At 46.4% G+C, this 44,852-nt stretch carries 41 protein-coding genes (1 of these 41 only partly in view); 32 read left to right on the forward strand and 9 right to left on the reverse strand.

The features are described from left to right. The 12 genes from HY200_06205 to HY200_06260 form a co-directional block, all read left to right on the forward strand. Positions 1 to 581, forward strand: partial view of a prepilin-type N-terminal cleavage/methylation domain-containing protein gene (locus HY200_06205; GenBank protein MBI3594535.1) — the 3' portion only. Its footprint begins 64 nt before the window's first position; 581 of the gene's 645 nt are visible here — the last part of the coding sequence; the start codon falls outside the window, past its left edge; its stop codon occupies positions 579 to 581. 7 nt (positions 582 to 588) lie between these two features. Beyond that, the gene (gene gspN / locus HY200_06210) at positions 589 to 1,497 is read left to right on the forward strand and encodes a type II secretion system protein GspN (protein ID MBI3594536.1); all 909 of its coding nucleotides are present in this window, start codon (positions 589 to 591) and stop codon (positions 1,495 to 1,497) included. Next, positions 1,494 to 2,915 carry a PilN domain-containing protein gene (locus HY200_06215; protein MBI3594537.1) on the forward strand — a complete coding sequence of 474 codons (1,422 nt, stop codon included), beginning with the start codon at positions 1,494 to 1,496 and terminating at the stop codon, positions 2,913 to 2,915. The genes gspN and HY200_06215 overlap by 4 nt, the downstream gene beginning before the upstream one ends. A 3-nt stretch (positions 2,916 to 2,918) precedes the next feature. Continuing rightward, entirely contained in the window at positions 2,919 to 3,476 is a 558-nt protein-coding gene (locus HY200_06220; protein ID MBI3594538.1) for a type II secretion system protein M, read from the forward strand. After that, positions 3,460 to 4,461 (forward strand): type II secretion system minor pseudopilin GspK, encoded by a 1,002-nt coding sequence (gene gspK / locus HY200_06225; GenBank protein ID MBI3594539.1) that lies wholly within the window; start codon positions 3,460 to 3,462, stop codon positions 4,459 to 4,461. Before HY200_06220 ends, gspK begins: the two co-directional genes overlap by 17 nt. Before the next feature lie 327 nt (positions 4,462 to 4,788). Then, a complete protein-coding gene (locus tag HY200_06230) occupies positions 4,789 to 7,161 on the forward strand; it encodes a vitamin B12-dependent ribonucleotide reductase (protein ID MBI3594540.1) in 2,373 nt (790 codons plus the stop codon). 236 nt (positions 7,162 to 7,397) lie between these two features. Further along, entirely contained in the window at positions 7,398 to 7,919 is a 522-nt protein-coding gene (locus tag HY200_06235) for a heme-binding protein (GenBank protein MBI3594541.1), read from the forward strand. 29 nt (positions 7,920 to 7,948) lie between these two features. Further along, the gene (gene mtgA, locus HY200_06240) at positions 7,949 to 8,734 is read left to right on the forward strand and encodes a monofunctional biosynthetic peptidoglycan transglycosylase (GenBank protein MBI3594542.1); all 786 of its coding nucleotides are present in this window, start codon (positions 7,949 to 7,951) and stop codon (positions 8,732 to 8,734) included. Positions 8,735 to 8,942: 208 nt separating this feature from the next. Beyond that, complete coding sequence (locus tag HY200_06245; GenBank protein ID MBI3594543.1) at positions 8,943 to 9,275, forward strand: hypothetical protein; 333 nt, start codon at positions 8,943 to 8,945, stop codon at positions 9,273 to 9,275. 17 nt (positions 9,276 to 9,292) lie between these two features. Beyond that, positions 9,293 to 10,069: a slipin family protein gene (locus tag HY200_06250; GenBank protein ID MBI3594544.1), complete on the forward strand. Its 777-nt coding sequence runs from the start codon at positions 9,293 to 9,295 to the stop codon at positions 10,067 to 10,069. A gap of 9 nt (positions 10,070 to 10,078) precedes the next feature. Continuing rightward, entirely contained in the window at positions 10,079 to 10,840 is a 762-nt protein-coding gene (locus tag HY200_06255; GenBank protein MBI3594545.1) for a DUF1499 domain-containing protein, read from the forward strand. A gap of 16 nt (positions 10,841 to 10,856) precedes the next feature. Next, a complete protein-coding gene (locus tag HY200_06260) occupies positions 10,857 to 11,177 on the forward strand; it encodes a DUF971 domain-containing protein (GenBank protein MBI3594546.1) in 321 nt (106 codons plus the stop codon). A 14-nt stretch (positions 11,178 to 11,191) separates the two neighbouring features. On the opposite strand, the gene HY200_06265 is transcribed toward HY200_06260, so the two are convergent. Further along, on the reverse strand, positions 11,192 to 12,733 hold the full coding sequence (locus tag HY200_06265) for a radical SAM protein (GenBank protein ID MBI3594547.1): 1,542 nt from the start codon (positions 12,731 to 12,733) through the stop codon (positions 11,192 to 11,194). A gap of 96 nt (positions 12,734 to 12,829) precedes the next feature. Here HY200_06265 and HY200_06270 point away from each other — a divergent pair, with 96 nt between their 5' ends. The 7 genes from HY200_06270 to HY200_06300 all read left to right on the forward strand — a co-directional run bounded on the left by HY200_06270 (position 12,830) and on the right by HY200_06300 (position 22,189). Further along, entirely contained in the window at positions 12,830 to 15,664 is a 2,835-nt protein-coding gene (locus tag HY200_06270; GenBank protein ID MBI3594548.1) for a hypothetical protein, read from the forward strand. A gap of 95 nt (positions 15,665 to 15,759) precedes the next feature. Beyond that, positions 15,760 to 18,246: a leucine--tRNA ligase gene (locus tag HY200_06275; GenBank protein MBI3594549.1), complete on the forward strand. Its 2,487-nt coding sequence runs from the start codon at positions 15,760 to 15,762 to the stop codon at positions 18,244 to 18,246. Beyond that, positions 18,209 to 18,949 (forward strand): hypothetical protein, encoded by a 741-nt coding sequence (locus HY200_06280; GenBank protein ID MBI3594550.1) that lies wholly within the window; start codon positions 18,209 to 18,211, stop codon positions 18,947 to 18,949. Before HY200_06275 ends, HY200_06280 begins: the two co-directional genes overlap by 38 nt. Continuing rightward, entirely contained in the window at positions 18,950 to 19,963 is a 1,014-nt protein-coding gene (holA, locus tag HY200_06285) for a DNA polymerase III subunit delta (protein MBI3594551.1), read from the forward strand. It begins immediately after the preceding gene. Position 19,964: 1 nt separating this feature from the next. After that, on the forward strand, positions 19,965 to 20,417 hold the full coding sequence (locus HY200_06290; protein MBI3594552.1) for a DUF1003 domain-containing protein: 453 nt from the start codon (positions 19,965 to 19,967) through the stop codon (positions 20,415 to 20,417). Between the two features lie 138 nt (positions 20,418 to 20,555). Continuing rightward, positions 20,556 to 20,990: a cupredoxin domain-containing protein gene (locus tag HY200_06295; protein MBI3594553.1), complete on the forward strand. Its 435-nt coding sequence runs from the start codon at positions 20,556 to 20,558 to the stop codon at positions 20,988 to 20,990. A 140-nt stretch (positions 20,991 to 21,130) separates the two neighbouring features. Next, positions 21,131 to 22,189 (forward strand): NAD(P)-dependent alcohol dehydrogenase, encoded by a 1,059-nt coding sequence (locus HY200_06300; GenBank protein ID MBI3594554.1) that lies wholly within the window; start codon positions 21,131 to 21,133, stop codon positions 22,187 to 22,189. Positions 22,190 to 22,392: 203 nt separating this feature from the next. Here the strand turns inward: HY200_06300 and rpsT are convergent, their stop codons facing one another. Further along, positions 22,393 to 22,662, reverse strand: coding sequence for a 30S ribosomal protein S20 (gene rpsT / locus HY200_06305; GenBank protein ID MBI3594555.1), 270 nt, complete (start codon positions 22,660 to 22,662; stop codon positions 22,393 to 22,395). An 87-nt stretch (positions 22,663 to 22,749) separates the two neighbouring features. Here rpsT and HY200_06310 point away from each other — a divergent pair, with 87 nt between their 5' ends. Further along, positions 22,750 to 23,892, forward strand: coding sequence for a dihydroorotate dehydrogenase (locus HY200_06310; protein MBI3594556.1), 1,143 nt, complete (start codon positions 22,750 to 22,752; stop codon positions 23,890 to 23,892). A 33-nt stretch (positions 23,893 to 23,925) separates the two neighbouring features. Further along, on the forward strand, positions 23,926 to 25,479 hold the full coding sequence (gene murJ, locus HY200_06315) for a murein biosynthesis integral membrane protein MurJ (protein ID MBI3594557.1): 1,554 nt from the start codon (positions 23,926 to 23,928) through the stop codon (positions 25,477 to 25,479). 28 nt (positions 25,480 to 25,507) lie between these two features. Here the strand turns inward: murJ and HY200_06320 are convergent, their stop codons facing one another. Next, positions 25,508 to 27,787: an FG-GAP repeat protein gene (locus HY200_06320; GenBank protein MBI3594558.1), complete on the reverse strand. Its 2,280-nt coding sequence runs from the start codon at positions 27,785 to 27,787 to the stop codon at positions 25,508 to 25,510. Positions 27,788 to 28,050: 263 nt separating this feature from the next. On the opposite strand from HY200_06320, the gene HY200_06325 reads away from it, so the two are divergent. Then, positions 28,051 to 28,593: a winged helix-turn-helix domain-containing protein gene (locus HY200_06325; GenBank protein MBI3594559.1), complete on the forward strand. Its 543-nt coding sequence runs from the start codon at positions 28,051 to 28,053 to the stop codon at positions 28,591 to 28,593. A 335-nt stretch (positions 28,594 to 28,928) separates the two neighbouring features. On the opposite strand, the gene HY200_06330 is transcribed toward HY200_06325, so the two are convergent. Beyond that, positions 28,929 to 29,849, reverse strand: a complete 921-nt coding sequence (locus HY200_06330) for a UDP-3-O-acyl-N-acetylglucosamine deacetylase (protein ID MBI3594560.1) — start codon at positions 29,847 to 29,849, stop codon at positions 28,929 to 28,931. A 196-nt stretch (positions 29,850 to 30,045) separates the two neighbouring features. On the opposite strand from HY200_06330, the gene HY200_06335 reads away from it, so the two are divergent. From HY200_06335 to nirD, 3 genes are all read left to right on the forward strand, one after another. After that, positions 30,046 to 30,552, forward strand: coding sequence for a class I SAM-dependent methyltransferase (locus tag HY200_06335; GenBank protein MBI3594561.1), 507 nt, complete (start codon positions 30,046 to 30,048; stop codon positions 30,550 to 30,552). Between the two features lie 130 nt (positions 30,553 to 30,682). Continuing rightward, positions 30,683 to 31,000, forward strand: coding sequence for a YfhL family 4Fe-4S dicluster ferredoxin (locus tag HY200_06340; GenBank protein MBI3594562.1), 318 nt, complete (start codon positions 30,683 to 30,685; stop codon positions 30,998 to 31,000). 63 nt (positions 31,001 to 31,063) lie between these two features. Continuing rightward, positions 31,064 to 31,387 (forward strand): nitrite reductase small subunit NirD, encoded by a 324-nt coding sequence (gene nirD / locus HY200_06345; protein ID MBI3594563.1) that lies wholly within the window; start codon positions 31,064 to 31,066, stop codon positions 31,385 to 31,387. A 41-nt stretch (positions 31,388 to 31,428) separates the two neighbouring features. On the opposite strand, the gene HY200_06350 is transcribed toward nirD, so the two are convergent. From HY200_06350 to HY200_06360, 3 genes are all read right to left on the reverse strand, one after another. After that, positions 31,429 to 31,959 carry an HNH endonuclease gene (locus tag HY200_06350; protein MBI3594564.1) on the reverse strand — a complete coding sequence of 177 codons (531 nt, stop codon included), beginning with the start codon at positions 31,957 to 31,959 and terminating at the stop codon, positions 31,429 to 31,431. A gap of 144 nt (positions 31,960 to 32,103) precedes the next feature. After that, a complete protein-coding gene (locus HY200_06355) occupies positions 32,104 to 33,174 on the reverse strand; it encodes an aminomethyl transferase family protein (protein ID MBI3594565.1) in 1,071 nt (356 codons plus the stop codon). Positions 33,175 to 33,205: 31 nt separating this feature from the next. Continuing rightward, complete coding sequence (locus HY200_06360; protein MBI3594566.1) at positions 33,206 to 34,306, reverse strand: response regulator; 1,101 nt, start codon at positions 34,304 to 34,306, stop codon at positions 33,206 to 33,208. A 67-nt stretch (positions 34,307 to 34,373) separates the two neighbouring features. On the opposite strand from HY200_06360, the gene HY200_06365 reads away from it, so the two are divergent. Both HY200_06365 and HY200_06370 read left to right on the forward strand, forming a co-directional pair. After that, on the forward strand, positions 34,374 to 36,647 hold the full coding sequence (locus HY200_06365; protein ID MBI3594567.1) for a PBP1A family penicillin-binding protein: 2,274 nt from the start codon (positions 34,374 to 34,376) through the stop codon (positions 36,645 to 36,647). Between the two features lie 177 nt (positions 36,648 to 36,824). Beyond that, on the forward strand, positions 36,825 to 37,349 hold the full coding sequence (locus HY200_06370) for a tetratricopeptide repeat protein (protein MBI3594568.1): 525 nt from the start codon (positions 36,825 to 36,827) through the stop codon (positions 37,347 to 37,349). On the opposite strand, the gene HY200_06375 is transcribed toward HY200_06370, so the two are convergent. After that, positions 37,333 to 37,521 (reverse strand): hypothetical protein, encoded by a 189-nt coding sequence (locus HY200_06375; GenBank protein MBI3594569.1) that lies wholly within the window; start codon positions 37,519 to 37,521, stop codon positions 37,333 to 37,335. The two genes, HY200_06370 and HY200_06375, sit on opposite strands and share 17 nt — an antisense overlap. A gap of 136 nt (positions 37,522 to 37,657) precedes the next feature. Beyond that, positions 37,658 to 40,681, reverse strand: a complete 3,024-nt coding sequence (locus HY200_06380) for a bifunctional proline dehydrogenase/L-glutamate gamma-semialdehyde dehydrogenase (protein MBI3594570.1) — start codon at positions 40,679 to 40,681, stop codon at positions 37,658 to 37,660. A gap of 341 nt (positions 40,682 to 41,022) precedes the next feature. Between HY200_06380 and HY200_06385 the strand changes: the two genes are divergently transcribed. The 5 genes from HY200_06385 to HY200_06405 form a co-directional block, all read left to right on the forward strand. Further along, positions 41,023 to 42,357 (forward strand): sigma-54-dependent Fis family transcriptional regulator, encoded by a 1,335-nt coding sequence (locus HY200_06385; GenBank protein MBI3594571.1) that lies wholly within the window; start codon positions 41,023 to 41,025, stop codon positions 42,355 to 42,357. Positions 42,358 to 42,548: 191 nt separating this feature from the next. Further along, entirely contained in the window at positions 42,549 to 43,073 is a 525-nt protein-coding gene (locus HY200_06390; GenBank protein ID MBI3594572.1) for a prepilin-type N-terminal cleavage/methylation domain-containing protein, read from the forward strand. Positions 43,074 to 43,086: 13 nt separating this feature from the next. Further along, positions 43,087 to 43,515, forward strand: coding sequence for a prepilin-type N-terminal cleavage/methylation domain-containing protein (locus tag HY200_06395; protein MBI3594573.1), 429 nt, complete (start codon positions 43,087 to 43,089; stop codon positions 43,513 to 43,515). Positions 43,516 to 43,517: 2 nt separating this feature from the next. Then, the gene (locus HY200_06400) at positions 43,518 to 44,363 is read left to right on the forward strand and encodes a prepilin-type N-terminal cleavage/methylation domain-containing protein (protein MBI3594574.1); all 846 of its coding nucleotides are present in this window, start codon (positions 43,518 to 43,520) and stop codon (positions 44,361 to 44,363) included. A gap of 28 nt (positions 44,364 to 44,391) precedes the next feature. Beyond that, positions 44,392 to 44,852 (forward strand): hypothetical protein (locus tag HY200_06405; protein MBI3594575.1); only part of this gene is annotated, 461 nt, incomplete at its 3' end.

Here is a 44,852-nt window from a genome sequence, read left to right on the forward strand (position 1 = left end):
TCATTGCTTTGATGACCCTTTTTCTATATGAAACATTCATTGCGACTTCCCGTGTGACAGAAAAAATAAATCTGGAAAGGGAGGGGTACAGGGAAATCCGGCTGACCTTTGATCAAATGACAAGAGAGCTCCTGAGTGCTTATCAGAGTTACTCCGCTTCGACGCCCCTTCTTTTTTCGGGGGCACACGGAACAGGTCCTGAGGGTTCAAACGATTCTCTCTCTTTCTTTACGATGTCTCACCTTCACCTGATCCCGAATCTGCCTGATTCGGACCTGACAAAAGTTCAGTATGCTTTGGAAAAATTGCCCGACGATCCTTTTTACAGGCTTCAGCATGAAGAATACCCTCATTTTCTGTCGAATGGCCCGGTAGAAAAGGAAGTGATCCTTGAGAAAGTTAAAGAGCTGGATATTCAATATTACGATGGAACCCGATGGAACAGGGAATGGAATAGCGGCAAGACGTTTATCTCATCCCTTCCCCGGGCGGTCAAGGTCACTTTGGTCGTGGTCCGTCCCGATGGTAGCCAGGAGACCTGGAGCCGTCAAATTAATCTATTGCCCCTTTCAATCAAGTGAGACCCTCGTGAAGATGGAGATGACCTGGGTCTCGGACAGGAAGAGGCTGATATTGTCGATCGCCGGCCTGGTCTTATACGGGCTGGCCGTCTATCTCATTTTTCTCATTTTAAATTTTCCAAAAGAGAAGGTTCAGCGCTGGTTCTTTATTCAATTTCAAAAAGCCATTGAGTCCGAACTGACTGTGGGCGAGACCCGTTTTGTTTTTCCGCTCGGCACCGAATGGAAACAGATCACGATCCTCCCATATGGAAAGAAGGAACCCCGTTTTGTCATGGATCGTTTAAACGTCGATTTCCTTGTCACCTCTCTTCTATTCAAGAAGAGCCTCGATGCCCGATTTAATCTGAAAAGTTGGGGCGGCGAGATCAGAGGAGTCGTCGCGGCAGAAAGGGGAGGTGGGGCTTCCCGCTATTCGGTGACGGCTGAAGGGGAAGAGATTGATCTCAAAAAATTTCCATGGGAGAAAGGGATCACGGTAGAAGGGAAAATCAGGTTTCAAACTGAATACCGGTGGGAAGAAAGGGATCCGGCGAAAGGAAAGGGATTTCTTAATATTGAAGGCAACGGGATAAACGGAAAAGGGCTCTCCTTTTCAGGTTTTTCCCTTCCGGAGCTGACCATTTATAAGTTAACAGGCCATGGTGTTATTCGGGAAGGTTCACTGATGCTGGACCGCCTGAATTCGACCGGATCTCTCGCCGATCTAAACGGGTCCGGAACCGTTCTGATCGAATTTCCGCTTGAAAGAAGTCTCCTGAATATCTCAATGAAATTTACTCCGAAAGAGGCTTTAAATAAGGTGATTCCCCTTGCGTTTCTTTCTCCTCACGCCAGAACGGGTTTCCCCATGGAACTTTTTTTAAAAGGGACGCTAAAGGAGCCGGTTTTCACCCTAACAGGGACCCCTTCATGAGGATTATCGGACTGGAACTGGATGGCGAGAAAATCCGATTTTCAGAATTTGAGGTCAGCTGGAAAGGCTCGCTTCAACTTCGATCATGCGATGAGGGGGAATTAGCGGAATTCGAAAAATCCGGAAATTTGCGAAGAATAATTGCCCGGGCCGATCAGATCATCGTCTCCTATCCGGGAACGCTGGTTTCAGCACGACTCCTTTCACTTCCATTTGTTCAGCAGAAAAAAATTGAACAGGTCCTTCCCTTTGAAATGGAGCCGCTCCTTCCATTTGAGCTTGATCGGGTCATACTCTCTTATCATCTACTTTCCCAGGAGAATGGTTCAAGCCGGATGATGGTGGCTGTGACCCTGAAGGAGCAATTTAGCGGTTTTATCAACAAACTTCACCGGTACGGCATTGATCCACATCAGCTGGAATGGGATGGGATGGCGCTCTTTAATTTCTGCCGTGTCGCCATGAAGAGGGAGAAAGAGAGTGTTCTCCTGATAAAGATCGGCTTCGACCAGACGACTCTCTGTATCGTCAAAGAAGACGCTCCGGTCATGATTCGCGCCATTGGGATTGGACTCCAGGGACTCTCGGAGAAAGGCAGCTGGAAAAGAGACCATCCGTTGATCAATGAATTTCTGAAGACGATGCAGGTTTTTAGAAGTGAAGGAGGCGACACCTTGCAGGCTCTCTTTGTATGCGGTGAAGGAGGAGAGATTCAGGGACTTCCCGACTGGATTTCCAGCGAACTTTCGATCCGGCTCGAAAGGAAGGTCAGTTTTGACGGCAAGGAGATTGATCCACGATTTGTTCCGGCGATAGGCCTTGCTTTGAAGGGAACGCCACTCAAAGGGACCCTGTCACAGATCAATTTTCGAAAAGAGGAGTTTTCCCATGCTACGGTTGAAAAAGGGAAAAAAGGAACTCAGCGGACTATTTTTGTGTTTTCCCTGATCATTATCCTGCTCGGATGGATCGATCTTGGGATCCATTTTTCGGTGAAGAAGAACCATTATGATACCGTGAGCCGGCTTCTCCAAAAGGAATACCGGGATCTCTTTCCAGGAAAGGGTCCGATTGTCAACGAAATGGAACAGGCACGCGGAGGATTTTCCGAACTCAAGAAAAGGGAACTGTTTTTCAATATGCCGGGGAGCACCTCGCTTGAGATATTAAGGGAAATTACCGTTCAAATTCCCAAGGAGATCAGGATCGAAGTCAATGAGATTTCCGTGGATTCAGAAAAAGTCCGTCTTGAAGGGGAAACCGACTCTTTTGAGGCGTTGGAAAAAATTAAAGAATCGCTCGGAAAGAGTGGTTTTTTTGGTGAAAGGATCATCACGGATTCCAAAATGAATGCGGAAGAATCAAAAGTGAAGTTTAAGCTGGAGATGAACCGGATGGCTAAAGAAGAGCCGAGGTAAAATATGGGCAGGCTGACTTTGTTTCAAGAGGGATGGAGCCGTTTGGGGAGAAGGGAAAGAAGGATTCTCGCCGGGGGTGCGGTTTTTCTGATTCTGCTGGTTTCATGGCTCCTGATTTTTTCTCCAATCCTCGAGCGAATGTCTTGGTATGACAGACAGGCCTTGCAGAAGGAGAAAGATCTGATAGAGTTTTCGCCTCTGAAGGAGAGTTATCTGAAAATTCGGAACCATCTCGATCAAATTGAACATCGGATAGGACCTGCAAAGAATGAATTTTCATTTCCCGCCTATCTGGAAAATTTGGCAGTTCAGATCCGCGTCAAGAATAGGATGACGACTTTACGTCCTCGTGCCACGCAGAGTTTTGATAACCTGAAATCGACGGAGATGGAGGTGAAACTGGAAGATCTGACTCTTTCTCAGGCCGTGGACTTTATCTCCAAGATTGAACATTCCCCTGAGTTTCTATACATCCGAAACCTTCACATGAGAACCCGTTATGGCGAACCCAAAAATCTTGATTTAACGATGACGGTCTCCCATTATGAAAAAAGCCAATAGCGCTTTTTCTTCTCCATTCAAAAATCATTCTGAACAGCACGGGCCTGTCAAGAATCAGAAGGGAATCGCCCTTTTGATGGTTTTGTTTTCGATCGTTCTCCTGGTGACCCTGGTGATTGAGTTCAATTACCAGTCGAGAATCGAAACAAAATCGACTCTGAGATACGTGAATAGCGAAAAAGCGCTTTTTCTGGCCCGCTCTGGCCTGATAGCGGGAGAGGAGATTTTGAGATCGAATCTGTCCGGGAGTTATGACGGATTGGATCAATTTTGGGCGAAACCGCTTCCCCCCTATCCGGTAGGGGAAGGAACAGTGACCGTGAAGATTGAAGATGAAACCGGAAAGATCAATATCAATCTGCTTCGATTGCCAAAGTCCGCAAGGAGCGCCGGAGAAGCACAGGTCAGAAAGCTCTTTTCGCTCCTTGAATTGGATGAACGCCAGGTGGATGAAATCGTCCTCTGGATGGCCTGTGAAAGCGATCTCTATTATCAGGGATTAAAACCTTCCTATACCTGTCAAAGAAATCATTCGCTGGAAACGCTTTCGGAGCTTCATCTGGTGAGGGGCATGACGGACGACATTTACGCCAAGATTTCTCCTTTCCTGACGATTTATCCGCAAAACCCGGACTCCAATAACAAGATTAATATCAACACGGCTGACCCCGTGGTGTTGCAAACGATCACCTATAAAGATGAAAACGGAAATTATATTTTTGATATCTCGAAAGGAATGGCAGAAGATCTGGTCAAAGCGCGCCCTTTAAAAGTGCTGACCGATTTTGACAATATTCCGAGTTTCAAGTCAGCAGGTAAATTTAGACAACTTGCTGTGAACTATATCGGATATGCGAGTGAGTATTTTACAATTTCTTCGTTGGGAGAGGTCAACGGAATCCAGAGAAAAATGGTTGAGACGATATATCGCCCCTCCCAGAATTCCAGTAGCCAAATTAGTCGTAATTTCATACGGTTAGAATAATTCACTGGATCTGTTTTCCTCCTGTCCACAGGGATATCCACGGCTTATCCACTACATCTAGTTGTTTTATATTTCCGGTCATACCATATCTGGTAGATTTTTTCTTGACAAATTCTGCCACTTAAGCTTAAAGTTATTTCCTGTTGAGAAATATTTCGTCAGTTAAAAAAGGTTTATGAAGAGTCCATTCTGTCATAAGAAGTCACAACAGCCCGGTTCATATTTCCCGTTCAAAGCGATAGCTATCCATTATCATTCATAGTAATTATTTACGTTATTGCCGCGGAGGCCCGTTGTCCCGCAGGCGAAAAGGGGAGGCCCGTTCCAATGGAAACGATCAAGAATGATTTGAATAAAAGTGAGGAAGTGTCGACCGCTTTTGATTCCTCGCAATTTCCTTTTCCTGACATTTCTCCTAATGCGCTTCGCGTCCTGGAAAAGCGCTATCTGGCGAAGAATGAAGAAGGAAAAACTGTGGAAACTCCCCAGGAACTATTCATGAGAGTCGCTAAAAACATCGCGACTGCTGAACTGAAATATCCTCTCGGAAATTTTGATAAAGCCAATGTCGAATTTTATCAACTCATGGCCAATTTGGAATTTCTGCCGAACTCACCTACATTGATGAACGCGGGAAGAGATCTTCAGCAGCTTTCAGCCTGTTTTGTCCTCCCGGTTGAAGATTCAATGGAAGGAATTTTCGAAGTGGTCAAGCAGGCGGCAATCATCCATAAGACAGGCGGCGGAACAGGTTTTTCTTTTACACGCCTGCGTCCGAAAGATGACGTCGTTAAGACCACCGGGGGAGTGGCTTCCGGTCCTGTCTCGTTTATGAAAGTATTTAACCATGCTACAGAAGCGGTTAAACAAGGGGGCACGCGCCGGGGTGCCAATATGGGGATTCTGAGGGTTGATCATCCCGACATTCTTGATTTTATCAGTTGTAAAGATGATACCAAAGAAATTACCAATTTCAATATCAGTGTGGCGATTACCGATAACTTTATGGAGGCGGTACGAAGGAATGAATCCTACGATTTAATCAGTCCCCGGTCTAAAAAGGCCGTTAAGCAGATGGATGCCCGAATGGTTTTTGATAAAATAGCCTCACAGGCCCATAAAAATGGTGAACCGGGACTTTTCTTTATCGATCCGACCAATCGGACAAATCCGACCCCCCATATTTCCGAAATGGAAGCGACAAATCCCTGCGGAGAACAGCCATTACTCCCCTATGAGTCGTGTAACCTTGGAAGCATAAACCTTGAGAAACATCTGATCGAGAAAGAAGGCCAGTATGAAATCAACTGGATCCGGCTCGAAAAATCGATCCGGACTTCGGTTCATTTCCTCGACAATGTGATCGATATGAATAAATATCCGATTGCTGAGATTGAAAAGATAACCAAATCGAATCGTAAAATAGGTCTGGGAATCATGGGCTTTGCCCGGATCCTTTACAAGCTGGGAATCGGATACGATACAGAAGCGGGTGTGGATATGGGAAGAAAGATCATGGCCTTCTTCAAACAGGTCGGATACGATGCCTCCAGAAAACTAGCGGAAGAGAGAGGGGTTTATGCCAACTGGAAAGGCTCTCTCCACGAACAGCAGGGTCATGCAATCCGGAATTCTTATGTCACGACCGTAGCCCCGACCGGAACGATCAGCATGATTGCAGACACTTCCGGAGGGTGTGAGCCGGAGTTCTCTTTGATCTGGTACAAGAATGTGATGGGCGGTGAACATCTTCCCTATGTTCAGGACTATTTTATCGAAGTGGCGAAACGGGAAGGATTCTGGTACGAAGGGCTCCTTGAGAAAATCATTGCCAACCATGGATCTTCCCGTGGTATCAAAGAGATCCCTCCAAAGTGGCAGGAGGTTTTTGTGACCTCTCATGATATTGCTCCGGAATGGCATGTCCGCATGCAGGCCGCGTTTCAGGAACATACTGACAGTGCGGTTTCCAAGACCATCAACCTCTCCTCTTCGGCCACCGTGGAAGATGTCAAAAAGGCCTATCTTCTGGCCTACCGGTTGAATTGCAAAGGGATTACCGTCTATCGTGATGGAAGTCGGGACGAACAGGTGATGAATCTGGGAACGAGCAGCAAAAATCAGAGCGCGGCTCCCGCAGCGACGCCTTCTCCTACGAAATCAGTTACCGTGAATATGGCCTTGAATACGCCGACAGCCGTTCCTCAAGCTCCGGCGAGCCCTCTGATTCAGATCCGTCCGAGGCCATCGATTACCCATGGAAGCACCGCCAAAAAACCGACCTCTTGCGGAGATCTCTATCTGACGATCAACGAAGATGATAATGGGAACCCTTTTGAAGTGTTTGCCAATATGGGAAAAGCGGGAGGATGCGAGGCCTCCCAGAATGAAGCGACCGGACGCTTGATTTCATTGGCCCTCCGGGCGGGAGTGGAGCCGGATGCAATTGTCAAACAGTTAATCGGTATCCGTTGCAACAAGCCGTTTGGCCTGGGGGATAACCGGGTAGAATCCTGTTCCGACGGCATTGCCAAAATGATGTATGGCTATCTTGCCAAACATAAGGATTATCAGGCGAAAACAATGGTTCTGGCCACGCAAGGGAGAGTGACGTCGGCCTGTCCTGATTGCGGGTGCGAACTTCAGTTCGGAGAGGGATGTGAAAAGTGCAGTAACTGCGGCTTTTCCCGATGCTCGTAATATAAATAAAATCAAAAATAGTGATAAAATCGGGAGGGGGCTTGCAGTACTTGCAGCCCCCTTTCTGCGTTTATCGGGCGTAGAGCGGTTTAGGACTGTGACTGGAAAGGGCTCCACGGAACGCGCGTTCCGGGGAACCCTTTTCGATAACACTCCTCCTTTCGCAATGTGAAAAGTGACAAAACATCAAGTTTATTTGGAGGAGCTTCGTTATGACAAGAAGATCTAAAAAAATGATGACAGGTTTTTTTGTTTCCAATAGAAACATACTCCTTGGGTCAGGTATCATTCTTTCGGTTTTATTTTGTTATGTTCAATTAGCCCAGGCGGAGCTCCCCAAAGCGTCTTATCTTCCGCTTGAAATCGCCCAGAAGATCGCAAACGGGGCCTTAAAAAAATGCCATGAAGATGGATATCAGGTCAGTGTCGTGGTCGTCGATCGCGCAGGAGTGATTCTGGTTGAGATACGACATGAACTTGCCGGTCCGCATACGCTTAACAGCGGCTTTCGAAAAGCCTTTACCGCAGCGAGCCTGGGGAGATCGACCCAGGATCTGACCAATATGATTAAAGACAGACCGGATCTTTCGGGACTAAGAAATATGGATGACCGGATCCTGATTTTGGCCGGCGGTCTTCCGATTAAAATCGAGAATCAACTGATTGGGGGCATTGGAGTGGGAGGAGCGCCCGGAGGGAATCTGGATGAAGCCTGTGCCAAAGCCGGATTAGATACGATTATTCCTGAAGGAAAATAGATCCCCTCTGGAGGGTTGAGATACCGGCGTTGAAAAAAATTCCCGTAGTGATCTTTCTGGGTCTTGTTATGTTGCTTCTTGTTTTCTGGATCACGCTTCCAGATGTTTCTGGTTTAAAGTGGAAAAACCCGAAAAAAACCTCCTTCATGGAATTTCGTGAACATGAAAGCAAGACCTCGGGCCAAAAGAACACGATTCATCAGGAGTGGGTTTCTTTTTCCAAGTTTTCCCCGTTTCTCATTAAAGCGCTCGTCATCGGGGAAGACAGGCAATTTTGGCATCATGAAGGTTTCGATTATGAAGCGATTCAAAAAGCAATTGAAAAAGACATCCAGTTAAAGAAATTTAAGAGAGGGGGATCCACCCTGACTCAGCAGCTTGCCAAAAACCTTTATCTCACTCCTGAAAAATCGCTTCTGAGAAAAGTTAAAGAAGCGGCGATTACCTGGCAGTTGGAAAGAAAACTCTCAAAGCGACGAATTCTCGAGATTTATATCAATATTGTCGAGTGGGGAGACGGTATTTATGGTGCCGAAGCCGCATCGCGGTTCTACTTCGGAAAACCGGCATCGGAATTGACCGCGATGGAGTCCGCCCGCCTTGTTTCCGTCCTGCCGAATCCCCGGAAATATCATCCAGATGGGAACCAGAAATATGTCGTAAGCCGGTCCGCAATGATTTACCAGATCATGGTTGATAAAGGAATCATACTCCCTGAATTGCAGGAGGAAGTCAGCGAGAAAAAAGAAGGCCCCACTCCACCCTCTGAAATGCCGGCTCCGCAGTTACCGGATTTCTCCATTCAAAATAAATAGGCTCCTGTACCAATTTAAAGAATCAGTATACTTTTAATTGATTAAAGCGTTAAAATTTCAAGTAGGGTCTTTGTCAGGAAATCAAAGGATTCAATTGTTAGTCGAAATGATAGATCCTCATATTCCGTATCTCCTAATGATCATAGGAGTCAGCGGCATTCTTTTTGAATGGTATTCCCCTGGATTGTTCATCCCCGGAGTTGTAGGCATGATTTCTTTGGGCATGGCCTGTCTAAGCATTCAATCTTTTTCCATCAGCAAGACCGCCTGGCCGCTTATCGCTTTTGTCGTGTTGGTATCACTTCTTGTCTTTGGGTTTGTTATGAAAAAAGTAGTTGTCGCATTACAGGCACCGGTCGTGACGGGAAGAGAAGGCTTGATCCACCAAATAGGGGTGGCAAAATCAGGTCTCGATCCGAAGGGGACAATCTTTGTCCAGGGTGAGGTATGGGATGCGGTCTCAGAGGAGCCCGTTTCTGCAAATGAAGAGGTGGTTGTGGCGGGCGTGGAAGGGTTGGTATTGAAAGTGAAAAGATTATAATAAATCAAGGAGCGTTTATGGAATTGCTTTCTTATCCGATCATTCTGATTATCATTGTTCTCATTTTTCTATTTAACGGAGTCCATATTCTAAAGGAGTATGAACGCGGGGTGATTTTCAGATTGGGCCGGGTAAGCCAGGCACTTATAGGAGGAAATGGTCCAGGTCTCATCATCATTATTCCGGTTGTCGATAAACTGGTCAAAGTGACCCTGCGGACCGTTGCGATGGAAGTTCCACCGCAGGACATTATCACCCGCGATAACGTTACCGTGAAGGTCTCAGCCGTAATTTATTTTAGGGTCATTGATCCTCAAAAAGCGATTCTGCAGGTCGAAAATTATCTCTTTGCCACTTCCCAGATTTCCCAGACGACCCTTCGAAGTGTTCTCGGTCAGAATCTTCTGGACGATCTCCTATCCAAGAGAGAAGAGATTAACGTTGGCCTTCAGAGAATCATTGATCAACAGACAGAGCCTTGGGGCGTAAAGGTTGCTAACGTAGAGGTCAAAAATGTCGATCTTCCCCAGGAAATGATGAGAGCGATTGCCAAACAGGCAGAAGCCGAACGGGAACGCCGTGCAAAGGTCATTCATGCCGAAGGGGAGTTCCAGGCCTCCCAGAAACTGGCCGATGCAGGGGGTGTGATTGCCCAGAATCCGATAGCGCTTCAACTCCGATATTTCCAGACTTTGACTGAGATTGCTGTTGAGAAGAATTCAACGATCATTTTCCCGGTACCGATTGAGTTTCTGGAGCCGTTTTTGAAGGATCGAAAAAAGGACCAAGGTTAATCATTTAATATGGAATTGAATCAAACGAGAGAAAGAGGTCAGGGAGGGTTCAGCTATTTGGCCGTTGCCGCCGGACTCACCGTATTGGTCATAACCGCCTATCTGAGTTCAGGATTCGGTAGTCGGATGGGCTGGTGGCATTTTAAAACCGGATTTTTGATCTTGAAATACGGGTTTTATGGTGCTGTCGTTTCGTTTGTCCTTGCGATGATCGGCATTTATAAAACCCCGAAAATGGCGTTTTCAAAGGATTTGATTAAATCCGGTCCCATTCTGATGATCCTCCTGGTCCTGATTGTGATACCGCTGAAATGGGTCTGGAAAGCAAGCCATGTTCCGCGGATCCATGATATCACCACTGATCTTGAGAATCCCCCGCCTTTCAAGGCCATTCTCCCGTTACGGGCAGGCGCCCCCAATTCAGCCTCCTATGGGGGTGAGTCGTTGGCATCACTTCAAACACAGGGATATCCGGACATCAAACCGCTTTTTCTTTCTCTTCCCCCCGATCAGGCGTTTGAAAAAGTACTTGAGCAGGCGGAAAAAACACGTTGGAAAATCGTGGCCTATAATGCAGAAGAAAAACGGATTGAAGCGACGGATACCACCTTTTGGTTTGGATTCAAAGATGATATTGTCATCCGGGTCACACCGTCGAATGGCGGAAGCCGGGTTGATTTCCGGTCGCTCTCCCGCGTCGGTTTGAGCGATGTAGGAACCAACGCAGAGAGAATTCGATGTTTCATCAGTCAGCTTTCCCGAACGTCTTGATGGAGTCTCGTTTGAATTGAACACACCCTCTGAAATTAAAAGAGTCGGAAATATTGAACTCAGAATTATCTGGGACGACCACCATGAGTCGGTCTTTTCCATAAACTCGCTTAGAAAAGAGTGTCCTTGCGCCGAGTGCCTGAAAATACGAAATGCCCCGAGGAATCCATTGAGAATCATTTCCGGGCCGGTTCATTCGAACGTGGAAATTCAGGAAATGAGCCTGGCCGGCAACTACGGTCTGAATATTACGTTTAGCGATGGCCATAACACAGGAATTTTCTCATTTGATTACCTGAGAGAAATCTGTTCCTGTGCTATTTGCCAAAAATCCTGATGCAGTCATCCCGGTCAGTGGGGTAATTCCTGATCGAGTGCGGCGAAAACCGCCCTCCCGTAATTTTTTTCTACAGCCTGTTTTAAAAAACGATCAGCATAGTTTTCCTGGACGACCGTTTTATTCACCTGACTGGATGACTCGCTCCAGGCCTTAAAGCAGGCCTTTGCAATAATCTTGTTTAACGGTGCGGGATTATAGAGCATTTTCTTAACGGCAAACGGATTCAGGGAGAGAGGATTGTAGTCCTTTTTTAAATAGCCCGAAGCGATTAACTCCGCCTCGAGATCGGTATGAGGCTGGATTCCCAGAAAGAAAAGGACCGGAACCACTCTTTCTTCCCCGAGAATGTCCGCGATTTGTTTGTAAGATTCGACGCTGACCCTTAAACTCTTTTCAGTATCGCCCGGAGAGTTGAGAGAATAATTCAGGATAATTTTCCCTTGATATCCCGCCTTTTTGAGTGCTTCAACCCCTTCGTAGAGTTTATCAAGTCGAAACCCCAGTTTCATCCCGTTCAAAACCTCCTGATCTCCTGACGTAATGGCGACTTCCAGATCTCCAAGCCCGCTTTTAACCATTAAATCAGCAAGGTCGCCCGAAATCAGGCTGGTTCGAATATAGCCTGACCAGGTGATATTGAGGCCAGATTGGAGAATCCCTTCGAGAAGATTTGTGACGTGGGGAATCGAGTTCGATCCTGGAATAAACTGGGCGTCCGTAAACCAGAAGTGGCGTGTTCCCCACCGATCATGGAAAGTCCTGATATCTTTTAAAATTGACGCGGGTTTTCGATGCCGGACCCCCTTTCCTTCTATATAGGGGTAGACACAGAAGGAACATTCATAGGGACATCCCCGTTTGGTTTGAATTCCGATCACTTCATGCTGATAATTTGTAAATTGGGGAAAAATGGCCTCCAGGTAGGGAAGATCGATCTCCATCTCTTCGAATTCAACCGGTCTCCCCTGGGTTCCGAATTGAAGCGCACCGTTCTTCTTGACCAAAGTTCGTTCGTCGGAAATATCCCTCCCTTCTGCTATTTTCAATAGCGCCTCTTCTCCTTCGCCGACAATCCCAATCGTCCCTTCCGGCAGTTTATGGATCACCTGTTCGGAAAATACGTTAAATGCACCCCCGCCGATGACCCGGGTTTTTTCCGGAAATTCCCTGTAGACCTGCCAAAGATAGGAAAGTGATTCATGAATATTGTCATAGTATTGATACAGGGACTTAAGCCCATAAAAAGATGAGAGAATTTTCTTGACCGGATTCCAGGAATAATAGAAATTGAAAGCATATTTAATGGAATCATGCCCTTCATGAGGGGAAAAAATCTGGATATCCCGCCATCCGAACGACACAATACCGGGATTTTGGGCCCGGATCCTCTCTCGCAGCTTCTTTTTTCGAAGGTTCCGCGGAATCAGCGAAAGATCAAGAATATGCTGTGAAATATCGGGATTTCTACGGTGAATATAGTTGGCCAGATAGGTGATTCCGAGTGGGTAGATCTTGGAAACCGGCAGCCAGACGTACAAAATGGAGGCGCTCATAGGACCAAAATTAACATAAAAGAACGTGGAGAACAATCATCCTTTTCCTTTGACCGTTTTTTCCTTTTCATATAAAATGGTTGAAAGGATAACCTCGTGGTTCGATTTCATAACTGTTTCACTCCTGTTTGGAGTTTATTTCTTCTTTTTTTCTTCTCTTCCTGTGGCAAAGTTGATACGCCAAATGTTGCCGATCCTTATGCGAACCGGATCGGGAAAGCGCTCGGATTTGACGTGGACCCTCCCTATTTTGAGAAGGATTCGTCGGGTCTGGAGAAGGGCCTTGAATTCTCGACTCCCGGTGCATGCGGCAATATTCTGCTCCAATGGGCCCCGGCATCGGATGCCGTGAGCGATGCGAAAAACATCAGCTATTTGATTTATCAGTCGACCCAGTCTGGAAAAGAAGATCTCACCACTCCGACCTTTCAGGTTCCTGCGCGCGATATCGTCCTGCCGCAATACCTCGTGACGAACCTGTCACCCCAGACGCCATATTATTTTGTAGTCAGAGCCAAGGATGAAGCGGGAAATCTGAGCGTGATCGATCCGACCCACCTGGTTGAACGTTCTGCAACGACTTTGCCGAGCCGTTCTTCCGGACCAGGACCGAATCTTTATTGCGCGGGAGGATACGCTGGCGAACAAGCTCTTTTTGCCGGAACATCGGTAGCAAACGTGACGGCGGTACTTTTTCCGACGCTCTCTTCGCCGACTTCAGCTTCTTCCAATAGTTTCAACGAGGTCCGGGCGACGATCCCGGCCGGCATCCAAAGCGGAGTCATTCAACTCACGCCTCCAGGTGGAACCACATATCCTGACCGGTTTCTTTTCTTTCCAGACGGAATGAACATAACCCATAATGGGAGTGACTCCAAGACTCCGTCTATTGCTGTTTCCGGATTGAATATTGGACTTGCCTGGATCGATACGAATCAGGGGCAGAGCTACTTTTCTCTTTCTACCGATGACGGGGGAACGTTTTCTAGTCCCGTGGCGGTATCTGATCTGTCTAGAGAAAGTTCTACTCCTCAAATTATTTTTGGTTCAGGTTCTACACCCCCTGTGTATGTTGCCTGGAGCGATTTTGATATTACGGGCATTAACTCGGATATTTATTTCAGCAAGTCGTTAACAAATGGCTCTTCATTTAGTGTTCCGATCAAGATCTCAGTTGATGGTGGACTATCGCTTCAGCCACGAATGGCATTCTCGGGCCCGCCACAGAATACCCTATCATTGGTCTGGGAAGATAATTCAGTTTTGTACGGCCTGACTTCGGTATGGGGCTCCACCTTTAATGACGTTTATGCGGTGGGCTACGAAGTGGGAAAGGGAGGAAATATTTACCATACTTCAAATCGTGGGAATAGCTGGACCAAACAGCTCTCAAATAATTCTTCGGCATTGAACGGCGTCTGGGGGAGCAGTGCGGGAGATGTGTATGCGGTCGGATCAGGAGGAACCATTCTCCATACCAATAATCAAGGTTTAACCTGGGCGACGACGACTGTCACTGCAGCGACCCTAAATAGCATATGGGGTTCCAGCATCAGCGATGTCTACGCAGTGGGAGATGGCGGTACGATTTTACACTTTAATGGCACATCCTGGTCTGCGGTCGCGGGCATTTCAAATACGATTAATCTCAAAGCGGTTTGGGGGAGTAGCGGGGCCGACGTATATGCGGTTGGATCGGGAGGGACTATTCTACATAGCAATAATCTGGGAGTAAGCTGGGGCACTACGAATGTTACCTCCGCAACTTTAAATGCCATCTGGGGAAGCGGTTCCTCTGATATTTACATCGCGGGTAATCTGGGGACCATTCTCTATAGTCAGGGGGGAGGAATCTGGTCCTCTCAGTCGACAGGCATTTCAACCGATTTAAAGACGATCTGGGGAACCACATTTCTTCCCACAGGAACGACTGTTCAACAGGAAGCAATCTATGCGGGTGGAGCGGGCGACAGGATCATCAAAAAAGGAGGATCTTTCCCTGTAGGTTCAGGTATTTCCTGGGATACAACCGGGGTAGCGGTGAGTGGAAATTTTACAGTGAGTAGTCTATGGGGATCCGTGGATTCAAGTGCCTCCGTAATTTACGGTGTCCAGGGGAATGGACCGGTTTTGCAATTTAATGGTGCAGAGTGGCAATATCTTCTTCGTCTGGAGACAACCTTGGGAGAGATTTTTTACGTACAGTCTACTGATGGAGGGGTCACCTTCACGCCTCCAAAAATCGTTTCCTCGGCGACCCCTTCAGGGCATCAAGCCTCCCAACCTGACCTGGTTCAAAATGGAAATAATCTGGCGGTGAGCTGGGTCGAGAGTCAGTCGGGCATTCATCTGGTGCAATCTTTTGATGACGGGTTGACTTTTACGCCGCCGAACCTGCTCGTCTCTCCCCTTCAAAACTCCTACTATCCCCAGAATCAAAAAATGGCCCTTACCGGCAATAGCGTCTATCTGGTTTGGGAAGATACGTCTGCACCTTCACCCGGCGTTGTACCCGGCATCCGCTTAACAGATGCATTTTCAATTTCGACGGGACTTTCTTCTACTTTCCCCCCATCTCAATTGATTAGTTGTCCCTTTCCGCCATCTCAATCGGGCAGTTGCACTGTAACAGCGAGACACCCTTCTGTGACTTATGTTCCGGGAACGACTACGTTGGTGGTCGCCTGGATCGATACGATCCAGCAAAAACTCGATAACAATATTTCTCAAAATGAAATATTTATTGTGACATCTCCCGATGGCGGAATTAGTTTTACCTCTCCCGCAAATTTTTCCTCCCCTTTTCAGGTTTCGTCGGATAATCCTGTAATGGTCAATGACGGCTCCAACATCTTGATGGTGTGGCAGCAGCAGTCTCCTCTCGCTGGGACAGCTAATCAAATTAGAGAGATCTATTTCAGCCATTTTTGAGAAATTGCTTGACATTTTGATAGGTCAAACCGAAAATTTAATTCCTTTTCGCGCAGGGTAAAAGCCGGAATCAGATAAAGAAGGAGTTTCCAAGTTTGAAGAACAAGTACGATCCCATTGAGGTTGAAAAAAAGTGGCAATCGATCTGGAGCGAAAGGCAATATTTCAAGGTATTGGACGAGTCTTCCAGGCCGAAATACTATTGTCTTGAAATGTTTCCCTATCCTTCCGGGAAAATCCATATGGGGCATGTCCGCGTTTATGCGATCGGAGATGTGATCTCCCGATACAAGAGACTCCGTGGTTTTCATGTTTTGCATCCGATGGGCTGGGACGCGTTCGGCCTTCCGGCCGAAAACGCCGCAATTCAAAAAGGGGTACATCCTGCGATCTGGACCATCAAAAATATCGAGACGATGAGAAAACAGCTCCAGTCGATGGGGCTCTCCTATGACTGGGAGAGGGAAGTGACCACCTGCGTTCCCGAATATTATCGATGGAACCAGTGGTTTTTCATCAAAATGTTTGAAAGAGGACTTGCCTATAAGAAAAAATCGTCGGTGAACTGGTGCCCTTCCTGTGCGACCGTCCTTGCGAATGAGCAGGTTGAAGAGGGAAAATGCTGGCGCTGTGAGTCGGTCGTTACGCAGAAGGAACTGGAACAGTGGTTTTTCAAGATTACCGCTTACGCCGAACAGCTGCTGGCAGACTGCGATCAATTGAAGAACTGGCCCGAAAGAGTCTTGACGATGCAGAAGAACTGGATTGGGAAGAGCGTGGGAGCGGAGATCGAATTTGAAATTGAAGGCCAAAACCGTTTTCTGTCTGTTTTTACTACGAGGCCAGACACTTTATATGGTATCAGTTTCATGAGTATTGCACCGGAACATCCCCTGGCGACGGTTCTGGTCAAAGGGACCCCGTACGAAAAGGAAGCACTTTCGTTTATCGAAAAAATAAAAAGTGAAGACAAAGAGAGCCGGATGTCGGAAACTGGCGAAAAAGAGGGCGTATTTACAGGTTCGTCCGTCATTCATCCTTTGACCGGGGAAAAAATACCCGTTTGGATCGCAAACTTTGTCCTGGTGGAATATGGCACGGGGGCGGTCATGGCTGTTCCTGCGCACGACCAGCGCGATTTCGAATTTGCCAAAAAATACGGCCTTCCTGTCAAGGTGGTAATTCAGTCTCCGGAGAAGGATATCGCCGCCGAGTTGCCCAAGGGAGCATTTGTTTCAGCGGGTTTGTTAGTCAATTCAGGGTCTTTTAATGGCCTTCACTCTGAAGAAGCCAAAGGAAAAATCACCGAACATCTTGAAAAAAAAGGGAAAGGGAAGAGTAAGACAAATTACCGGTTGAGGGATTGGGGTGTATCCCGACAACGTTACTGGGGAACTCCGATTCCGATGATTTATTGCGACACGTGCGGGATTCAGGCGGTTCCCGAAACGGATCTGCCCGTTCTCCTGCCAACCGATGTCCCCTTTAAGGGAGAAGGGGGGTCTCCCCTTGCCGAATCAAAAAGTTTTCTTGACGTGGCGTGTCCCAGTTGTGGCAGACCGGCCAGACGTGAGACCGATACGATGGACACCTTTGTCGATTCTTCATGGTATTTCATACGATATACTTCTCCTCATTCTGTTGACCAACCTCTTGATTCAATGAATGGAAAATTTTGGCTCCCGGTAGACCAATATGTGGGCGGGATCGAACATGCCGTTCTCCATCTCCTCTATTCCCGCTTTTTCACCAAGGTTCTTTATGATTTGGGTCTGGTCTCGATTCGTGAGCCGTTTACCAACCTTCTGACTCAGGGAATGGTGATTAAAGATGGCGCGAAGATGTCCAAATCGAAAGGGAATGTGGTGGATCCCGACTATTTGATTAAACGCTACGGTGCAGATACGTCGCGCCTGTTCTCGCTTTTTGCGGCTCCTCCCGAGAAAGATCTCGATTGGAACGATCAGGGAGTCGAAGGTTCTTTCAGATTCCTAAACAAGGTCTGGAATCTCTTTTTAACCTGGCAGACTGCTTTGGCCAAAATACAATCTGAGGGGAAGACTTCGACCCCAGAGGGAAAAATGCTTCTGAGGAAAACCCACCTGACGATCAAAAAAATTAGCGAAGATATGGAAAAGGATTTCCATTTTAATACGGCGGTGGCGGCGCTCATGGAGCTTTTTAATTCTGTGACGGAGTATGTTGCCGTTCCCGCCAAAGTGGACAAGGCTCTTCTCAAGTTTACGCTGGAAAATTTTGCTCTTCTACTCTCTCCCTTTGCACCGCACATTTCAGAAGAGCTTTGGGAAAATCTGGGAAAATCCGAACCAATCTTTGCACCTGCTGTCCGGTATCCCTGGCCCTCATTTGATTCTGCCGAGTTGATTGCGGAAGAAATGACCATTGTGATCCAGGTTAACGGGAAATTGAGAGGAAAGCTGGAAATCCCTTTTCAATCGGAAGCGGAGGAGATTAAGGAGATGGCACTACACGATCCCAAAGTCAGGGAATGGATAGATGGGAAGAAAATCGGAAAGGTAATATATGTCGAAAAAAAACTGGTCAATATTGTTGTCCATTAAATTGTTGAAAAACCTGATCGGCTGTGTTCTCATCGTTCGGCAATCCTCTCGTACGGGTATTGTACGCTCCGGTTGCCTCACTCCTGCGGCCTTGCCAATAATGGTTTTTGAACAATTTAAATTTTGTCCCGCTATTTTTCCGGTAAAAAGAATTTTGTGCTACGGATTTGTTTTACCCCTTTTATTCGGATGTGGCTATCAATCTTCGCTCGAGAAGGCGCCGCCAGGCTACCTGATTAAGGAAAATGTGGATGGAAAGGAAGTTTCAAAGTCGGTTCACCTCTCCCGGCTTTCGATCCCCGTATTCGATAATCGCACTTTTGAACCGCTTATCGAGAATACGTTGACCCGACGGTTTCGTCAGCAGGTTCTGATGGATGGACATATGAAACTGGTCGCGATAAAGGAAAATTCAGATATGATCCTTGAGGGAGAGCTGATTTCCTTCGGACAATCACCCCTTTCATTTGATTCCAATAATTCCGCTCTCGAGTATCGCATTTCACTGGTGCTGAAAATTTCATTAAAAGATTCAAAATCAAATAAAATCCTCTGGCAAAAATCGGGTATCACTTCGGCTTCCGATTACTATGTCAACGTCGATGCCTCCCTGAACCGCGCTGCGCTAGACAGGGCTATTGACGAAGCAAGCAAGGTTTTGGCGGAGGATGTGATCAGTGAAATTCTGGACCTCTATCGATAAATGGAAAGTAAAAACGTGAAAAAGGAGGACTGGGGTCCGCTGATTCTCCTCCATGGAGAAGAAGAATACCTGATTGCCGATTGGGTCAAAAAGATTAAAGATGGCCTGATCGAGCCCGGGCTGACCGAATTTAATTTCAATCTCTTTTATGGATCGGATCTGGACATGGGAGAACTCCTCTCTCTCGTGCAAACCTTTCCTCTTCTCTCAGAAAAGCGGGTTGTCATCATAAAAGAAGGGGAACTGATACCGGCCAAAGAGCTTGAAAAGCTGATTCCGTATATGGATTCTCCCATGGACTCTACCTGTCTTGTTTTTCTTGCTTCCAAAGTCGATATGCGAAAAAGCTTTTTTATTCGATTTAAGGAAAAGGGAAGGGTCATTTCCTGTCAGAAATTATATGAGAACCAGATCGCTCCCTGGATTCGAAATCAGTTTAAGGAAGCGTCATACGAGATCGAAGAAAACGCCGTTCTGTTTTTAAAGACGGAAATTGGTCCTGACCTTCTTAAACTCTCGACAGAAATTGAAAAATTAAAATCTTACATCGGCGACCGGAAAACAGTCCGGTTTGAGGATTGCCAGAAAATTATCCGGGGAGAACGCCACTATTCAATCTTTGATCTGGTCAACGCGGTCGGAAACAAAGATCGAACAAAGGCGCTGATCCTTCTTTCCAGTTTGATTGATGAAGGAGAACAGCCCCTGGTCATGCTGGCGATGCTGGTTCGGAATTTCAGAAACCTGCTAAGATTAGGGGAACTTAAAAAAGCGGGCATGTCCAGAATGGAAGTTTCCAAGAGATTGGGAATCCCCGAGTTCTATTTGTCGGAAACATACAAGCATTTTTCAGCCTATACACCCGAGGAAATCAAAGAGGCCTTTACGCTCTTTCTGGAAGCAGACCTTCAGTTAAAAAGCAATGTGAGGGCGCCTGAGCGAACGATGGAGGCGGTCATTCTCAATCTCTGCATCGTAAATCCGTCAAACAGTCAGGTATCCTATAATGCCTGATATGGATACTTCTCCTCTTCCGCTGGAAGAATTAAAAAAACTTCGTAAGCCGATCCCGAATATCAATATCGATCTCCGTCAGCGACTCACCCGGATGGAGTCTCTGGCCCTCTGGATCACTGAATTTGTCGGGACGATGGGATTCTTTTTGGTCATTTTTGCATGGACCGTTCTCTGGCTCTCCTGGAATCTGGTCGCACCACAGTCGTTACGATTTGACCCCTTTCCCGCATTTGTCCTATGGCTATTTATATCCAATATGATTCAGATCTTCCTTATGCCGCTTATCATGATTGGACAGAATCTGCAAGGAAAACATGCAGAAGCCCGGGCAGAGACCGATTTTGAAGTGAATGTCAAAGCCGAGAGAGAAATAGGCACTATTCTGCTCCACCTGGAAAAACAAAATAAATTGATTTTAGAGATATTGCATAGAATAGAGCACCTGAAATAGAGAATCGATGAATTCTATTTTCAATCGGACGTTGTGTTCTGGTTGACATTGTAATTTTCTTCTTCGTAAGATGGAGAGGGAGAAGTTTTTGGTCAAACGTTTGTCGTCACTGGAATATTCATGAGAGGGGAAATTGACATGCGGAAAATAAGTGCATATCTCCGGAACGGTTTCTTTTTATTCATATGGGTTTTCATCTTTTCTGGTTCTTCCGCATATTCCGATGATCGTACAGATCAGCCTGTTGGCGTGGTGCAGGTCAATATACGGAATTCAATATTTGAATTCCAGGGAGGGATCCTGAAGCCGGATCAGAACGCCACGATTGTTGTCCATAACGAGGATCAAATTACTCATGGCTTCACTTCAATCCTGCTGGAAGATTTTGATGTCCAGGTTGAATCCAATGGGATAACAACCTTGGGAAAAGGAATAAAAGGTGTTCATATTGATTCCGGCAAAACGGTCCGGATCCATTTTGTCCCTAATCGCTCGGGAAAGTTTTCTTTTCGATGCGATCTTCATCCGAATATGAAGGGAGAGCTCCTTATACTTTCTATCACGTCAATATAACTGGATCATTCTGGAAAAATTCTTTTCAACTGCCAAATTCCGGAAAGGGTATGGCTGCTTCCCGAAAGCGGCAATTTTTGGACGTCAAAAACGAACTCATTGAAAAAATAAACACTTAACGTAACCGCGAGGTCCAGGATATGTTGCGAGCGAATGGTTATGCCGCATTAAAGGCTAAAGCCCCATTAACTCTTTATTCATTTGACCGAAGAGATCCCAAAGACCACGATGTTCTAATTGACATTTTATATTGTGGAATCTGTCACTCTGATATTCATCAGGCTCGTGATGAATGGGGTGGCGCTTCCTTCCCGATGGTGCCAGGCCATGAAATTACGGGAATGGTTTCCCGTGTGGGTGTAAAAGTGACCCGCCATAAAGTAGGAGACAAGGTGGGTGTTGGATGTTTTGTTGATTCATGCCGCCGCTGTGAAGCGTGCAATCAAAACCTTCAGCAGTTTTGTGCCAATGGAATGAGTTTGACCTATAATGGTCTCGAACAGGATAAAAAAACTCCGACACAGGGAGGATATTCAAACCGCATTATCGTAAACGAAGAGTACGTTTATCGCATACCGGGCAACCTTCCATTGGATGCTGCGGCTCCTCTACTCTGTGCAGGAATCACACTCTATTCTCCGCTGACGCGCTGGAAGGCAGGACCGGGTAAAAATGTTGGCATCATTGGATTAGGGGGGTTGGGTCACATGGGCGTTAAACTGGCCCATGCCCTCGGGGCTAATGTTACCGTGCTGAGTCATTCGCTTAAGAAATTGGAAGAAGGAAAGAAGTTGGGAGCGGATCATTCTTATGCAACCACCGATCCGGAAACGTTCACGAAACTGAGCGGCACTTTTGATTTGATGGTCTGCACCGTTTCAGCAGGTATCAATTGGAACCCCTATCTAGATCTTTTGAAAACCGACGGCACCATGGTGGTCGTTGGCGTGCCAGAAAAGGAGATTCCAATCAGTGCATTTTCTCTGATTATGCGACGACGTAATCTTGCCGGATCGTTGATAGGCGGCTACAAAGAGACCCAGGAAATGCTGGATTTCTGTGGAAAACACAGTATTACAAGTGAAATAGAAGTGATTCCAATTCAAAAAGTAAATGAGGCCTATGAGCGAGTTTTGAAAAGTGACGTGCGCTACCGTTTTGTGATTGATATGAAATCATTGCCTGAGCAACAAAAATGAAATATCGAATGACGAATGTTACGCTCTTTTCTTCTGAGGGAACCCGGAAACAGGGGCGTGCCGAATGGCATGCACGAGAGTATAAAAGATGCCACTTGTCAGAAGCATCTTGCATTAAGTGACACAAATGGGATGAGAGGCGGCCGAAATTTCCGATCGCATTGGAACGAACGGCTGACTGATTTCGATTTACCTGAAAGGAATTATTTTGCGGTGAGTTGATTGATTTTTACAGTCATCCGGGAGATTTTTCTTCCGGCCGTATTGTGATGAATAACCCCTTTACTTGCCGCGCTATCCATCAGGGAGGTCATCTCCAGAAGGGCTGACTTGGCTTCTTCTTTATTTTTTTCTTCGATGGCTTTGAGTACTTTTTTGGCGGATGTCCGGACAGTAGAGATAATTGTTCTATTTCTTTCCCGTTTACGTATATCCTGGCGGGTTTTTTTGATGGCGTCGCGATGTATGGGCATTCTTTTCCTTTGCTGAGTAAGATTAAAATTTAAGACAGTACTTATATCACATTAAACCAAGGAAAACAATCGATAAATACGAATAAATTGTTATCGGAAAACGGCGTATGGTATACTCCTGACAAGATGATCTTTGATCCGGTCCACTCTCATATGTCCCCGACTTATCGCATTGACCTCTCCTACGAAGAAAACTATCAAAATGGCCCTTTTATCGAAGGTGAATTTTCCAAAAGAAAAACAAGCGGGCTTAAACATTTTATGGGTTTCGAGGTCCGGTCCACATTCGGAGTCCCGGCTGGTCCACTGCTAAACTCACGGTGGATCCATGTTTATGCCAAACTTGGATTTGACCTATTGGTCTACAAGACTGTCAGAACGGAGGCTCACCCTTCCCACCCCGCTCCGAACTGCATGATTCTCAATCTATCCGGCCAGTTAGAAGATAAAGATTTTGGATACACATTGGTGGCCAATGAGGAAATTTCGGAAGACAAGAACTCTTCTCACGTTTCAATTACGAATTCCTTCGGCATGCCTTCGAGAGATCCCAAAGTCTGGCAGGAAGATGTCCTGAAGGCGAAGTCATTCTTGGACCCGGGTCAGATCTTGATCGTCAGTGTGGTCGGAACTCCCCGGAAAGGAGAAGATTTGGCCGACGACTATGCCCGGGGCGCGATGATGGCCAAAGAAGCCGGTGCCGATATTGTGGAGATTAACCTCTCCTGTCCCAATGTGACCACCGGTGAAGGATCTCTCTTTACGGACCCTGAAGCCTCTTCCCGGGTGACCCGGGAAGTGCAACGGGCGCTTCATGGCACCCCTCTGATTATTAAAATGGGATATATTCCAGATTTTCAGATTCTGGAGAAAGTTATCATGGCAAATGCCAGATTTACAGAGGGAATTTCCAGTATCAATACCCTCTCATTTAAAGTGGTCAAACCGGACGGAAGTCAGGCACTTCCCGGTCCGGGGAGGCTTCAATCGGGAGTCTGTGGAGATGCCATCCGATCATGCGGGCTCAATCAGTCAAAAAGAATTGCGGATATCCGGCAGCGCCACCGCCTTGATTTTTCCCTGATTGGGGTGGGGGGAATCATGACGGTGAACGATATTATCGCCTATGAAGAAGCCGGAACAGATGCGAGTATGAGCGCCACGGGTGCGATGTGGGATCCTTATCTCGCTTTAAAATACGACCAAATACGTCTTGTCCAGAAGCGTTAACTCCTCATTTAATCTTAAAATCCCATTTCAACCATGACAGAAACCAGAAAAATAACCAGAGCGGCGGGCAAGATCGGTATTGCCACATTGACCAGCCGGATCTTGGGACTGATCAGGGATATGGTTGTTGCACGGCTGGGTGCCGGTCTCGCGACGGATGCCTTTTATGTTGCCTATCGGATTCCGAATCTTTTAAGAGAACTGTTGGCAGAAGGTTCGATGTCGGCCGGATTTATTCCGGTTTTTACCGAATATTGGACGACCCGATCGAAGGAAGAGGCATGGAGACTGGCTTGCAAGGTGTTTACGCTTCTTTTTGCCATTCTCCTGGCAGTCTGTTTGCTGGGAATCCTTTTAGCTCCCTGGATTGTCCGGTTGATTGCACCTGGGTTTACGGATGAAGGGGGAAAACTTTCTCTGACGATTGATCTGACCCGGATTATGTTTCCTTACCTTCTATTTATCGGCCTGGCGGCTTTGACGATGGGCGTGCTCAATTCCATTCGGGCATTTGGAATTCCGGCGTTGGCTCCGGCTGTTGATAATTTTGTCATCATCTTGTCAATTTTTATCTTTAGTTGGTTCCTGAATGATCCGATATTTGGAATTGCCATTGCGGTGACGATCGGAGGACTGGTTCAGTTCTTGTTTCAGCTCCCATCCCTGTTTAAAAACGGCCTTCTCTTTAAATTCAATTTTAAGGTAAACGATCCTGGCGTTAAAAAGATCTTTAGCCTGATTCTTCCGACACTTCTGGGGCTTTCTGTGGCCCAGATCAATCTTCTTGTCAACACCCTTCTGGCATCGACCCTTTCGGAGGGGAGTGTGACCTACCTCTATTACGGAATCCGGCTGATTCATTTTCCGTTGGGTATCTTCGCCATTGCCGTTGCGACGGCCATTCTCCCCTCCCTCTCCACCCAGGCGGCCAAACGAGATATGGAAGGTCTGAAAGAGAGTTTTTCTTTTGGATTGCGTCTGGTCTTTTTTATCTCTTTCCCTGCGATGATCGGGCTGATTTTGTTAAGAGTCCCGATTGTTCAGATTCTTTTTCAACATGGTGATTTTAATTTTACGGCCACTCAGGGGACGGCCACCGCGGTCCTCTATTATTCCATGGGATTGTGGGCCTTCGCCGGGGTAAGAATTGTCATTCCGGTTTTTTATGCTCTTCAAGATACCAGAACGCCGGTTAAAATTGCGGTCATTTCACTCCTCTCGAATATCGTCCTGAGCCTGGTCTTGATGGGGCCTCTGAAACATGGCGGACTCGCTCTCGCGACGTCGCTGGCGTCGATGATTAACCTGACGCTCCTGATCTGGATTCTAAGAAAGCGGCTTGGAAATCTGGATGGAAGGAGAATTCTTCAGTCGCATCTGAAAGTCGTCCTGGCGACTTCCGGAATCGCCCTGATCTGCTACTGGGTCAATGACCTGGGAATCTGGCTCATGAAAGGGGAGAGTTTTGAAAAGATGTTTTATCTGGCCCTGGCGATTTTTGTCAGCGTGGCAAGTTATCTCCTCTTCCATTTCCTGATGAAAGGTGAGGAGCTGAGATTTATATGGAATTCGTTGAAAAAAGAATAGCGCTAATTCCTTTCTGGGCCTGGAAATATTATTTTACTGCAAATCCGAATCCTTCCAGTGTGTAAATTCCAAAAAGCGCACAGGTGGAGCAGAGCAAAGAATTTGAAAGGGTATAACCATTGTAGTAATAGGCTCTTCCCTTTGTCTGATCAGCGGTCATGGCCCCGACGATGAGGTCGTCAAATCCATCTCCATTCATATCTCCGGGTGAGGAAAGAGAGTCAGAGAAGAATTCATTCGAACTGTTATTGCCGGAAGCAAACGAAGCGTAAATATTCGAGACGGTGTTTAGATCAAGATCACCACGAAAAAGGTGGACTTTTCCAGCAGCTGCATCAACAATGAGTTTTCCATTTCCGTCAGTATGCGATTGAGTGATCTGGCCATAGGCTCCCACTGCAAAATCAGCGTAGCCATCTTTTCGAAGGAAATTGTTAATATCGGGTGCCGGAAAATCACCCACTGTGGTCGCGGAGAAACCAAAATTAGCTTGCGAGACCGCAAGGCTGGGAGGCAACCGGAGGGTGAGATCGGGTGTTGAATTGAGATTAACGCCTCCGAGAAAGAGATAGGCTTCTCCCGCATCCGGTTCGAGATCCGGTCCATTTGGTCCCGGATGAAAAGGGGCGCCGATCAGGAAATCATCGTACCCATCGCCATTTATATCTCTGATCCCTGTGACCATCCGTCCGTATCCATCTCCCGGTGTTCCCGAAAAAACCATCTGTGGCTGATTCCCGGGTTCGAACTCGCCGTAGTAGAGGTACGCCTTGCCGGCGTGGCTGCTGGTTCCGTCTCCCCCGGCGCCGATTAAAAAATCTGAAAAGCCGTCTCCATTGATATCTCCAGCCATCGCGACCGATATTCCAAAATGATCGCCGGGAGACTCACCGTTAAACACGACATCCGGGTTGGTTGAAATCGTCGCACCGCCGAAAAAAAGATACGCCTTCCCTGCGTAAGCACCGTTGCCGCTGTTTAGATTGGCGCCCACGAGAAGATCATCGAAGCCATCCCCGTTGATATCCTCGCCGGAGGCGACGGAAACCCCGAATTGTTCTCCGGGCGAGAGTCCCGTTAGAATCAGATCCGGGGTCGTGTGCGGATTGGGTCCTCCGAAATAGATATAAACCCTTCCCGCGCGGTTTCCTCCCGCACTGTTGTGATAAGCTCCGATAATCACATCATCATATCCGTCGCCATTCAGGTCACCGGTGGCGAGAGCGGTTCCAAAGAGGTCATCTCCGCTCTCTCCCTGCAGGGTGAAGTTCGGATTCGCATGCGGGACAAAAATTCCACCGGAGGGATCGGGACCTCCGAGAAAAACACGTACCTGTCCCGAACCAAGTGCTTTTTCCGCTCCGACGAGCAAATCCGCATATCCGTCTCCATTCAAGTCACCCTTGACCTTGCCATAAATGAGTTTGCGCGTTGAACTGAAAAAAAGATTTCCGGCAGGGTCATAGGCCCCAACTCGCCAAAAATAGGCTCCGGGAACCAAAGGAAGCGTGGTATTGGGGTTTGAAAAATCGAATAGGTAAGGATTGGCCAAAGTATTCGTTCTTAAGATGGTTGTCGAAAAATCAGGTGTGGTTGCAATCTCCATTTCAAAAGTCTGGGAGGAGCTATCAGTCCAGGAGAAGAGAAGATTCGGTGTTCCGGCGCTCTTCTTGATCCGGGTGCCATCCAGAGGAGAAACGAGTCTGGGAGGCAAGGCGCCTTGATAGTTCAGGGTAATGGGTGTCCAGGCACTTTCATTTCCGACTTTGTTTTTTGATGAAATATGGAGTGTGGTTGTTCCTTTCGGGGAATAGGTATAAGACCAGAGACTGGAAGAAGTATAGGAAACAATTTCCCTTCCGTCCAAAAGGATATCGCTCCCTGTGTCCTTGGTCCCTTGAAGCGAAACGGAAGTGCTCCAGTTCGAGACTGTTGTCACAGGAGAAGTGACTCCGGGAAGGGAAGGGGAGGTCGTATCTAAAAAGATATGAAATTCGATAGGGTTGCTTTCATTACCTGTTTCATTGATGCTTTTGATGACAAAGGTATTGTTTCCTCCTGTAAGAGTGACGTTACTGCTCCAAAAAGAGGCATCATCCGCCGGGACAAATACCCGATTGTTAATAACAACTTGATTTCCAGGGTTTTTTCTTCCCCGTAGCCCGAATATCGTATGATGTGTGGAAGAAGGGGTAGTGAACAGGGCGAGATATGGGGGAGTGGATTCTTTAGGGGAACAGGCTAAAAGAAAAAATAACAAGATGACAACTGGAAATAAAAAAGCTTGTTTAAAATGGAGAATTATCACTCAAAAATCCCTATCTTTCCATCTGATTATAAAGGAAATGCTGTCAATTAACAAAGCTAAAACTTGAGGAACTATCCCTTTTTAGATAGTATCTCAATAAAGCAGACCTACGACATATAGGCTATGTATCAAGATAAAATGTTAGTAATAGGAGATAGTAATACTCTACTTATTAATTTATAGCAAAAAAATGTTTGACAGCAAGATTATGTTATGCTAGTATATAGCTATGCTATATAGAGGTGACTACTAAGGTGGTTGTCATGGAAGAACTCAAAGATATCATCGGCGGGTTGGAGCAAAGAATAAGTGCTTACAAATCAAAGCTTCAGGATCTCCAGAAACGAAAAGAGAAGCTCGATGATGAAATTATCACCATTAAAAAGTACCTGGAATTAGCAGAAACGTTATATCGAGTTGAGCTTGATAAAGCAAAAATATCCTCAGGACCACAGCCTTCCAACCTTTTTTCCCTCCCTGATAAAGAGAAGACGTCAAAAACCCCAATTGTTGTTATTGCAGAAACTACTGAAAAGGCAAAGGATTTACTCTTCGGAAAATCAAAATATGCCGGATTAAGTGTTCCTCAGGCGGCATTACTTTTGTTAAAGGATTACGGAAAACCGATGCATGCAAAGGAAATCTGTCAAAAGTTGATCGAAGGAGGAATTCGAATTCGGGGTAAAACCCCGGTCACTTCCGTTTCGATCTCTCTAAACCGGGACAAGCGCTTTAAAAAAGTTGCGCCTAATACTTTTGAGATAACCTCAGACAAGTCTTTAGAGTCATTCAGTTCAACAGGTTAGACCGGTTTCTTAATCAAAGTTTTCCAGGCAGGAAAACCTGTTCATGAAGCCTTTTCTCTCACTCCATGAGAAAAGGCTTGGGTAAAAAACTGCCAGGGGAAAATTTTAAAGAGGGAAAGGGGGTGAATTAACGTTGGCGACAACAAAAAAAAAGGCGGCACCCAAGAAAAAAACAGCAGCAAAGAAAACAACAAAGAAAAAATAGTTTTAATGTTTATTGCTGGGAGCCGGCGCAAAAGCTCCCAGCAATTTTCTTCTCATGCGACCCGAATGGACTTCATGACGATATGAAATGACCTGCCTGGTTGGGGAGAACGAATCGAGAAGAAAGGCGATCAGGAAATAAGAAGAGCTTCGGAAGGGAGATTTGGCTTTTCCGGGATTTTTCGGTCTGACTGAGTTTCAACAAGATCCCACGCCTCTTTTTCTTCTAGAATTTTTGCCATTAACCTGGCGTGAAGAGCATGGCCGGCACGATGAGCAATGATATGGCCTTGAAGAGGATGCCCAAGAAGAGAAAAATCTCCAATCAGGTCAAGAATTTTATGCCGGACAAATTCGTCGCGAAACCGTAGGCCTTCTTTATTGAGAAGGTTGTTCTGATCAATAACCACTGCATTCTCAAGCGACCCGCCTTGAATCAGGCCCTGTTTCTGCAATTCTTCAAATTCGTTTAAAAATCCAAATGTTCTGGCAGCGGCGATCTCGCGAACAAAAGATTTGCGGGTCAGAATCAAATCATATTCTTGCTTGCCAATCATAGGATGATTGAATTCAATCGAATAACTAATTCTAGTTTCCGGACAAGGGTGAATCGAAATTGACTTTTCATTCTCCTCAATTTCAATCGATTTTAAAATACGCAAAAATGATCTTTTCCCGCTCTGTTTTACAATACCTCCTTCAGAAATAAGCTTTACGAAAGGGAGAGCGCTTCCATCCATAATTGGAATTTCAACGTCATCCAGTCGAATGGTCATATTATCGATGCCTAAACCATAAAGGGCGGAAAGAATATGTTCGACCGTGTGGACCTGAGCGGAATCTGGAATTCCCAGAGTGGTAGATAAGGTCGTCTTTGTGATATGATGAACCGAAGCTTTAAGCCGGATCTCTTTCTTTTTTTGTGCTGATACAAAAAAGATTCCAGAAAATGGGGGCGCAGGGAGCAGAGTCATTCGAACTCTTTTCCCAGAGTGTAATCCGATCCCTTCGATTTCGATTGATTTTGAAATGGTTTGTTGATAGTGTGCCATGGAAATTCCCTTATTTAAAAATAACTTAAAGCAATTATTGTGCTAGAATTTTTATTAACATAAATATTTGATTTTTATAATAAATTTTATATTTCAAAAGTACCGCTGTTGTAGGAATGCCACCTGAACAGAGGGGATATGTATTTTTTTTGCAACAGCCTCCCCCATTCATTCGATTCATTTAAGGCGAGAAATAATGGAAGAAGCGTCATTGTTTTTGAAGAAAATCCTATTGTATCAGCAGAAAGGCAAAGCGCTGGACGTGGCGATGGGAAGAGGGAGAAACAGCCTCTTTCTCGCCCGGAATGGCTATCAGGTCGACGGAATCGAATTATCCAGAGAAGCCATCTCTGATTCAAAAGCGGTATTCGCCAGGAATCATATTTCGGTCAATATTATTGAAGCCGATCTTGAAAAAATTGCTCTCGCTCAAGACTCCTATGATCTGGTGATCTGTTTTTTCTACCTGCAACGAAACCTTCTGCCTCAAATCCGGTCTGCCGTTAAAAAAGAGGGATTCGTGGTCTACGAAACATTTCTCATTGATCAACATCTGAAGCATGGCTCTCCCGGAAGAAAAGAATTTTGTTTTGAACATAATGAGCTTCTTCATTTTTTTGAGGATTTCAGGATTCATTATTATGAGGAAGGTGTGGGCGAAAATAACAAGATAACCGCGAGAATCATTGCCCAAAAAAAATAAATTTTTTGTATTGATTTCGCCAGGAATAATTTTTATAATGAAAATCTGCTTGTTTTTGACAAAAGCGGGAATTTACGCGTCAGTTCTAAGGTTAAAACGAATCGAAACTAGCCAATGGAGGATTAAAAAGATGGCTTTATATATTACAGATGAATGCATCTCCTGTTCCGCTTGCCTGCCGGAATGTCCAAACGAGGCAATCTTTGAAAATCGGACTGAAGCGGAATCGAAGGGCCATCCCGTAACACCTGGACACGGGGAAAATGGAGATATTTATGTGATTTCGCATGAATTATGTACGGAATGTGTAGGATTTCACGATCAGCCAAAATGTGCCGAAGTGTGTCCCATTGATAATTGTTGCATACTCGATCCCGCTCATCCCGAGAGCAAAGAAGACTTGCTGGCCAAAAAGGACAGGCTTCATCCAGAAGAAGCGGCACACTGAATTTCAGAAAATAACAGGATTAAAGATGGGAGGAATCTAATTCCTCCTTTTTTTTTACTCTTCATGACATCGTCTAAAGTTTTCAAATTATCCGATCTGCCTAAAGAGGGCGTAAAAATCATTGAATTGAAGGGATTTGAAATTGCGCTATTTCACGTTGAACAGGGAGTTCGCGCCATTTCGAATATTTGTCCACATAGTGGAGGTTCTTTGGGTCAAGGATTACGCGTGGGGGAGACGATTATCTGTCCGCTTCATTTCTGGAAATTCAATCTGAAAACAGGAAAGTCATCCAATCAGCCGACTTACTGTGTCGATACTTATCCGGTGACCATCGAGGAAGACTGGATTGTATTGGAATTGCCCGAAGAAGACCTCGAGGAGTGAGTTTAGGCTAGAAATTCCGGAAATGGCCCGTTATCGGCGGTTCACAGCTCTAATTCCATGTTCCAGTACAAATAATCCCTCCATGTCTCAGGCGTATGTTTAATTCCAATCGTAATGGTCAGCGAAGGGCTCCATTTAGGCCTGACCGGTTTCTTAATCAATTTCATTCCCGCTTCTTCCGGCGTTCTGCCGCTCTTATAATGGTTGCATCGAATGCAGGCTGTCACAATATTTTCCCAGGTTTTACGCCCTCCTTTGGCAATGGGAACAACATGATCAAAAGTTAACTCCTCTGTACGGCATTTTTTCCCGCAATATTGGCACGTATGTTTATCCCTTGTAAATATATTCACCCGGGTGAATTTGACTACGCGATGATTCTGATGGGGCCGGATATGATAGAGCAGTCTGACTACTGAAGGGAGCTTAATACTAAAAGAGATTGAATGAATCTCACGACTATATTCTTCGAGTATTTCAACCTTTCCCTGGAAAAAGAGAATAAGTGCTTTTTTCCATGACAGGACCCGCAGCGGCTCGTAGGTTGCGTTTAGGAGAAGAGTTTGTTCCATGGCTATTTCATGGGGCTTACGTCGCCCCCTTCAACGGAAAAACCGTTGAAGCTTCCCCTCTTGCTCGCATGGCTCGCTGTATTAAAACATCGCGCAAGCAGATTGTGTTTCCGTTCTTAAAGTTCCTCGAGAAATGTCTTCTCATTAAACAACTTTCTTTTCATGATGTTTGTAAAAGGGAAGGGAAGTCACTTCGGCTTTAATATTTCCATTGGGAAGGCCAATTTCAACCGTCGTCCCCGGCTCAAGAAATTGGCGATTAAGATAGCCAAGCGAGATTCCTCGACGGAGGAAAGGAGAATAAAGAGAGCTGGTGATCCGGCCGATGTTCTTATCTCCGGAATATATGGACGCATTCTTTTCAAGAATGACCTGATCGGAGAAGAATCCCGTTAAAGCCCGATTGGCATGTCCCAGGTAGTGGAGTCTTGCAATGGTCTCCTGTCCGATATAACACCCCTTGGTATAACTTACAGCCGTTTTTTCCAGGCCTGCTTCCTGGGGAAGGATTTCTTCTGAAAGCTCTTTTCCATAAATCGGAATTCCCGATTCGACACGAATCGTTTCGAACGTTTCCGCTGAGGCAGAGGTCAGGCCCAAAGGTGAGCCGATTTCAAGCAGTTTAGCCGAAAATATTTCGCCATGGGGAGAGGGAATGAGAAGATCAAACCCCATTTCGCCCGTCCAATCGTTTCGATGGACCTCAACCGGCACATTTCCTATTAGAAACGACTTAAAATGAAAGGGCAGAAGGTCAAGGATGGCTTCTTGGATCAATTTGCGAAGGACTTCCCCAGACCGGGGTCCCTGAACGGAAAAGAGGGAAAATTTTTCAGTCAGATCTTCCAACTGCGCATCAGATCCGATCTTGAATTTTTTGAGGATAAGGAGCGTTTTCTCTCTCAGATCGGGATGGAGAATGACGAGAAGATGATCCGGATACGCACAGACTCTCCCTTCCGAAGCGATTTTCCCTTTTACTGTCGGAAAGAGGGTATAAAGAGACGATCCTTCGGCAAGAGTACTAATATCATTTGAAGTAATTCCCTGCAGAAATTTGACACGATCCTTCCCCTTGACGCTGATTTTGCCGTACGGGCTGAAATTAAAAAGCGCGGCTGAATTTCGGACGGCTTCATATTCATTTTGAAAATTGAGAAATCGTTTTGAAGTTTCTCCGGGCATTTGATGCGGTTGGGAAGAGGAATCGGCCATACCTTCAGTATATCTGAAAATGGGGAGCGAATCAATCGGGATGGGAGAAGTCCGGCACCTTCAGGGAGTAAGATCGATCTTTAATTTTCCCCCAATCATCAAGGGAGGTTTTTAAAAAGACTGAGACAATTTCAGGATCAAACTGACTCTCCGCATGACTCTTGATCTCTTCGACCGCCCTTTCCATCGATAACGCCTTCCGATACGGCCGGTTCGAAGTGATACAATCAAATGTATCACAAATAGCAAATAGCCTTGCCCCAAGAGGAATCTTGTCTTTTTTCAGTCCTCTGGGGTATCCGGTGCCGTCAAACCGCTCCTGGTGAGAAAGAACAATTTCAGATCCTCCTCTCAAAAACGGGATATCCTTTAACAGGGAATAGCCGATCTGCGGATGTTTCTTCATCTCCACCCACTCTTCAGAAGTCAGTTTTCCCGGCTTTAGCAGGATGGCATCTGACACGCCGATTTTTCCTATGTCATGAAGCAGTGCGCCTTGTCCGATGATTTGAAGATTATGCGAGTCGATCCCCGCTTTTTTTGCAAGATAAAGAGTATAGTCCCTGACCCGTTTGGAATGAGCCTGGGTCTCATGTTCACGTGCATCGAGGGCGTTGACAAGCGCCTCAAGTGTTTCCCTGTGAGAAGTGTCGACGATCTTCAGGGCATCAGTCAGCATGTTGGCCTGGGCGTTAACTCTCTCCTCCATCGTCTTGACATAGTTCTTGTCTTCGATTTTCTTTTTCTGCTTTTCGATCGTCCGTGTCAGCGTTTCACGTATCTCTTGGGATTGAAAAGGTTTAATGATATAATCAATCGCTCCAGCCTGAAACATTTTTGTGGCCGTTTGAGCGTCGGCTGACGCGGTAATCATGATAAAAGCCAGATGTGGCTGTGAGGGGAGAACCGATTTGATCAGTTGATACCCGTCAAGAACGGGCATTCGAACATCGCAGAGGACGATATCAAATGGCTCCTGATTTAAAAGGGTTATTGCTTCGAAACCGTTTCTGACCGACTGGTGCGGGAAGCCAAAGCCATGAACAATTTTTTCCAAAATATCGCGGATGTTTTCTTCATCATCGACGATGAGAATTCTCGGCGAACCTTCAAGCAGACTGGACGAACCCACTCCATGCCTTTCTTATTCAATTTTTAAGTCCTTTTTCAGAAATCCAATTCAAAAAAAGGGGAACTGATTGACGAAACAAAAAAAGCGTTATGCATTCTTAATAGCAGGCGTAATCCTAGCATTTTTTGCCTATCTTTTCTATTTAAAAGTCATTATTACCACCAAAATTGAAGGGAAAAAATGGAATCTCCCGTCGAAAGTTTATTCCGCTCCGTTTGGACTCTATCCCGGCCAGATGATAGGAGGGAGTCACCTCGTGGAACGATTGAATCGTTTGGGATATCGTTTAAACCAGGGAGAGTTGAAGGGAAAAGGGGAATATACGTTTGAAGGCAGCCAGATTGTCATATCTCTGCATGATTTTCCTTATCCGGGAGAGCCTTTCAAGGGGTTTCCTCTGAAACTGGGGCTGGACCAGGGGAAAATTTTGAAAATGTCGCGGCTTGATACAGGAGAAGAGATTTATTTTCAGGAGCTGGAACCTGAACTCATTGCCGGCTTTTTTGAAAACAGCTGGGAGGAACGAACGCTTCGAAAGCTCAATGAAATTCCTCCCGTTCTTGTTCGCTCAATCGTTGCGATTGAGGATGAACGTTATTATGAACACCATGGCATTGATTTAAAGAGTATCCTAAGAGCCCTTTTCACGAATCTCCGCTCTCGTGAAATTGTTCAAGGAGGGAGCACGCTGACGCAGCAACTGGTAAAGAATTTCTTTCTCAATCAGAAACGAACCTTTACTCGAAAAATAAATGAAGCGTTGATGGCGCTTCTCATCGAACAGCGATACAGCAAGGAGCAAATTCTTGAAATCTATTTAAATGAAATTTACTGGGGACAAAAGGGTTCTGTCGGCATATTCGGCATCGGAAAAGCGGCCGAGTTTTATTTCGACAAGGAGGTCCATGAACTCTCAATCAGCGAATCGGCCCTGCTGGCCGGGATCATCCGGGCACCCAATCATCTTGATCCGCACAAGAATTTTAAAAGAGCGATCGAACGCCGTAATGTGGTGTTGCGAAAATTACTCGATTTGAAATGGATTTCAACAAATGAATTTCGTACGGCAATGTCCGAAAAGATCCAGATTCGCGAAACACCTGAAGGCGGACATGCGGCCCCTTTTTTTGCCGATCTGGTTAAACAGCAGTTATCGGCCAATTATTCCTCTTCGCTGATCAATACCGAAGGATTAAAAATATTCACAACACTTGATGTTGAAATGCAAAAGAGAGCGGATCAACAATTGAAAAAGGATTTGAACGTTCTTGAAAACACTTTTCCGCAGTTGAAGCATTCCGATTCCTCCCAGGAGCTTGAAGGATGTTTGATCGCAATTTCACCCCATACCGGGCAGGTTGTGGCACTCGTCGGCGGGAGAAATTATCAGACGAACCAGTTTAACCGTGTGACCCAGGCGCATCGTCAGCCCGGTTCGATCTTTAAGCCGATTGTCTATCTAACGGCATTTGAACAGGCATTGAAAAATAGTTCTTCCGAATCCATCACCCCGGCCAGCTTGATTGAAGACTCTCCAGTGACCCTGACGTTTGATGGAAAAAGCTGGTCGCCTCAAAACTATGACCAGCTATTTCATGGTATAGTGACTGTAAGAAAAGCGCTTGAAAATTCGATGAACGTCCCGACTGTCAAGCTCGCGATGAAGGTAGGTCTTGAGAATATCATTCAGACTGCCCGAAATCTCGGAATCGAGAGTCCGTTGCGAGCGACTCCGTCGCTGGCACTCGGTTCATATGAAGTCACCCCTTTCGAAATGGTGACAGCCTACACCGCATTAGCCAATCAGGGAATCCGGCCGGAGCTTCAGACGATAAAGATGGTCACCGACGCCAATGATAAGATCATGGAAGGGAAAAATCTGGAGGTCAGGCAGGCGGTTTCTCCACAGTCGGCCTTTCAGGTAACACACCTTTTAAAAGGAGTCATTGAAAGTGGAACGGGAAAAAGGGTTCATGAAATGGGGTTTCCCTGGGAAGCCGCCGGCAAAACCGGGACAACCAATGATTACAATGACGCCTGGTTTGTCGGATATACCCCTGATCTTCTCACCTTGGTCTGGGTCGGTTTTGACCAGGGAGAGAAATTGAATCTGACGGGAGCTGCAGCCGCACTTCCAATCTGGGTTGATTTTATGAAGGAGGCGCTCGAAGAATTTCCAAATTCAGAATTTGTCGCTCCTCCCAAGGTCCGTTTGCTTAAGGTGGTTCCGACTACGGGTCTTCCATGGGTTCCGGAATGCGGATCGGAATTTATCTCAGAGGCTTTTCTTGAAGGGACGGAACCGACGGTGAATTGCGCCGGGAAAGCGAACCATTCCTGACGTGAAAAACACTGACTCTCGAAAGAGCGGTTGAAGTCGTCTGAACGGAGATTCGGCGAAATGCGGTTATCCTTCAACCATTGAGGCGGCTTAAGATGAGGATGTCTTTCGGCGTCGTTGGAGCGAAGACAACTTCAACCACTCTGTCAGGCAAGCTAAATGGAGGAAAAAACGTTCGTGAGAATTGATCAGGTAAGGTTTATAATCTTTTTTTGTTGTGTTTCTCTTTATGTAGTTGGCTGTGCACCGGTCCGCGAAGTCTCTTCTCCGCCGCCCCTTTCATTCCCCCCGCCCGCGCCGCCTCTGTCAGGGAGCGAAAACAGGAATTCCAGGGAAGACTCCCCGCGAAGGATGGCGTCGCTCCATCTCACGGAAAAAGGGAAGGGGGAACTGGAGCAGGGAGAATTGAAAAAGGCGATGGATCGTTTTGAAAAGGCGATCGGACTCGATTCCGAGAATGCCGCAGCGTACTATTATTTTGCCGAAGCGCGCTTCCTGCAAAAAGATTATCGGCAGTCACTGACGCTTCTTGACCGGGCCGAACAATTGGTGACCGGAGACGCCGGCTGGCAGGTGAAAATTTATCTGCTTCAAGCGAAAAATTACGAATCGGCCGGAGACAGGGGAGAGGCGGTCAGGCGATATCAGAAAGTCCTTACGATTGATCCGGAGAATCTCGAAGCGATCAAACGGCTAAAATAGAGAGAATTTTAAAAGACCGGGCATTGGCTTGCTCTCTGTCGTTCCAGTCGCTCTCCGCGACAGCGGAGATCGGCGGGGGTATCCATGCCCCCTCCCGCTTGACCTTACAAGGCAAAGGCCAGTGGGGCTTCCCCCTTTCGATCTGCTCGTCATGCCCGATCGGTCCTTTCACGAACGTTCGCTCATCGAATCATGAGAGGTGCCATGGGAATTAATTCGTAATAGAAGAGTACAAACGGTCTCCGGCTTTAGATCGACTCGAGAAACTTTAGTATTTCGACCCTGTTTTATTTTAGGAATTACCGTTTCTATTCAGGGATGTATCCGCGGCGTGAGGAGTTTTCGGAGATCGACTTGACCTGCATGAACTGGAGAAGATAATCGGGACCACCTGTTTTCATTCCCATTCCGGAAAGGTTAAATCCGCCAAAGGGGTGGCGACCCACCATGGCACCTGTAATCTTTCTGTTGAGATAAAGGTTTCCGGCATGAAATGCATCCTTCGCTTTTTCCAGATGTGACGGTTTTCTTGAATAGACCCCTCCTGTGAGAGCAAAAAGTGAATCGTTGGCAATCGTCAGGGCATGGTCGAACGTTTCGGCCTTAAAGAGAGCGAGCACGGGGCCGAATATTTCTTCCTGGGAAAGTGGCGAATCAAGCGGAACATTTTCAAAAATGGCCGGACCGATGAAATGGCCTGGCTCCTTGCCTTCGCGAATATAAACCGTATCGGCCTCTTTTTGTCCCGTTGCAATGTACGATTCAATTTTCAATTTCGCATTCTGGTCAATAACCGGACCGATATCGGTGGAAGGAGATTGCGGGTCGCCTCTGATGAGATCGCGGGCGACTTCTTTTAACCTTCGGACAAACTCCGGATAAATCCCTTGGTGGACAATGACTCTGGAACAGGCCGAGCATTTCTGCCCCTGGAAACCAAATGCGGAACCGGTGACACCCTGGATTGCTTCATCCAGATCGGCGCTTTCATCGATGATGATTGCGTTTTTCCCTCCCATTTCCGCGATGACTCTCTTAAAATGCTTCTGCCCTTTCTGGATATTCGAAGTGACCTCGAGAATATGACGCCCCACCTCATTGGAACCGGTAAATGTGATCAGCGGAATTTCGGGGTGTCGAATCAAAAATTCCCCAATTACTTTTCCTTCACCAGGAAGAAATTGTAGAACACCTGGAGGAACCCCTTCTGCCAGAAAAATGTCAACCAGCCTGGATCCGAGGATCGGACTCAGGGATGACGGTTTATAGATTACGCAATTTCCTGCAACCAGGCCGGATGCGATCATTCCGGTAGAGAGGGCGAGAGGAAAATTCCAGGGGGGTATTGCCGCTACCACGCCAAGCGGCTGAAGCAGGAGCTGATTGTTCTCTCCCGGATATGAAGAGACAAGATCTCTCCTGCTATAGTGGCCGCCAAGCCGAATCATTTCATTGGCATAATAATTCAGAAAATCAATGGATTCACAGACATCTCCATCTGCTTCTATCCAGTTCTTACCCACCTCCAGGATCTCAAGCGCAATGAGATGAGAACGGATTTTTTGAAAATGACGGGCAACGCGACGCAGGAGTTCAACCCGTTCGCCGACAACGCTTTTCTTCCAATCTTGAAATGCCATTAAAGCCACTTGCACTGCCGAATGACCTTCGTTAATTCCGGCTTGGGAAACTTTGCCTAGTACCTGGGACGGCATTGCGGGATTAACGGATTTCAGTGTCCGCTGGGAGTTGACTTTCTCGCCATGGATGACAAGTGGGACGTTCGGAATCTCTTTCACCAATCCAGAAATGACCTGTTTAAGCTCTGACTCTATGGCCTCTCTTTTTTTCTGATCGGAAAAGTCGAGAGGGGGTTCGTTTTTAAAGAGAGGTTGAAAAGTGAAAGGGAAGCGATGGTTAACCGGATCCGAGGCAGACGGTGAATTCAGGGCATCAGGCGTAACAGATATTCCAGTAAAAGTCGTCGTAAGAATAGATTGGTTTGCGCTGTTTTCCATTAGACGACGAATCAGATAGGCCATTCCCGGCAGGATTTCACCTGTCGGGGCGTAGATTCGAACAGAATGTCCCAGCTCGACAAGGGCTATTTGGAGCGGATCAGCCATGCCGTAGAGCATCTGAATTTCAAGGTGGTCTTTGGTAAATCCGGAAAGTTCATTTATGGCGATGGCTGACGAAAGGGTGCGAATGTTGTGGCTTCCGATAATCGTCCTGATTAATGGAGAATGACCGAGTAGAAATTCGACCCCCTTTTCAATCTGTAAATCGGTCTCTCCTTTATTGAGAAACACCGGAATCGGCCAATTCTTCTGCAAAGCCTGAGCGATTTCATAATCCCAGTATGCGCCTTTCACCATGCGGATCATGATCGGGCGATTACGCGATTCCGCCCATTTTACAAGACCATTCAAATCTTCAGGCGATCTCGCCAGATAATTCTGAATCGCAATTCCGGCATGCGGTTTTTCGCGAAAGGATTCTTCTTCCAGCAAGGTTGTAAACGTCTTGATGATCAAATCTTTAAGATAATGCGATTCCATATCAAGAATGACCGCAACACCAAGCGCTTTGGCCTTTTCAAAAATGGGCCGAAGCAGTTCCACGGACGTTCGGATGGTATTGTCCCAGTCGGCAGGATTGAGCCGGTGATTCAAGGAAGAGAGTTTCACCGAAATCTGGGCTCCTTTTCGTTCGGATGGGAACTCATGTAATTTTTCCAGCAGTTCAAGATAATGGTTCTGGCAGGCGATTCCTTCGGAACTGGAAAGCGTGGTTTCTCCCAAAAGGTCAACGGAAACACTTCTATCGCTCTTCTGAAGTCGGTAAATTGCGGGAATGGCCTCTTTAAAGTTCTTTCCTAAAATAAACCTGGATGCGAGGGATTCCACCATGGAACGAATCGAACGGGCGGCAATGGGATTCAGGACTGTTCCCTTCTCGGCCCATTTCAATCCCTGTCGAAATGACGCCGGAAATTGGTCCAACTTCTCTGAAAGATACTCAAGAAAGACGGCGATCACCTCCTGATCTGATTTCAGAGAGGGGAGGACATCGATAAAACGGAAAAGAGAAGATCTAAGAGCATTATTCTTTAAAGAGAGTGAGATCAGGCTATCTGTCAGATGGTTGCGGGTGAGCGCTGACAGAAGAGACGGCCTTTGATTTAAACGCTCGATGATTTTTCCACCGATCTCACTTATTTTATTTTCAAGTTCGTCCGATGAATATTTCTCCATTTCATAAGTATGGGATTCGATTGGACCTTTGTCAAGAATCGACCGAGGAAAACGGCTCAGAGGAACGTGGGCCAAGCTGTTGAACCCAATAGATAGGGTGAACAGGCCCTTTCGCGGCCGCCACATCCATGGCCTAAAATGCCGTGGCGAGCCGCGAACGGAGGGCGGCGAGAACCAAAATCGCAGCCGCGCGTGCCAGTGAATCCCTTTCCATTGGGTTCAATAACTGAAGGAGATTTCTCTCTCTTCAGTCTTGCCCGGAATCTCAAACAATCTTTCTTCGACTATCATTAATCCAGCCTCTGGTGGGCCAAGCGGAATTTTTTTTATATGCTATCCTTATACAGAACAGGACTCCATAAAAAAGGAAAGGGATTATTTTGTTTGCGATACTGCTAGTAGAAGATAAAGAAAGCATGGCTCAAATGCTTATGACCGCCCTGAAAACAGAGGGTTACGAAGTGACATGGGCCGCCAACGGGAGGGAAGGAGTTGCCAAATTCAAGGAAAATCGCTTCGATCTGGTCATTAGCGATCTGAAACTCCCTTACCAGACCGGATTGGACATCCTGACGCTGGTAAAAGAGACCCGGCCCGAAGTGCCGGTGATATTGATGACAGCCTTTGGAACCGTTGAAACAGCGGTCAGGGCGGTGAAAGACGGGGCATTTGACTTCATCACCAAGCCATTTGAACCGGACCACCTTCTCCTTCTGGTTAAAAAGGCGTTGGAAGGTCAAAAACTGTTATCGGAAAAGATGTTCTTGAAGGACGAATACTCAGAAAATTTGAATTTTCCGAAAATTATCGGAAAAAGCCCTAAATTAATGGAAATGCTGGAGATTGTGAAAAAGGTATCGCAGAACAAGACCACGGTGTTGCTGGGAGGAGAAAGCGGAACCGGAAAGGAACTGATCGCCAAGGCGCTCCACATATTAAGTCCGCGAAAAGATGCCCCTTTTATCGCGCTCAACTGTGCGGCAATCCCAAAAGATCTGCTGGAATCAGAACTTTTTGGACATGAAAGAGGTTCGTTCACAGGGGCGACTGAAAAGAAATTGGGGAAGTTTGAGCTTGCGGACAAGGGGACGCTATTTCTTGATGAGATTGGAGACATGGACCTCGGCCTCCAGGCGAAACTCCTCAGGGTTCTTGAGGAGCATGAAATGATGCGGGTTGGCGGCACTCATCTGGTCAAAGTGGATGTTCGTGTTATCGCCGCAACCAATAAAGATCTCAATGTGGAAATTGCCAACAAGACCTTTCGGGAAGATCTCTACTTCCGTTTAAATGTGTTTCCCATAGTGATTCCGCCGCTTCGCGAGCGAAAGGAAGATATTCTCCCTCTGGCGGAATATTTTATCGACTACTACTGCAAAGAGATGAGGAAAGAGGTAAAAACCCTTTCGGAGGCGGCGGCAAGAGAGCTACAGGAACATTCCTGGCTGGGAAATATCCGCGAACTTCAAAATAGCATCGAGAGATCGGTCATCCTTTCCGACAAAGAGATTCAACCTCTCCACTTAGGGCTAAGAACGCTCGAAACCTTCAGGGATGGAGAGCTCTCGCAAGAACTTCCTTTAGGAGGGGGTCTGATGGAAGCCAGTGCCCGGGCGGGCAAGTTAGTGGAGTCGAAACTCATCAAGAGGGTATTGGAACAGACCGAAGGGAACAAGACCAAAGCCGCTGAAATCCTTAAGATCAGTTTCAAAACGCTCCATCTCAAGGTAAAAGAATATGGTTTGGAATAGACAAATGGGTAAGAGCTCCCTTACCGAAGCTTCCATGAAAAAGAGAGGGATCATTTTTAAAATATGTATAAGTCATTGAGTATTATCTGTTTTTATAAAACATATCCTGGCACGCCAGTTGCATTTTGTCTTTTTAGCAACGAAAGTTTTACATGGAAAAAAACGCAATGAATAAATTAATGAATAAATTAATGAATAACAAGGGGTTTACAATGATCGAAATGATGATTGTTGTCGCCATTATTGGTGTTTTAGCGGCGTTGTCAGCTCCATCGTACAATCGATTTATCGCGCATCAACGGTTAAACGGAGCGACACGGGAAATCTATTCTGTTATGAAGGGAATCCGGGTATCCGCGATCAAAGAAGGGACCCAATATGCCATCTTCCCCAATACGTCGACCCAGTTGGAGGTCATTGTTCCACCGACAAACTATATTGCCTTTTCAGATGCGGTGAATGCGGGTATCAATCCTCCCTTTACGGTCCAAAGTACCTATGATTTAAGTACGTTAGGTTATACCGGTGTTTCGGTCACTGCGACATCGATTGTTCCAATATTTCAACGTACAGGTTTTGTATCTACGGTGGATACTTCGGGAAGTACTCCGCTATTTTCGCATACGACGACACCCGGGAATTTTGTTTTTACAAGCAGCTACGGTGAGACCAAACAAATATCCATTAACATGGCAGGACACGCTTTAATTCAATAATTGGGAAACTAAAATGTCCATTCGTCTGAATCAATCTGGTCAAAACGGTTTTACGTTGGTCGAGGTCCTCATTGCGCTGGCTGTCATGGCCATGGGCCTGTTGATGGCGGCAAATCTTCAAACGACTGCGATCGCGGGAAACAAGAATTCCTCTTCGATGAGTGTCGGTACGCTTCTTGGTCAGCAGGCGCTTGAACAGCTCCAGACTTATAGCTCTGCCGCAGACCCTTCGTTGACGGCAGGAACTCATACCGCAGGCACGGAGGTGGTGAATCACCCCTCCTTAATTCCGGATACCACCTTCAACGGGATTGTTTATACCCGACAATATTCGGTCGCGACGGATAGTCCGACATTAGGCATTCGAACCATAACTTTAAATGTTCAATGGAGTGATAAGACCAGCCATCAGGTGACACTGGTAGGAAGGATGGTTCCTTAATTATGGAATCGAATAAACCCGTATTAAGAAATAATTCAGGTTTTACGTTGACAGAAATCATGGTCACCGTGGCGATCTTTGCCATTGTCCTGACAGCGGTATTCGCAACTTTTACCAGCCAGTTTAATTCGTATCAGACGCAGGAAGATGTGGCCACGGTGCAGGAAGACATCCGGAGCGCGGCTGAAACACTGACTCGCGATATACGCAATGCCGGTTACGGTGTTGGGTTAGGGGAGGGAATTAATGTCATCGCTGCGGCAACCCCCAGTTCAATTTCTTTAAACCTGGCTTCAAGTACCTCGTCCACTTTTGTGACTTCCGCAAACTTTTCAAATCCTTCTGCGAATGTCTTTATATTCTCTGTGGCTTCCACTTCGGGATTCCAGATGAGTCAACCTTATAACGTGGTCGACATCCGGACAAAGTCGGTCATTATGGGAAAAAATGCCGGTGATAAAATTACCGCTATCGGACCTGGAAACAGCCTGACCTTTTCCGGCAACCTTTCAACCGGTGTTTTAAACGTGGGAAATGTGGTGGTTTCTCCCGGGGTTTCGTCTTCGGGCTATACACCGGTCGTCTATTCTGTTTCGGCGGGTACCACGACGCTAACCCGGACCGATTTTGTAAGTGGAGCGATGGAATTAAGCAGGAATGTCAAGAGTCTGGTCCTTAATTACACTTTGACGGATGGGACCAGTACCTCTGCTCCCACCGCGGGTCAGTTAGGCCTGATCGCATCTGTCAATTTTACGATTAATGGCGAAACGAGTAACCAGATTTCAAAACTTAGCGGCGTAAAACGGGCTCGCACGGTCAATGTGATTGTAGCTTTACGAAATTAAGAATTTTTTCGGATTGAAGGAGTCTGAAATGAAAAGAGGAATGAATCAGATCGAATTGAATGAAAAAGGTTCAATTATGATGATTACCCTCATCTTATTGCTTCTGGCTACGATTATCGGATTTGTCGCTATAAAAACGGCAACAACCGGCATGTCGATGGCGGGTAGCTACAAGACCGGAATGCAGGCATTTTATACAGCGGATGCGGTGACCAAGAATGCGATCGCCAATGTGACCACATTCGATATGATTCAATTTCCAACGACCCTTTCAAGTATTACCATCACCGATCCCGGACTTCCGGGAACGACGTCATTAAGTACACTTTTCCCGGCGGCTCAGCTCAGATCGACCGTGAGTTATCTTTCAACCGGAGCGCCTCCCGCTGGAACCAGCAGCCGGTACTTTCAAACGAACTATTTTTTAATTCAGACCTCGGTAAGGGGAACCAATAACGCTCAGGAAACGCAGGAGACGCTATACGCCTC

It is taken from the genome of Nitrospirota bacterium (assembly GCA_016194305.1).
Classification (GTDB): domain Bacteria; phylum Nitrospirota; class Nitrospiria; order JACQBW01; family JACQBW01; genus JACQBW01.

Bases quoted from the DNA above. Each gene is read 5' to 3' on its own strand.
- HY200_06400 (MBI3594574.1), top strand. From the start codon at position 43,518: ATGGAATCGAATAAACCCGTATTAAGAAATAATTCAGGTTTTACGTTG.
- HY200_06230 (MBI3594540.1), top strand. From the start codon at position 4,789: ATGGAAACGATCAAGAATGATTTGAATAAAAGTGAGGAAGTGTCGACC.
- HY200_06385 (MBI3594571.1), top strand. From the start codon at position 41,023: ATGGCTCAAATGCTTATGACCGCCCTGAAAACAGAGGGTTACGAAGTG.
- HY200_06280 (MBI3594550.1), top strand. From the start codon at position 18,209: ATGTCGAAAAAAAACTGGTCAATATTGTTGTCCATTAAATTGTTGAAA.
- HY200_06350 (MBI3594564.1), bottom strand. From the start codon at position 31,959: ATGGAACAAACTCTTCTCCTAAACGCAACCTACGAGCCGCTGCGGGTC.
- HY200_06255 (MBI3594545.1), top strand. From the start codon at position 10,079: ATGGAATTGAATCAAACGAGAGAAAGAGGTCAGGGAGGGTTCAGCTAT.
- HY200_06290 (MBI3594552.1), top strand. From the start codon at position 19,965: ATGGATACTTCTCCTCTTCCGCTGGAAGAATTAAAAAAACTTCGTAAG.
- HY200_06395 (MBI3594573.1), top strand. From the start codon at position 43,087: ATGTCCATTCGTCTGAATCAATCTGGTCAAAACGGTTTTACGTTGGTC.
- murJ (MBI3594557.1), top strand. From the start codon at position 23,926: ATGACAGAAACCAGAAAAATAACCAGAGCGGCGGGCAAGATCGGTATT.
- nirD (MBI3594563.1), top strand. From the start codon at position 31,064: ATGACATCGTCTAAAGTTTTCAAATTATCCGATCTGCCTAAAGAGGGC.
- HY200_06335 (MBI3594561.1), top strand. From the start codon at position 30,046: ATGGAAGAAGCGTCATTGTTTTTGAAGAAAATCCTATTGTATCAGCAG.
- HY200_06245 (MBI3594543.1), top strand. From the start codon at position 8,943: ATGATTTCTTTGGGCATGGCCTGTCTAAGCATTCAATCTTTTTCCATC.
- HY200_06215 (MBI3594537.1), top strand. From the start codon at position 1,494: ATGAGGATTATCGGACTGGAACTGGATGGCGAGAAAATCCGATTTTCA.
- HY200_06340 (MBI3594562.1), top strand. From the start codon at position 30,683: ATGGCTTTATATATTACAGATGAATGCATCTCCTGTTCCGCTTGCCTG.
- gspK (MBI3594539.1), top strand. From the start codon at position 3,460: ATGAAAAAAGCCAATAGCGCTTTTTCTTCTCCATTCAAAAATCATTCT.
- HY200_06390 (MBI3594572.1), top strand. From the start codon at position 42,549: ATGAATAACAAGGGGTTTACAATGATCGAAATGATGATTGTTGTCGCC.
- HY200_06295 (MBI3594553.1), top strand. From the start codon at position 20,556: ATGCGGAAAATAAGTGCATATCTCCGGAACGGTTTCTTTTTATTCATA.
- rpsT (MBI3594555.1), bottom strand. From the start codon at position 22,662: ATGCCCATACATCGCGACGCCATCAAAAAAACCCGCCAGGATATACGT.
- HY200_06235 (MBI3594541.1), top strand. From the start codon at position 7,398: ATGACAGGTTTTTTTGTTTCCAATAGAAACATACTCCTTGGGTCAGGT.
- HY200_06220 (MBI3594538.1), top strand. From the start codon at position 2,919: ATGGGCAGGCTGACTTTGTTTCAAGAGGGATGGAGCCGTTTGGGGAGA.
- HY200_06325 (MBI3594559.1), top strand. From the start codon at position 28,051: ATGGAAGAACTCAAAGATATCATCGGCGGGTTGGAGCAAAGAATAAGT.
- HY200_06265 (MBI3594547.1), bottom strand. From the start codon at position 12,733: ATGAGCGCCTCCATTTTGTACGTCTGGCTGCCGGTTTCCAAGATCTAC.
- holA (MBI3594551.1), top strand. From the start codon at position 18,950: ATGGAAAGTAAAAACGTGAAAAAGGAGGACTGGGGTCCGCTGATTCTC.
- HY200_06355 (MBI3594565.1), bottom strand. From the start codon at position 33,174: ATGGCCGATTCCTCTTCCCAACCGCATCAAATGCCCGGAGAAACTTCA.
- HY200_06300 (MBI3594554.1), top strand. From the start codon at position 21,131: ATGTTGCGAGCGAATGGTTATGCCGCATTAAAGGCTAAAGCCCCATTA.
- HY200_06250 (MBI3594544.1), top strand. From the start codon at position 9,293: ATGGAATTGCTTTCTTATCCGATCATTCTGATTATCATTGTTCTCATT.
- HY200_06330 (MBI3594560.1), bottom strand. From the start codon at position 29,849: ATGGCACACTATCAACAAACCATTTCAAAATCAATCGAAATCGAAGGG.